At 54.2% G+C, this 57,671-nt stretch carries 51 protein-coding genes and 1 pseudogene (2 of these 52 only partly in view); 24 read left to right on the top strand and 28 right to left on the bottom strand.

Annotated elements, in window-relative coordinates; all coding sequences use genetic code 11:
- Window positions 1-3, top strand: partial view of a TetR family transcriptional regulator C-terminal domain-containing protein gene (locus J1779_RS09200; RefSeq protein WP_217203617.1) — the 3' end only. Its footprint begins 636 nt before the window's first position; 3 of the gene's 639 nt are visible here — the last part of the coding sequence; its start codon lies beyond the left edge, outside the window; the stop codon is at window positions 1-3.
- On the top strand, window positions 1-1,403 hold the 3' portion of the coding sequence (xdhA, locus tag J1779_RS09195) for a xanthine dehydrogenase small subunit (protein ID WP_217203616.1). Its footprint begins 1 nt before the window's first position; the window shows 1,403 of its 1,404 coding nt (coding positions 2-1,404); only part of the start codon is in view: it crosses the left edge, with 2 bases visible at window positions 1-2; the stop codon is at window positions 1,401-1,403. Before J1779_RS09200 ends, xdhA begins: the two co-directional genes overlap by 4 nt.
- Complete coding sequence (xdhB, locus tag J1779_RS09190) at window positions 1,396-3,795, top strand: xanthine dehydrogenase molybdopterin binding subunit (RefSeq protein WP_217203615.1); 2,400 nt, start codon at window positions 1,396-1,398, stop codon at window positions 3,793-3,795. The genes xdhA and xdhB overlap by 8 nt, the downstream gene beginning before the upstream one ends.
- Before the next feature lie 11 nt (window positions 3,796-3,806).
- Window positions 3,807-4,595 (top strand): xanthine dehydrogenase accessory protein XdhC, encoded by a 789-nt coding sequence (gene xdhC / locus J1779_RS09185; RefSeq protein WP_217203614.1) that lies wholly within the window; start codon window positions 3,807-3,809, stop codon window positions 4,593-4,595.
- Here xdhC and J1779_RS09180 read toward each other — a convergent pair.
- Together J1779_RS09180 and J1779_RS09175 are read right to left on the bottom strand one after the other, a co-directional pair.
- Window positions 4,588-4,890: a helix-turn-helix domain-containing protein gene (locus J1779_RS09180; RefSeq protein ID WP_238485113.1), complete on the bottom strand. Its 303-nt coding sequence runs from the start codon at window positions 4,888-4,890 to the stop codon at window positions 4,588-4,590. The two genes, xdhC and J1779_RS09180, sit on opposite strands and share 8 nt — an antisense overlap.
- Entirely contained in the window at window positions 4,887-5,213 is a 327-nt protein-coding gene (locus J1779_RS09175) for a type II toxin-antitoxin system RelE/ParE family toxin (protein ID WP_338019855.1), read from the bottom strand. Before J1779_RS09175 ends, J1779_RS09180 begins: the two co-directional genes overlap by 4 nt.
- Before the next feature lie 320 nt (window positions 5,214-5,533).
- Here J1779_RS09175 and J1779_RS09170 point away from each other — a divergent pair, with 320 nt between their 5' ends.
- On the top strand, window positions 5,534-6,184 hold the full coding sequence (locus J1779_RS09170) for an NAD(P)H-binding protein (protein WP_217203612.1): 651 nt from the start codon (window positions 5,534-5,536) through the stop codon (window positions 6,182-6,184).
- 200 nt (window positions 6,185-6,384) lie between these two features.
- The gene (locus J1779_RS09165; protein ID WP_056770529.1) at window positions 6,385-7,080 is read left to right on the top strand and encodes a GntR family transcriptional regulator; all 696 of its coding nucleotides are present in this window, start codon (window positions 6,385-6,387) and stop codon (window positions 7,078-7,080) included.
- Between the two features lie 49 nt (window positions 7,081-7,129).
- Here the strand turns inward: J1779_RS09165 and fetB are convergent, their stop codons facing one another.
- The 5 genes from fetB to bcsE form a co-directional block, all read right to left on the bottom strand.
- On the bottom strand, window positions 7,130-7,903 hold the full coding sequence (gene fetB / locus J1779_RS09160; protein WP_122095275.1) for an iron efflux ABC transporter permease subunit FetB: 774 nt from the start codon (window positions 7,901-7,903) through the stop codon (window positions 7,130-7,132).
- Window positions 7,890-8,561 carry an iron efflux ABC transporter ATP-binding subunit FetA gene (fetA, locus tag J1779_RS09155; protein WP_122095276.1) on the bottom strand — a complete coding sequence of 224 codons (672 nt, stop codon included), beginning with the start codon at window positions 8,559-8,561 and terminating at the stop codon, window positions 7,890-7,892. Before fetA ends, fetB begins: the two co-directional genes overlap by 14 nt.
- A gap of 123 nt (window positions 8,562-8,684) precedes the next feature.
- Window positions 8,685-10,328 (bottom strand): cellulose biosynthesis protein BcsG, encoded by a 1,644-nt coding sequence (gene bcsG, locus J1779_RS09150; protein WP_217203611.1) that lies wholly within the window; start codon window positions 10,326-10,328, stop codon window positions 8,685-8,687.
- Window positions 10,325-10,555, bottom strand: a complete 231-nt coding sequence (gene bcsF, locus J1779_RS09145; protein WP_122095278.1) for a cellulose biosynthesis protein BcsF — start codon at window positions 10,553-10,555, stop codon at window positions 10,325-10,327. The genes bcsG and bcsF overlap by 4 nt, the downstream gene beginning before the upstream one ends.
- Before the next feature lies 1 nt (window position 10,556).
- Window positions 10,557-12,158 carry a cellulose biosynthesis protein BcsE gene (bcsE, locus tag J1779_RS09140; RefSeq protein ID WP_217203610.1) on the bottom strand — a complete coding sequence of 534 codons (1,602 nt, stop codon included), beginning with the start codon at window positions 12,156-12,158 and terminating at the stop codon, window positions 10,557-10,559.
- A 204-nt stretch (window positions 12,159-12,362) separates the two neighbouring features.
- Between bcsE and bcsR the strand changes: the two genes are divergently transcribed.
- The 5 genes from bcsR to J1779_RS09115 are packed head-to-tail and all read left to right on the top strand — an operon-like array spanning window position 12,363 to window position 21,549.
- Window positions 12,363-12,572: a cellulose biosynthesis protein BcsR gene (gene bcsR, locus J1779_RS09135; protein ID WP_056770546.1), complete on the top strand. Its 210-nt coding sequence runs from the start codon at window positions 12,363-12,365 to the stop codon at window positions 12,570-12,572.
- 2 nt (window positions 12,573-12,574) lie between these two features.
- Window positions 12,575-13,300, top strand: coding sequence for a cellulose biosynthesis protein BcsQ (bcsQ, locus tag J1779_RS09130; RefSeq protein WP_217203609.1), 726 nt, complete (start codon window positions 12,575-12,577; stop codon window positions 13,298-13,300).
- Window positions 13,297-15,909, top strand: coding sequence for a UDP-forming cellulose synthase catalytic subunit (gene bcsA, locus J1779_RS09125; RefSeq protein ID WP_217203608.1), 2,613 nt, complete (start codon window positions 13,297-13,299; stop codon window positions 15,907-15,909). Before bcsQ ends, bcsA begins: the two co-directional genes overlap by 4 nt.
- Window positions 15,909-18,248: a cellulose biosynthesis cyclic di-GMP-binding regulatory protein BcsB gene (bcsB, locus tag J1779_RS09120; protein WP_217203607.1), complete on the top strand. Its 2,340-nt coding sequence runs from the start codon at window positions 15,909-15,911 to the stop codon at window positions 18,246-18,248. The genes bcsA and bcsB overlap by 1 nt, the downstream gene beginning before the upstream one ends.
- Before the next feature lie 22 nt (window positions 18,249-18,270).
- A complete protein-coding gene (locus tag J1779_RS09115) occupies window positions 18,271-21,549 on the top strand; it encodes a cellulose synthase subunit BcsC-related outer membrane protein (RefSeq protein WP_217203650.1) in 3,279 nt (1,092 codons plus the stop codon).
- A 73-nt stretch (window positions 21,550-21,622) separates the two neighbouring features.
- Here the strand turns inward: J1779_RS09115 and J1779_RS09110 are convergent, their stop codons facing one another.
- Window positions 21,623-23,161: a YdgA family protein gene (locus J1779_RS09110; RefSeq protein ID WP_217203606.1), complete on the bottom strand. Its 1,539-nt coding sequence runs from the start codon at window positions 23,159-23,161 to the stop codon at window positions 21,623-21,625.
- Window positions 23,162-23,298: 137 nt separating this feature from the next.
- The gene (gene manA, locus J1779_RS09105; RefSeq protein WP_056770562.1) at window positions 23,299-24,477 is read right to left on the bottom strand and encodes a mannose-6-phosphate isomerase; all 1,179 of its coding nucleotides are present in this window, start codon (window positions 24,475-24,477) and stop codon (window positions 23,299-23,301) included.
- A gap of 249 nt (window positions 24,478-24,726) precedes the next feature.
- On the opposite strand from manA, the gene fumC reads away from it, so the two are divergent.
- Window positions 24,727-26,124, top strand: coding sequence for a class II fumarate hydratase (gene fumC / locus J1779_RS09100; RefSeq protein ID WP_217203605.1), 1,398 nt, complete (start codon window positions 24,727-24,729; stop codon window positions 26,122-26,124).
- Window positions 26,125-26,177: 53 nt separating this feature from the next.
- Here the strand turns inward: fumC and tus are convergent, their stop codons facing one another.
- From tus to J1779_RS09085, 3 genes are all read right to left on the bottom strand, one after another.
- Window positions 26,178-27,113: a DNA replication terminus site-binding protein gene (gene tus / locus J1779_RS09095; protein WP_056770569.1), complete on the bottom strand. Its 936-nt coding sequence runs from the start codon at window positions 27,111-27,113 to the stop codon at window positions 26,178-26,180.
- Between the two features lie 188 nt (window positions 27,114-27,301).
- Window positions 27,302-27,886: a flavodoxin gene (locus J1779_RS09090; RefSeq protein ID WP_217203604.1), complete on the bottom strand. Its 585-nt coding sequence runs from the start codon at window positions 27,884-27,886 to the stop codon at window positions 27,302-27,304.
- A 10-nt stretch (window positions 27,887-27,896) separates the two neighbouring features.
- Window positions 27,897-28,622: a carboxymuconolactone decarboxylase family protein gene (locus J1779_RS09085; RefSeq protein ID WP_338019856.1), complete on the bottom strand. Its 726-nt coding sequence runs from the start codon at window positions 28,620-28,622 to the stop codon at window positions 27,897-27,899.
- 211 nt (window positions 28,623-28,833) lie between these two features.
- On the opposite strand from J1779_RS09085, the gene J1779_RS09080 reads away from it, so the two are divergent.
- Window positions 28,834-29,403 carry a DNA-3-methyladenine glycosylase I gene (locus J1779_RS09080; RefSeq protein ID WP_056770577.1) on the top strand — a complete coding sequence of 190 codons (570 nt, stop codon included), beginning with the start codon at window positions 28,834-28,836 and terminating at the stop codon, window positions 29,401-29,403.
- 19 nt (window positions 29,404-29,422) lie between these two features.
- On the opposite strand, the gene J1779_RS09075 is transcribed toward J1779_RS09080, so the two are convergent.
- A complete protein-coding gene (locus tag J1779_RS09075) occupies window positions 29,423-30,379 on the bottom strand; it encodes a GlxA family transcriptional regulator (protein ID WP_217203602.1) in 957 nt (318 codons plus the stop codon).
- A gap of 115 nt (window positions 30,380-30,494) precedes the next feature.
- Between J1779_RS09075 and J1779_RS09070 the strand changes: the two genes are divergently transcribed.
- Window positions 30,495-31,136, top strand: a complete 642-nt coding sequence (locus J1779_RS09070; RefSeq protein WP_217203601.1) for an HD domain-containing protein — start codon at window positions 30,495-30,497, stop codon at window positions 31,134-31,136.
- Between the two features lie 44 nt (window positions 31,137-31,180).
- Here the strand turns inward: J1779_RS09070 and yqfB are convergent, their stop codons facing one another.
- The 4 genes from yqfB to J1779_RS09050 all read right to left on the bottom strand — a co-directional run bounded on the left by yqfB (window position 31,181) and on the right by J1779_RS09050 (window position 33,783).
- Window positions 31,181-31,486 carry a N(4)-acetylcytidine aminohydrolase gene (gene yqfB, locus J1779_RS09065; RefSeq protein ID WP_217203600.1) on the bottom strand — a complete coding sequence of 102 codons (306 nt, stop codon included), beginning with the start codon at window positions 31,484-31,486 and terminating at the stop codon, window positions 31,181-31,183.
- 157 nt (window positions 31,487-31,643) lie between these two features.
- Window positions 31,644-32,069: a glutaredoxin-dependent arsenate reductase gene (gene arsC / locus J1779_RS09060; RefSeq protein ID WP_217203599.1), complete on the bottom strand. Its 426-nt coding sequence runs from the start codon at window positions 32,067-32,069 to the stop codon at window positions 31,644-31,646.
- A gap of 58 nt (window positions 32,070-32,127) precedes the next feature.
- Window positions 32,128-33,417 (bottom strand): arsenic transporter, encoded by a 1,290-nt coding sequence (locus J1779_RS09055; RefSeq protein WP_217203598.1) that lies wholly within the window; start codon window positions 33,415-33,417, stop codon window positions 32,128-32,130.
- A gap of 45 nt (window positions 33,418-33,462) precedes the next feature.
- Window positions 33,463-33,783 (bottom strand): metalloregulator ArsR/SmtB family transcription factor, encoded by a 321-nt coding sequence (locus J1779_RS09050; RefSeq protein ID WP_217203597.1) that lies wholly within the window; start codon window positions 33,781-33,783, stop codon window positions 33,463-33,465.
- An 87-nt stretch (window positions 33,784-33,870) separates the two neighbouring features.
- On the opposite strand from J1779_RS09050, the gene arsH reads away from it, so the two are divergent.
- The gene (gene arsH, locus J1779_RS09045; protein ID WP_217203596.1) at window positions 33,871-34,575 is read left to right on the top strand and encodes an arsenical resistance protein ArsH; all 705 of its coding nucleotides are present in this window, start codon (window positions 33,871-33,873) and stop codon (window positions 34,573-34,575) included.
- A 189-nt stretch (window positions 34,576-34,764) separates the two neighbouring features.
- On the opposite strand, the gene J1779_RS09040 is transcribed toward arsH, so the two are convergent.
- The 4 genes and pseudogenes from J1779_RS09040 to J1779_RS09025 all read right to left on the bottom strand — a co-directional run bounded on the left by J1779_RS09040 (window position 34,765) and on the right by J1779_RS09025 (window position 37,988).
- On the bottom strand, window positions 34,765-36,030 hold the full coding sequence (locus J1779_RS09040) for a HEPN domain-containing protein (RefSeq protein ID WP_217203595.1): 1,266 nt from the start codon (window positions 36,028-36,030) through the stop codon (window positions 34,765-34,767).
- Window positions 36,031-36,146: 116 nt separating this feature from the next.
- Window positions 36,147-36,669: pseudogene (locus tag J1779_RS09035) on the bottom strand (ISNCY family transposase); the annotation flags it as partial.
- A 216-nt stretch (window positions 36,670-36,885) separates the two neighbouring features.
- A complete protein-coding gene (locus tag J1779_RS09030) occupies window positions 36,886-37,254 on the bottom strand; it encodes a cupin domain-containing protein (RefSeq protein ID WP_217203594.1) in 369 nt (122 codons plus the stop codon).
- Window positions 37,255-37,382: 128 nt separating this feature from the next.
- Window positions 37,383-37,988 (bottom strand): transglycosylase SLT domain-containing protein, encoded by a 606-nt coding sequence (locus J1779_RS09025; RefSeq protein WP_056770600.1) that lies wholly within the window; start codon window positions 37,986-37,988, stop codon window positions 37,383-37,385.
- A gap of 208 nt (window positions 37,989-38,196) precedes the next feature.
- On the opposite strand from J1779_RS09025, the gene J1779_RS09020 reads away from it, so the two are divergent.
- Both J1779_RS09020 and gap read left to right on the top strand, forming a co-directional pair.
- Window positions 38,197-39,174: a GlxA family transcriptional regulator gene (locus J1779_RS09020; protein ID WP_217203593.1), complete on the top strand. Its 978-nt coding sequence runs from the start codon at window positions 38,197-38,199 to the stop codon at window positions 39,172-39,174.
- 78 nt (window positions 39,175-39,252) lie between these two features.
- On the top strand, window positions 39,253-40,263 hold the full coding sequence (gene gap / locus J1779_RS09015; protein WP_056770608.1) for a type I glyceraldehyde-3-phosphate dehydrogenase: 1,011 nt from the start codon (window positions 39,253-39,255) through the stop codon (window positions 40,261-40,263).
- A gap of 155 nt (window positions 40,264-40,418) precedes the next feature.
- On the opposite strand, the gene J1779_RS09010 is transcribed toward gap, so the two are convergent.
- Entirely contained in the window at window positions 40,419-40,832 is a 414-nt protein-coding gene (locus tag J1779_RS09010; protein ID WP_217203592.1) for a VOC family protein, read from the bottom strand.
- Between the two features lie 200 nt (window positions 40,833-41,032).
- On the opposite strand from J1779_RS09010, the gene J1779_RS09005 reads away from it, so the two are divergent.
- The 3 genes from J1779_RS09005 to J1779_RS08995 all read left to right on the top strand — a co-directional run bounded on the left by J1779_RS09005 (window position 41,033) and on the right by J1779_RS08995 (window position 44,505).
- Entirely contained in the window at window positions 41,033-41,491 is a 459-nt protein-coding gene (locus J1779_RS09005; protein WP_136376499.1) for a MarR family winged helix-turn-helix transcriptional regulator, read from the top strand.
- 189 nt (window positions 41,492-41,680) lie between these two features.
- A complete protein-coding gene (locus tag J1779_RS09000; protein WP_217203591.1) occupies window positions 41,681-43,408 on the top strand; it encodes an MFS transporter in 1,728 nt (575 codons plus the stop codon).
- Window positions 43,409-43,455: 47 nt separating this feature from the next.
- On the top strand, window positions 43,456-44,505 hold the full coding sequence (locus J1779_RS08995) for an HlyD family secretion protein (protein ID WP_217203590.1): 1,050 nt from the start codon (window positions 43,456-43,458) through the stop codon (window positions 44,503-44,505).
- Here the strand turns inward: J1779_RS08995 and J1779_RS08990 are convergent, their stop codons facing one another.
- Window positions 44,506-45,519, bottom strand: coding sequence for an isopenicillin N synthase family dioxygenase (locus J1779_RS08990; protein ID WP_056770626.1), 1,014 nt, complete (start codon window positions 45,517-45,519; stop codon window positions 44,506-44,508).
- Between the two features lie 101 nt (window positions 45,520-45,620).
- Window positions 45,621-46,526, bottom strand: a complete 906-nt coding sequence (locus J1779_RS08985) for an NAD(P)-dependent oxidoreductase (protein ID WP_122095303.1) — start codon at window positions 46,524-46,526, stop codon at window positions 45,621-45,623.
- A 228-nt stretch (window positions 46,527-46,754) separates the two neighbouring features.
- On the opposite strand from J1779_RS08985, the gene J1779_RS08980 reads away from it, so the two are divergent.
- Window positions 46,755-47,126, top strand: coding sequence for a YebF family protein (locus J1779_RS08980; RefSeq protein WP_056770632.1), 372 nt, complete (start codon window positions 46,755-46,757; stop codon window positions 47,124-47,126).
- Window positions 47,127-47,186: 60 nt separating this feature from the next.
- Here J1779_RS08980 and cbl read toward each other — a convergent pair whose 3' ends face one another.
- From cbl to J1779_RS08965, 3 genes are all read right to left on the bottom strand, one after another.
- Window positions 47,187-48,146: an HTH-type transcriptional regulator Cbl gene (gene cbl, locus J1779_RS08975; protein ID WP_056770637.1), complete on the bottom strand. Its 960-nt coding sequence runs from the start codon at window positions 48,144-48,146 to the stop codon at window positions 47,187-47,189.
- A 122-nt stretch (window positions 48,147-48,268) separates the two neighbouring features.
- On the bottom strand, window positions 48,269-49,213 hold the full coding sequence (locus tag J1779_RS08970; protein ID WP_217203589.1) for a 2-hydroxyacid dehydrogenase: 945 nt from the start codon (window positions 49,211-49,213) through the stop codon (window positions 48,269-48,271).
- 213 nt (window positions 49,214-49,426) lie between these two features.
- A complete protein-coding gene (locus J1779_RS08965; protein ID WP_056770641.1) occupies window positions 49,427-51,097 on the bottom strand; it encodes a fibronectin type III domain-containing protein in 1,671 nt (556 codons plus the stop codon).
- 468 nt (window positions 51,098-51,565) lie between these two features.
- Here J1779_RS08965 and glgX point away from each other — a divergent pair, with 468 nt between their 5' ends.
- Window positions 51,566-53,848, top strand: coding sequence for a glycogen debranching protein GlgX (gene glgX, locus J1779_RS08960; protein WP_056770644.1), 2,283 nt, complete (start codon window positions 51,566-51,568; stop codon window positions 53,846-53,848).
- 110 nt (window positions 53,849-53,958) lie between these two features.
- Here the strand turns inward: glgX and apbE are convergent, their stop codons facing one another.
- A complete protein-coding gene (gene apbE / locus J1779_RS08955; RefSeq protein WP_217203588.1) occupies window positions 53,959-55,008 on the bottom strand; it encodes an FAD:protein FMN transferase ApbE in 1,050 nt (349 codons plus the stop codon).
- 283 nt (window positions 55,009-55,291) lie between these two features.
- Between apbE and J1779_RS08950 the strand changes: the two genes are divergently transcribed.
- Window positions 55,292-56,119 (top strand): mannosyl-3-phosphoglycerate phosphatase-related protein, encoded by an 828-nt coding sequence (locus tag J1779_RS08950; protein WP_217203587.1) that lies wholly within the window; start codon window positions 55,292-55,294, stop codon window positions 56,117-56,119.
- A gap of 82 nt (window positions 56,120-56,201) precedes the next feature.
- On the top strand, window positions 56,202-57,422 hold the full coding sequence (locus J1779_RS08945; protein WP_056770652.1) for a glycosyltransferase family protein: 1,221 nt from the start codon (window positions 56,202-56,204) through the stop codon (window positions 57,420-57,422).
- The last annotated feature ends 249 nt before the right edge of the window (window positions 57,423-57,671 follow it).

Genomic DNA, 57,671 nt, shown 5'->3' with positions numbered 1-57,671 from the left:
TGATCCAATTTCTGATGAACGGCAGGATCCACACGGAAAATCTGCCCGCCGATACCACCGTTTTACAGTATCTGCGCCGTGACGCCGGACGTTGCGGCACGAAAGAAGGTTGCGCCTCCGGTGACTGCGGTGCCTGCACCGTGGTGCTGGCGGAAAAACAGGGTGACCAGTTGCAGTACCGCACCGTCAACGCCTGCCTGACGTTCATGCCCGCCGTGCATGGCAAACAGCTGATCACCGTGGAAGATTTAAAGCATCGCGGCAAACTGCATCACGTTCAGCAGGCGATGGTGGACAATCACGCCTCGCAATGCGGGTTTTGCACGCCGGGTTTTGTGATGTCGCTGTTTGCGATGGAGAAAAATAAGCCCGCTTACACGGTGGAAGGCGTGCAGGAAACGCTTTCCGGCAACCTGTGCCGCTGCACCGGTTACCGGCCGATCATGGATGCCGCGAAGGCCATTTGTGACGCCCCCGAGCCGGATCAGTTTGATGCTGATGCCCTGCAAACGCTGGCAAAACTCGCCGCAATGTCCGCCACTGAACAGCCGGTGAGCCTTGATCAACTGGCGCAACGCTACCTTGCTGAGCCGGATTCCCGTCTGGTGGCGGGCGGCACCGATCTGGCGCTGGAAGTGACACAACGCTATCAGCGCCTGCCGAAGCTGATTTCACTGAGCCATATCCCCGAACTCAAAACCATTACGCTGACCGGTCAGGCTATTCATATTGGCGCAGCGGCACCGCTGAGCGAATGTATGCCGGTTTTAGACGATGAATACCCGGAATTTGGCGAGCTGCTTGAGCGTTTTGCCTCACAGCAAATCCGCAATCAGGGCACCTTTGGCGGCAACATCGCTAACGCGTCGCCGATCGGTGACGGCGGGCCGGTGCTGCTGGCGCTGGGCGCATCTTTATTGCTGCGGCGTGGCGCTGAACAACGCGAATTACCGCTCGATCAGTTCTTCCTCGGGTATCGCAAAACGGCGTTACAGCCCGGTGAATTTATCGAACAAATCCGCATCCCGCGCAACACCTCGGCGGCGCGTCAGTTGCGGGTTTATAAAGTGTCGAAAAGGCTTGAGGATGACATTTCCGCCGTCTGTGCTGCTTTGCATATCGAAGTGCAAAACGGCGTGGTGGTCCATGCCCGCGTGGCGTTCGGCGGGATGGCGGAAGTGGCGAAACGGGCCACCTGCTGCGAAGCGCAGTTGCTCGGCCAGCCGTGGCAGACGGCCACCGTCGAGCGTGCCTGTCAGGCGCTGACGCAGGATTTCACCCCGATCAGTGATTTCCGCGCCAGCCGCGAATACCGCATGCAGGTGGCGAAAAATCTGCTGCGCCGCTGCCATATCGAAATGACTTCTCCTGAAACACTGATGCGGGTAACTCACTATGTCTGAATCCAAACCTTCACTGTCTCAGGCGGAGATGGAAGCGCAGTTTCGCGCCGGTTTACAGAGCGGCGTCGGCAAAAGCCAGAAACACGAAAGTGCGGATAAACACGTCAGCGGCGAAGCGGTGTATGTCGATGACCGGCTGGAGTTCCCCGGTCAGCTGCACCTGGTGCCGCTGCTCAGCCCGCATGCGCACGCCGATATTCTGCATATCGATACTGAACCTTGTTATACCGTGCCGGGCGTGGTGCGGGTGATGACCGCAGAAGATGTGCCCGGCAACCCGGATATCGCGCCACTCACCGTTGGCGATCCGCTGATGGCGCAGGGCACCGTGCAGTATGTCGGTCAGATTGTGCTGGTGGTGGCGGCAACATCCATGGAGGCCGCCCGTGCCGCCGTGGCGCTGGCGAAAGTGGAATATCAGCCGCGTGACGCCGTTCTGACCGTGAAACAGGCGCTGGCGCTGGAACATTACGTGGAAGAGCCGCATCAGCATAAGCGCGGTGACGCGGAAATGGCGCTGGCCTGTGCGCCGCACCGTTTGCAGGGTGAGCTGGAAATTGGCGGGCAGGAGCATTTTTATCTTGAGACGCAGATTGCTTCAGTGATGCCCGGCGAAGACGGCGCGATGCTGGTGTACAGCTCGACACAGCATCCGACCGAAGTACAGAAACTGGTGGCCTCGGTGCTGGATTTGCCGATGCACAAAGTGGTGGTCGATATGCGCCGCATGGGCGGCGGTTTCGGCGGCAAAGAGACGCAGGCAGCGGGGACGGCGTGTCTGGCGGCACTGGCCGCGCATCTGACCGGACGTCCGGCGAAAATGCGTCTGGCGCGTCAGGACGACATGCTGATCACCGGTAAACGGCATCCGTTCCACGTCAGTTATGACGTCGGGTTTACCGATGACGGCGTGATCCACGGTATCGACATCAAACTGGCAGCCAACTGTGGTTATTCGCTGGATCTCTCCGGCTCTATCGTAGACCGCGCCATGTTCCATTCTGATAACGCCTATTACCTCGGCGATGCGCTGATCACCGGTTACCGCTGTAAAACCAATATGGCGTCGAATACCGCGTATCGCGGATTTGGCGGCCCGCAGGGCATCGTGGCGATTGAACACATCGTCGATCACATTGCACGCGAGCTGGGGATGGACCCGCTGACCGTGCGCAAAAATAACTATTACGGTCACGACAGCCGCAACGTGACGCATTACCACCAGCCGGTCGGGCAAAATCTGCTGCAGGAGATGACCCAACAGCTGGAAGAGAGCGCGGAATACACGGCAAGGCGTGACGTTGTCACACAATTTAACCGCAATAACCGCTATCTGAAAAAGGGGCTGGCGCTGACGCCGGTAAAATTCGGTATTTCGTTCACCGCCAGTTTTCTTAACCAGGCTGGCGCGCTGGTGCTGGTGTATACCGACGGCAGCATTCAGCTCAACCACGGCGGCACCGAAATGGGACAAGGGCTGAACACCAAAGTCGCGCAGGTGGTGGCTGAAGTGTTTCAGGTGGATATCAGCCGGATTCAGATCACCGCCACCGATACCGGTAAAGTGCCGAATACCTCGCCGACGGCGGCGTCCTCCGGCGCAGACCTGAACGGTAAAGCCGCGCAAAACGCCGCGGAGATCATCAAAGGTCGCATGACTGAAATGCTGATGCGCCTTCATGATGCGCAGGAAACGGACATTACCTTCAGTAACGGTCAGGTGCGGGTGAAAGATCTGTATTTCAGTTTTGAGCAGGTCGCCACCCAGTGCTGGCTGAATCAGGTGCCGCTCTCCAGCACCGGCTACTACAAAACGCCGAAGATTTTCTACGACCGCAGCAAAGCGGCCGGGCACCCGTTCTATTACTTCTCCTATGGCGCGGCCTGCGCGGAAGTGCTGGTCGATACCCTGACCGGGGAATACAAATTGCTGCGTGCGGACATTCTTCACGACGTCGGTGATTCGCTGAATCCGGCCATTGATATCGGTCAGGTAGAAGGCGGCTTCGTGCAGGGCATGGGCTGGCTGACCACGGAGGAACTGGTGTGGAACGACCAGGGGCGGTTAATGACCAGCGGCCCGGCAGCCTACAAAATTCCGGCCATTGGCGACATTCCGCAGGATCTGCGCGTAAAACTGGTGGAGAACCGCAAAAATCCGGAAGACACGGTTTTCCATTCTAAAGCCGTGGGCGAACCGCCGTTTATGCTCGGGATTTCAGTCTGGTGTGCGATCAAAGATGCCGTCGCCAACCTGGCGGATTACCGCGTACATCCGCATCTGGATGCACCCGCCACGCCGGAAAGAGTGCTGAATGCGGTCAATCAGCTGATGTTTCATGGTGACGTTGTCACTTATCCTGAGCCGGCCACCGCCCGCGTCACCGGCTAACGGAGGTTTTCATGCGTACAGATGACTGGATCACCCGTTTACAGGAACTGAAACACCGCGGGGAACCCTGCGTGGTGGCGACGCTGGTGGAAAATCAGGGCTCCACGCCGCGCGATGCGGGCAGCAAAATGCTGATCACCGCCGGGCAGCAATTTTATACGCTGGGCGGCGGTAACCTTGAGTTTCAGGTCACGGCGATTGCCCGCGAGATGTTGCAGCAGGGCGCACAAACCAGCCGCTTTGAACGTTTTTCGTTAGGGGCGCGGCTGGGGCAATGTTGTGGCGGTATGGCGTCGGTGTTGCTCGAACCGCTCGGGCAACCGCAGCCGCATGTGGTGGTTTACGGCGCGGGGCACGTCGGGCGGGCGCTGGTGAATATCCTCAGCACGTTGCCTTGCCGTATTACCTGGGTCGATGCGCGCGCCAGTGAGTTTCCTGCGCAGGTGGATCCGCACATCACCTGCGTCGTGGATGAAGAACCGGAAGGGACAGTGGCACAAATGCCCGCTGGCAGCTATTTCATGGTGCTGACGCACGATCACCAGCTGGATTTCGCCCTGAGCGAACGCATCCTGAAGCGGGGAGATTTCCGTTATTTCGGGCTGATAGGCTCCGACACCAAGCGTAAACGCTTCGATTACCGGTTATCGGGGAAAGGAATTTCGGATAAACAGCTGGCGCGAATGCGCTGCCCGGTCGGTTTACCGGATGTGCGCGGCAAACTCCCGGCAGAAATTGCCGTGGCAATTGCCGGGGAGTTTATCGCTGCGTATGGCGCGCACAATCAGGCGGTCAGCTGAGTTTTTTAAATTCAAAGGTACCGCCGAGCGCGACGGCATAACGGCTGACGGTATTCAGTGTGGGGCAAGCAGCACCGTTTTCAAAGCGGCTGATATTTTGCTTTTTGATGCCGGTACGTTTTGCAATATCTTCCTGCGTCAGCGATTGGGCAATTCGCATGGCCTTAAGATCTGCCACCATCTTTTTATGCATTTTGTGAGCGGCGTACGCGGCGACAAACTCGGGATTTTTCATCGCTTCCGCTTTCACAACGCTAAAGGGGATCAGTTCATAGTCATCATCATCGTCAATCATGGTTCATTCCTTTTGACAGTTTTCATGCGTTTTATCGCCAGCGCTAAATCGTTGGGAGGCGTCTTATCCGTTTTCTTATGCAGGATATGGACGACATAAATACGCCGCCCCTTCATAAAAAAGTAAAACGCTCTGCCCAGGCCATCCCGGCTGGTAACCCGAATCTCTCGTAATCCATTTCCAACATATCTGACTAAAGGTTCTTGCAGGTCAGCGCCATAGTTTTCCAGGTCTTCCAGTGCATCAACGACTGCGGCATAGAGCGTCATAGGCAATTTAAGGAGTGTTTTCTTAGCGCCGGGTAACAGGGTTACGTCGTACACAATCGCTTTCCTTGCGGTGAAGTATGATGACTCTCCCTTTAATTGAAAAGTAATCATTTATGATTCTTTTTTTAACAGGAACCGGGTTCACATTTTTGCCGGGTTCCGCCGTTTCGTACGCTGACGAACGGCCATTCTGAACAGGTTTTTCAGGTTGTGAATGAGGAGAGCGTTTTCGTTCGCGATGTCTCGCAAAAAATCGGTGAGGGCTGGAAAACCAGTCTGATCGACGCAAAGCCTGCGGCTCTGGGCGCTAATAAACCGTGAAATTTGATGTGCTACAGTTAAAGGGAATTGAAATGAAAACGTCAGGAGGCGTAATGACTCAAGTTGCAATCGTGGGAGCACACGGTCAGATAGGCAAACTGATCATCAAACATTTGCGTGCGCAGGGCCTTGAAGCCATCGGGATTGTGCGTAAAACCGAACAGCTTGCGCAAATGGATGCGCTGGGCGCCAAAGGCGTTCTGCTGGATATCGAAAATACTACAGCGCAGGCGCTGGCGACGGCGCTTAAGGGTGCAGATGCCGTGGTGTTTGCCGCCGGTGCCGGTGGCGGTTCGACGGCGGAGCGTAAACGCACGGTCGATTACGCAGGCTCGGTGTTGCTGGCGCAAGCCGCACAGCTTTCAGGCATTCGCCGCTATGTTCAGATTTCGGCGGTGGATGTGGATAAACCGCTGAAACCCGATACCGATCCGGTCTGGAAAGCGTATGTCGAGGCCAAACGTGATGCCGATATCGAACTGCGCAAAAGCGGGCTGGACTGGACCATTCTTCGTCCGGGGCCGTTGACGGATGATCCGGCAACCGGCCTGGTGACGCTCAACGAGCATGCCGGAAGGGGCGACGTCAGCCGCGAAGATGTGGCGCTGGTGGTCGTGGCGGTGCTGAATGCACCCTCGTCCGTTGGCAAACAGTGGGAACTTCGCGGCGGTGATACGCCGGTCAGAGACGCTGTGACACAGTAAACCGCTACGCCAGCACTGCTTTTTTGATCGCGGGAAAGCAGTGCTGAGCGCATTTGTATGTTAAGAGCAATGCCTCAGGTGTGTTGTTTTGTTACAAGGTAGTGCATGATTTACGACTGAAATCGTTCAGGAAGAGTGCTAATTTACGCGCATAGACGGCGCAAATAGAAAGACAGGCACAAGAGGCAATATCCCATTCCATGAGCACTCACACTACAACAGCGAAACAGCTGGAAGTTCAGCGAATCACCGAAATCCTATCCAGAGCCATCGGGCAGCAACGGCTGAGGCCGGGCACGCGTCTGGTGGAGTCGCAGCTGGTTGAAGCCCTCAACGCCAATCGTAATCACGTACAGGTCGCGCTTCAGCGTCTGGCGATGCAACGCATTGTGACGATTGAACCCAACCGCGGGGCGATGGTTGCTCAACCCACCGCACGGGAAGCGCGGGAAGTGTTCATTGCCCGCCGGGCTATCGAGCGGGCGATTGTGGAAAGCATTACGCCGGACATCCTGCGTTCACATCGTCAGCGGATCAGCAGTCACATGCGCAACGAACGCGATGCCACGGCATCAGAAGATCGCCGCGCCATTGTGCGCGAGCTGAGTGAGTTTCATCTGATCCTCGGCGAGATTTGTGGCAATAAGGTGCTGAGCGAAATCCTGTCGAATCTGATGGTGCGCAGCTCTCTGATTGTCGCGTTGTACCAGCGCAATGAAGTGCCTTCCTGCCAGTGCGATGAACATGAAGCGATCATTAATGCGCTGGAAGCGGGAGACACGGCTCAGGCGGCAGACATCATGCTGGAACACCTGGACGATCTCGAAGGCGTTTTAGACCTTGATGATGCCGCCAGCACAGAAGTGAATCTGCGGCAGGTGTTGTCCGATTTATAGCACGCAACACCGGCAGACAGCGCCCGCCGGACGCGGGCGCAACAGGCCATCATGAGGACTTAAGGCGGCGCAGCTGAGCGCGATCGTTGTAGAAACGCTGACAGGCCAGGTACCCCGCAATAATGGTCGATAAGCTGGCGGTGCCCAGTAACATAAATGTCACCATAATCTGATATTTGATGGCTTTTACCGGGTCGATACCGGCAAAGATCAGCCCGGACATCATGCCCGGCAAACTGACAATACCCACCGTTTTCGCCGCATCCACGGTCGGGATCATCGCCGCACGGATGCTGTCGCGAATTATCCTCCCGGACGCAATTTTGGTCGACGCGCCAAGGCTCAGCATCTCAAGAATTTTTTGCTGATTGTCGAGAAACCGCTGATTCAGATTGCTGTAACACAATCCCACCGCCACCATCGCATTCCCCGCCACCATGCCGGAAATCGGAATGACCTGCATGGGCAAAAATTCAATGGATCCGGTCAGGATCAAAATCGTCAGCGTCAGCGTGGTGCCCGCGGTGATCGCAACAAACGAGATCACGAACCCGTTATCAATGTTGCGGCTGCGTTTTCTGGCATTCAGCGCCGCATTCACGCAGATAAACAACACCATCAGCACCGTCAGCCAGCCATTGTTGAGATCGAAAATGTATTTCAGCACATAGCCGACGATCACCAGTTGCACGATGGCGCGGGCCACGCTCCAGATGATGTCCTTTTCCAGCCCCAGTTTTTCTTTACTGCTGATAAGCAGGGCGACCACCACCAGAACCAGCGCCAGGGCCAGAGATTCGTTAGTAATATTATGCTGATTCATTGACGGCGTTCTCAGGCGAAGTGTGTGACAGGGTTATGACGTTTTTGGCGTGGCGGATCTCATTCTGATCGTGACTGACCCACAGCACGGCGAGCTGTTTCTGTTCTGTCAGGCTGGCAATGATCGAGTTGATGTTTTCTTTGTTGTCTTCATCCAGCGCACTGGTGATTTCATCAAGCAACAACACATCCGGCAGAAATTGCAGGTTACGCAGCAGGGCGACCCGCTGTTTTTCGCCCCCCGAGAGTTCCTGAATATTTTTGGTCAGCATATCTTCAGACAGGTGCACGCGTTTAAGCCAGGCGCGAAGCAGTGCCTCGTCCACCTTTTTTTGTCTTATCTGGTACGGCAGCGCGAGATTGTCGAGCACGGTTTCACCGAACAGTGACGGCGTCTGAAAGCAATATGACACCCGCTGGCGATACACCTCCGGTTTTATCCGGCTGATGTCTTCACCTTTGAAGTAAATGCTGCCGCCGGTCGGGTTTAACAGCGACGCTATGATTTTCAGCAATGTGCTTTTACCGCTGCCCGACGGCCCGGTCAGCAGGGTGAATTCACCGGGATTGAGGGTCAGCGAAACAGGCTCAAGAAGCGGGGTGTCATTGAGGGTGAACGCGACATCGTTCAGGCGAAGTAAATCCGGAGGAGCAGACATGGAAATATCCAGGGGTAATGTGTTGAATGTGTGAATAATATCACTGTTTTGCGTTTTTGTGGGGGAGCGGGGTTTGCTCCTCCCCCGGCGAAGAGGGAGGACGTAAGGAGGATTAACAGGCAATCAACTCGGATAGGGTACCCATCCGCCGCCGTTCAGGCGGATATAGATTTTTCCCTGATATTCCATGACCACGGCGTTTTCATTTTCAGACACCAGCGGCGTCTGCGGCAGGTTGGCGCTGAAGGTTTTCCAGTCCATTGACGGTGTGGTAAAGACCTTGCCGTCAACGGCGCGGGACACCATGTCGGCAATCGCAAGATAGCTGCTTGGCGTATCGATTTTTATCGGTGCTGACCCGTGCGGTGCCTGCATGCCGAAGAATTTCACACCCACCGGAATGTGCGTGATGCCAGGGCTTGGAATATCGCGCAGACCGGAAATCTGCATTTTGTCACCGACCAGCGCGGCGCCATGTTCCGGCACCACCACCAGCATCACTTTGCGGCCTGATTTATCAAGCTGATCCATAAAGGTATTCAGCTGACTGAGCAGCGTCTGGGCGCGGCTGCGGTAGTCGGCGCTTTTATTGCTGCCCACATAACGGTTGCCGTCGTGCAACGGGATCAGGTTAAAGAAGGTCGCGGTGCGCGCGGTTCCGGCTTTTTGCTGATTCTCCAGCCAGCGGGAGAACAACTGCCCGTCGTTGAAAATCGGTGAGCCGTCGAAAGAGGTCAGTTCATGCCCCAGACCGGCCTGCGACATCAGTGGCGATTTCATGTCTGCGTCGTCGCGCAGGTTGCCGATGTAATTACCAAACTCGCCGGTGTGATCCATCGCCAGCTGGGACGTGAAGCCCAGACGCGCCAGATCGTCGAACAGGTAACATTGCTGCCCGGCAGCCTGATACAGATTATGGTGCGACGACTGACCGCAGCTGGCGCGCAACAGACGGATAGACGCCGGGCCGCTGTAAGCCGTGGCGGAGTTGAAACGGCTGAACACGTAATCAAAGCGTGACCACAGCGGTGAGCTGGACAGGTTGACTGCATCCAGATCTGCCCATGCCAGTGAACAAATGTTGATCACCAGCAGATCAAAGGGCTGAGCATCGGCCGGCAGGGCATCCGGGAAGCGGACATTGCGGCGGCTTTCATTCTGGTAGAACTGCTCTAAATAGGCGCTGAGATTGGCATCCGTCGGCGGGCCACTGACCGTATTCGTCGTGGTGGAAGAGGCTGCCGGTTGCGCGGCGACCGGTTTATCCACCGCCGCCGTGACTGCGGCGGGCGTGAACAACGGCGTGACCAGGAAGCTGAGGTTTACCCACAGTAATGCCGCCACCGTAAAGGTCGTCAGACGGATCCACTGCGAGATGAACAGATAGCCCACCAGCAGCGCAAAACCCACGCCAATCCACTGCCAGTTAATAAAGCGGTCGGCCAGCTCCAGCAGATAACCCATGCTGAATCCGGTGACATCTGCGCCCTGACTGACAATGGAACGCCAGCCCGGCAGCCAGGTGTCGTGATACAGCAACGCCAGACCAAACGGCAAAGCCACCCACTGCCGCCAGCGGTGCATCCGCAGCGAAGGCAGCGGGAAAAGGAGTACGGCGGCGAAAATCAGGTTGCTCAGCGCATCAAAATTCAGGTAGCCCTGGGCCAGCAGCACAAATTTGAGCAGAAAGTAGTAGTTCCATGCGCCAAGACCGCGCCAGGATTGCCAGACCCGCAGACGGGGTGCGGAAGGTTGTGATTCTTTCATAGTGACGATTTGGATTTCCCGGTGGCGAGAGAAGTATCAGTTTTTGCTGTGCGCTGGCGATGTTTGTTCACCGTGCTGAGGGTGATGGGGGTCAGATAGCGCGGCCGCAGGAACCGTGTGGCCAGCCTGTTTTTCCAGCGCGGTAAACGGCTGCGCAGGGCATAACCGAGCGGGATAAACAGGATCGCCGCTAATATAAAAATCTCAATGATATCGCTGACAGACATTTTATAACTCCGGCGTCTTGATGACGGATGAATCACTGACGGCCAGCGTGACAGCGACGGGCTGATGGACAGGCGCGCGTTTCAGGGGTTCGACTTTATGCGCCACAAAGGCTTCCGCGCCCGCTACCGGTTGCGCCATTGGCGGTTTGGCCGCGAGGCGACGCACCTCGGTCTGAATATCCCGTTCCTGGCTCCAAAAGGTCTGGCTGGTGAACACTTCTTTCACCGGCAAAGTAAACAGGAAATCGAGCACGCTTGCGACATCACTGACCTGGCAGTTAGACAGGAACAGATACAGGTGTTTTTCTGTCACCGTCAGAATGTCGCCGTCGCGACGCAGGGAACACAGCGACATCGCCTGCTGCGGGCTGATGCCACTGGCCGGGCGCAGGGAGATCAAAATCCCGCGTGATTCGGTGGCCAGTGAGGCGTGCGTCCAGATATCTTTCATCACGGTGCAGAACGCCGGTAAGGGCAGATAGCCTTTGTGATGGGTAGGCAAGCGGCTGTCGAGCAGCACCTCGATATCTTCCGGCACGTGGCGGGTGAAACTCAGGTTTTGCAGATCATCGAGCAGGGTGAGGAAATTGGACAGCCGTGCTGCGTGAGGAACCACGAGATTGGCACCGCAGGCCTGCAACAGCCGCTGATCGACATACCGCAGCGAAGAATTCATTTCGCGAATGACAATCTTCAGGCTGTTGCCGCGTTGCATCCGCAGACGGTGGATCTGGCGCGCGATCACTTCCACTTCATCATTACCACCGAGGGCAAAAACCACCGTCGCCGCGCGGGCATGCGCCGCTCTTTCGGCTAACGTCGCATTATCATCGAACAGGAACCAGCGCTCAGAAAGCGGCGGTGCGCCTTCCAGCACGCTGCGTTCTGCCAGCAACATCCACTGATCGTCACCGGTTTGCCCGGCAACCAGAGTGGGCGTGTTTTTTTGTATTTCCCAGCCGGTTTCGCGTACGGTCAGCGGGTAGAGGGTATTGGCTTGTGAAATGACATTGTCATGCCACCAGGAAACCCCCCACTGATTGGGCTGAACGTCCGTTTTAATCTCGGCCAGGCCACATATTTGCCGGTGGTATAAATGCAGACGGGTTTTAGCGGTATTAATACCGCTGCCATAGCAGATAATAAGACAGCTGCTGCGTTTATTATCGCAGGCTATACTCATTTCGCGTACCCAACGGGTGAGCTGTTTATCGTTTAATGCCAGGCACGAAGTCGCGGGGATCAATAAAATCAATAATGCAGAATTTGAGTTAGGTAAACGATGAATATCAGACGGCAATGCCAGCAGGGCTTTCATTGTTTTGCCGAGCTGATAATAAGCCACCTGTTTGCGCGGCTTTGTCAGGCTGGTTAAAATAACATCGTCAGCCTCTAGCCGGTTTTCTTCATTCGTGCAAATTAAATTGTGCTCTGGAAACACCACGCTGACCGGCGCAACGTCATGTTGTGCCTCAATAACCTGCCCGCAGAGCCGATAGGCGGCCTCCTGGCTGTCTGCATTGACCCAGTAAAGACCGCGAATTTGCATTTCCGCTAATCCATTCCAGAATTGCGACATGCCTAAAGAAAAGGAGAGTGCCATAGAGTTATATCTGCTTGTATTCGGGTTCGATTAAAAGTCTGCTAGGGACACAATCTAAATGTGAGTATAATAAATTCTATCATTGCTACATTAAATAATCATAAATCTTCACAATAATGTTTTGATACTAAAATGCCTAACCCCGCAGGGCAATTTTTGCGTGGTGTGGCGTCAGTGCGAGATTGAATGCAGGGAGGGGGTCCATTGGGCGCCAATATTATAGACTCAGACGAATCCGATTCGAGTAAAGACAACGATTTTCATGCACTGAGTCACTATTTTTCTGTCTCTGAATTAAATTATGTCGATATCGGCCGCAAAGAAAAAATTCCGCAACTGATGTCGCGCTGGCCGCTGCTGGCCGAACTGGCAAAACTCGACGAGCTGTCGCCCCCTGACGCGGAGAAAAAATAATCATGGCCGTTATCGCGTTACAGGGTTTTCGGGGCGGCACGGGCACCACCTGCGTGACGGCTGCGCTGGCCTGGGCCCTTGCACAGCTCAATGAAAAGGTTCTGGTGATCGACTTCTCCCCGGATAACTTGTTGCGCCTGCATTTCGGTATGCCGTTTGAACAGTCCCGCGGCTGGTGCGCTGCACATCAGGCGGGGACCGCCTGGCAGGCATCGGCCCTGCGTTATCATCCCCGACTCGATTTTCTGCCTTATGGCAATGTCCGGCCTGGTGGCGATTCGCCATTACCTTTTGACTGGCCGCGCGCGATTCGTCAGCTGAAAAATACCGGCGTGTATGACTGGATCCTCATCGACTCACCGGCGGCGGACCCTCTGCCTGCCCAGACGGTGGCCGACGCCACACTGATGTTGCTGCACGCCGATACGCAGTCGCACGTGCGTTTACATCAGCACGCGCTGCCGGCCAATGGCCGTTATCTGGTGAATCAGTTCATGACCTCCAGCCAGCTGCAGCAGGACATTTTATTGCTTTGGCAGGAAACGCTGGCGTCGCTGGTTCCGACCGTTTTGCACCGTGACGAATCGATGGCCGAATCGCTGGCGGCCAAACAGCCGGTAGGCGAGTGGGACCCTGACAGTAAAATCAGCCGGGAACTCAATACCCTGGCAAGCTGGTGCCTGCTGAATTTGCGCAGCCATGACGATCGGCGGAGCGCCAGCGCATGAGCCGCCTGCTGAACGTTTTGCTGGTCCCGCCGGTGATCTCCGTGTTGCAGAGCCGCTATCGCCGCTACCGCCATCATCACGCGTCACCGGTTGCCGCCGCGACCATGGTGTTTTGCATCGCCCTGAGCTGGCTGTTTTTACGGTTTGAATCGCCGTCGTGGCAACGGGTGAGCGGACAACGCGCCCGCTGGTATCCGCAACTTTCTGCCGATCGCCCGAAACTGGCCGACCCGTTACGTTACCTGCTGCAAAGCCTGTGGCTGATGATCATCATTCCCTCCAACGGCCTGCGCGAACGTTTCACTTACACCCGCTGGCCGCAGCGGCTGCGCGACCGCTTCTACGGCTGGCTGGAAGCGCTGCCGGTGAAGGTGGAACAAAATCCGCTGGAAGCCAGAGTGGTACGCCGCGTCAGCACCATGAACCGCGTGGCAAAACGGGTGTTGATACTGCTGGCAGGTCTGGTGGCGCTGACGCTGGCGATGTTTTGCATTTCTCAGCCGTTCGGTTACCCGGCGCAGTTTGTTTTCGTGGTGCTGCTGTGGAGCATTGCGATGATCATCCGGCGTATCCCTGGCCGTTTCCCGGCGCTGATGCTGATTGTGCTGTCGCTGACCATTTCCTGTCGCTACCTGTGGTGGCGCTATACCTCGACCCTGAACTGGGACGATCCGCTGAGCCTGACCTGCGGATTGCTGTTGCTGCTGGCCGAAACCTATTCGTGGACGGTGCTGGTGCTGGGTTATGTGCAGACCATCTGGCCGCTGAACCGCAAGCCCGTGCCCATGCCTGCGGATGTCAGCGTCTGGCCGACGGTTGATTTAATGATCCCCACCTATAACGAAGATCTCAGCGTGGTGAAACCGACGCTGTATGCGGCGCTGGGGCTGGACTGGCCGCGCGACAAACTGACGATTTATTTGCTGGACGACGGCAACCGGCCGGAGTTCGCCGATTTCGCCCATGAGATTGGCATTAAGTACATCGCGCGTGAAACCCATGAACATGCCAAAGCCGGGAATATCAATCACGCGCTGAAGCAGGCGCAGGGCGAACTGGTGGCCATTTTTGACTGCGACCACGTTCCGACCCGTTCTTTCCTGCAACTGACCGTCGGCTGGTTCTTTAAAGATAAAAAACTCAGCATGTTGCAGACGCCGCATCACTTCTTTTCACCGGATCCGTTCGAACGAAACCTCGGACGTATGCGGCGCACGCCTAACGAAGGCGAACTGTTCTACGGGCTGGTGCAGGACGGCAATGACCTGTGGGATGCCAGTTTCTTCTGTGGCTCCTGCGCGGTGTTGCGGCGTGATGTGCTCAATGAGATCGGCGGCATTGCGGTTGAAACCGTCACCGAAGATGCCCACACCTCGCTGCGTATGCATCGCCACGGTTACAGTTCTGCCTATATCCGCATTCCGCAGGCCGCAGGGCTGGCGACGGAAAGTCTGGCGGCGCACGTCAGCCAGCGTATCCGCTGGGCGCGCGGCATGGTGCAGATATTCCGACTGGATAATCCGCTGTTCGGTAAAGGCCTGAAACTCGCGCAGCGGTTGTGTTATGCCAACGCGATGATGCACTTTCTGGCCGGTATACCACGCCTGATCTTCCTGACTGCGCCGCTGGCTTTCCTGCTGATGCATGCCTATGTCATTTACGCGCCTGCGCTGGCCATCGCGCTGTATGTTCTGCCGCACATGATCCACGCCAGCCTGACCAACTCCCGCGTGCAGGGCAAATACCGTCACTCATTCTGGAACGAGATTTACGAAACCGTGCTGGCCTGGTACATCGCCAGGCCGACGACTGTGGCGTTATTTAATCCTCACGCCGGCACTTTTAACGTCACTGCGAAAGGCGGGCTGAATAAACACGCTTACGTCGACTGGAAAATCAGCCGTCCTTATCAGGTGCTGATGTTGCTTAATCTGGCCGGGCTGTTCTTTGGTATTTATCGCGCGATTTATGGTCAGGCGGATGAATTGCTGACGGTGCTGGTGAGCATGGCTTGGGTGATTTACAACATGATCATTCTCGGCGGGGCGATCGCCGTGGCGTTTGAATCCAAGCAGGTGCGTCAGGCGCACCGCGTAGACGCCAAAATGCCGGCGTCGCTGCTGCGCCCTGACGGCCATCTGTATGTGTGCACCGTACAGGATTACTCCGACAACGGCGTCGGGCTGGAAACGGAAAGCGCCCGTTATTTCAATGCCGGTGACAACGTCACGTTAATTCTGCATCGCGGCCAGCAGGAGTATGCCTTCCCGGTGCAGGTCAGCCGTGTCTTCGGCCAAAGTATGGGGATGCAGCTTCTGCCGTTAACCACACAACAACACATCGATTTTATTCAATGTACCTTTGCCCGGGCAGACAGCTGGGTATTACGCGAAGACAGCTTCCCGGAAGACAAACCGATGGAAAGTCTGCGGGAAGTGCTGGGGCTGGGGATCCGCGGATATATGCGAATGCTGGATATCGCCCCGCAGCGCTACCGGCCACTGGCCTCCAAAACCCAGACGTTTGGCCGCTGGTTGCTCTCGTTTGCGCCGCGTAACCCGCCGCTGTCCGTTCAGCCTGATGAATCAACCCTGATGATGACAAAATAATGAAAAGACTTCCTTTGACGACTTTGATGGCATCCGCATTGATGACACTGGCATTGGGTTCTGCGGCCTCTGCCTATGGCGAGCAGGCCACGGCGGCGGTATTGCCGCAAACGGCTGCGACGCCGCCACAGGTGGCACTGCCGATGGTCGCGCCTGCGGTCAACCCGATGATCATCCCTGGCGCGCCGGTGCGCAGCCTGTCGCTGCCGTTTGCCGATGTGGCACCGACGCCGGGCGCGATAACCTTGCGCGGCATCCAGCCCAACGGCCAGATCGAGTTCGGCGTGCGCAGCGACGAAGTGGTGACGCAGGCGACGCTGAATCTGGAATTCACGCCGTCGCCGTCGCTCATTCCGGTCCAGTCGCATCTGAAGGTTTATCTCAACGATCAGCTGATGGGCGTTGAAGTCATCGATAAAGACCAGCTCGGCAAGAAAAATCATCTGCAAATGGTGATTGACCCGCGCTATGTGACTGACTTCAACCGCATCCGTCTGGAGTTTATCGGTCATTATCAGAATATCTGTGAAAACCCGGCTAACAGCACACTGTGGCTGGAGCTTGGTAAGGGAAGTTCGCTCAGCCTGCAATATCAGAAGCTGCCGCTGAGCAACGATCTGGCGCATTTCCCGGTGCCGTTCTTTGATGCCCGCGACAGCCGGCCGCTGGATTTGCCGATGGTGTTTGCCGCCTCGCCGGATGCCACACAACAACAGGCGGCGGCTATTCTGGCGTCCTGGTTTGGTACCAAAGCGCAGTGGCGCGGCCAGTCATTCCCGGCCCTGTATAACCAGCTGCCGGACAGCCATGCGGTGGTCTTTGCCACTAACGACAAACGCCCTGATTTCCTCAAAGAGATGCCGCCGGTAAAAGGACCGGTGGTGCAGATGACCAGCCGGGCGGATAACCCGTACGTTAAAATGCTGCTGATTCTGGGCCGTGACGATCAGGATCTGCTGACGGCGGTAAAAGGCATCGCTCAGGGCAATATTCTGTTCCGCGGGCAGACCGTGGGCGTGGATAAAGTGGAGCAGGTTCAGGCCCGTCAGCCGTATGACGCGCCAAACTGGGTACGCACCGATCGTCCGATGAACTTTGGTGAACTGAAACAATATGCCGAACAGTTGCAGTCTGACGGCATTCAGCCAAACCCGATCACCCTGAACATCAACCTGCCGCCGGATCTGTTTTTGATCAACAGTTCGGGTATCGATATGCGTCTCAGATACCGCTATACCTCGCCGCAGCTGAAAAATACCTCACGGCTGAGCATCAGCCTGAATAACCAGTTTATGCAGGATCTGACCCTGAAAACCGGCCACGATGAAGATTCGCAGTTACTGCATTTGTCGCTGTTGCAGGGGCTGCTCGATGGCAGCAAAGACCTGAACATTCCGGCGCTGAAACTCGGCGCAGTCAACCAGATGCGCTTTGATTTTGATTACACCTCTCTGCTGGCGAGCGGCACCGAAGGACGTTGCGAAACCTATACCACGGTGCCGAATCACGTGGTGATCGACGACAGCTCCACCATCGATTTCTCCGGTTATCGTCACTTTATGGCGATGCCGGATTTACGCGCCTTTGCCAATGCCGGTTTCCCGTTCAGCCGCATGGCGGATTTGTCTCAGACGCTGCTGCTGGTTCAGCCGCAGCCGCAGCCGGTGCAACTGACCACGCTGCTCAATGCGCTGGGGAATATCGGCGCGCTGACCGGTTATCCGGCGCTGAGCGTCAGCCTGACCGAAGATGCCGCGAAAGCCAAATCAACGGATGCCGATTTGCTGGTGGTGGGTGAATTACCGGCGGATTTACGTGATGACAGTATGCGCGATGATAAAAAAGCCAATCTGCTGATCAATGCGGCGCGGGATGCGATCAACACGCCAATCCGCCAGACACCGCTGCCGGATAACGCCGCACCGGCCAGCGATGCCCGCGTCGATGCCAGTGCGCAGATCACCGCACAGGGCCCTGTGGCGGCGGTTGTCGGTTTCCAGTCGCCGTATTTCGAACAACGCAGCGTGGTTGCCCTGATGGCGAATGGTCAGCAGGGCTTTGACATGCTCAATCACTCTTTGCAGGACACCAAACAGCGCGCGCTGGTTTACGGCTCGGTGGCGGTGGTGCGTGATTCCGGTACCACCAGCCTCAAAGTCGGCGATACCTATTACGTGGGGCATCTGCCGTGGTGGGAGCGCGTCTGGAATGCGCTGGCGACACATCCGGTTTTACTGGCGGTGATGGCGGTTGTCGTGGTGATTCTCGCGGCTATTTTGCTGTGGAGTGGCTTGCGTGCCCTGAGCCGTCGTCGTTTGTATGAAGACGATCAGGAATAAGCCCGTGAACACCCCTCACAAGATGCCGTTCACATTCAACAGGCTGGCCCTGACCCTGGGGCTGGCGCTGCTGAGCGCACAGGCCGGGGCCGCACCGGTGGTTTCCCCTGAGCAGTGGCTGCTGGAACAGGTACGCGTCGGTGAAGCCAGCCATCAGGAAGAACTGGTGCGTCAGTCGCTTTTTCGTCTGGAACTGATGGATCCTCAGAATCCGCAGGTGCTTTCCGCCCGTTTGCGGCTGTTACTGCGCGAAGGGGATCAGGCCGGTGCGAAACAGCAATTGCAAAAAATTCAGCAGGTCGCGCCAGATTCTGACGACTTCCGGCAGGCGCAGCTAAGCTTGCGGATTGCCTCGCCGGACATGCAGCAAAAACTCCAGCAAACGCGCTTACTGGCGACCGCCGGACGTCTCGACGAAGCCAAAGCCCAGTACGATGCGTTATTTCAGGGGCAGCCGCCAACGCTCGATCTCGCCGTGGAATACTGGCAGCTGGTCGCACGGCTGCCTGGGCAGAAAGCCCGTGCGCAAGGGCAGCTTCAGGCACTCAATCAACAGTATCCCGGTGATGTGCAGCTACGGTTGCAACTGGCACAAATGGCGTTTGATGCCGGTGACAACGCCGGTGGGGTCGCGCTGGTGAAACAGGTTGCCACCACCAATGAAGGGCGGTCGCCTGCCGCAGATTTATGGCTGGCGCGCATCAGGGCGCAGCCGGTGGCGAATGCCAGTGTCGATGCGTTGCAGGCGTTTATCGCCACCTTTGATACCGGCCCTCAGGTGATCGCCGCCCAGCAGGAACTCCAGAGACAGCAGGCGATGCTTGCCGATCCTCACTATCAGGCACGGATCAAAGGGCTGGCGCAGATAGAAAAAGGCGGCTCCACGGCGGCCATTGCGCCGCTGCGTCAGGCCTTGCAGGAAAAACCTAACGACGCTGAAGTGCTCGGGGCGATGGGGCTGGCGTATTCCCGTTCCGGCAACCGTCAGCAGGCTCTGGCGATGTTCCAGCGCGCCAGGGCAGCCGAACAGGATGGTTATAACACCAGTAAATGGAACAGCCTGATCGACACCAACAGCTACTGGCTCAGGATTGAGCAGGGCGATAAAGCGCTGAAGGCCGGGCAGTTAGATCGGGCGCAAAGCGCCTATCAGCAGGCTCAGCACATCGACGCCCGCGATCCCTGGGCTCAAATTGGCCTCGGTGATGTGGCCGTAGCACGTAAAAACGATCCGCTCGCCGAACAGGCTTATCGCCGTGCGCTGGTGCTGGAACCCAACAACAGCAGCGCCGAACGCGGGCTGGTGAACATTTATCAGCGGCAGTCGCCGCAAAAAGCGCTCGATTATCTCAGCACCTTGCCTGCCGCTTCCCGGCAAACGTTCAGCGATCGTCAGAAAAGCCTGCAAAGCGATGTGCTGACCGCGCAGGCGGAAAAAGCGGTGGCAGCGCGTCAGTGGGATCAGGCTGCCACACTTTATGCGCAGGTGCTGGCCCTGACCCCGGACGACGTCTGGAGTACGTATCACTACGCCGGTGCGCTGCGTGAAGCGGGGCATCCGGACAAAGCAGATGCCGCATTTACCCGGCTGGCGGCGAAAAAACCGGCCGATCCGCAGCAGGTCTATGCCTATTCGCTTTACCTCTCGGGTTCCGATCGCGATGAAGCGGCGTTGCGCCACTTACAGACGTTGCCGCAGAACCAATGGGACGCCAATATGCGCGAAATGGCGCAGCGCATCCGGCTCGATAAAACACTTTCAGGTATCGACACCGCCCTGGCGGCGGGCGATACCGCACTGGCGAAACAGCGTCTGCAACAGGCGGATCTGCCGGCCGACGGGCTGAGTCTTAATCAGCAGCGTCGGGTGGCGACGGCCTGGCTGGATGTCGGCGAAGCCAGCAGGGCGTACACTTTATTGCAGCCACTTAAAATGGCCGCCCGCCAGCAACCCGCCGGGCAGGATAAGGCGCTGATTTACCGTAATGCGGCGAACGTTGAACAACAGCTCGGTCAGCCCGATCTCGCCCGCCAGGATTACGCACAGGCGATGGTGGCCAGCGGCATCACGGCGCAGATGCCGGAAGATAACGACGGTTACACCCGACTCACACGTCAGCAGGCCGGAGATGACTGGCTTAAACGCGGCATCCGCTCCGATGCCCATGATTTATACCGTCAGCAGGACGTCAACTTCACGGTGGATACCGACTCCTGGGCGTCCAGCGGTACGCCGGGTAAATCCGATCTGACCGCCAATACCACCATGTTTCAGGCCGATATGCCGGTGTATCAGGGCAGAGGTTTCCTGCGCGCTGACTGGGTGCGGATGGATGCGGGAACGTTTGATCATCAGAACGGTAACTTCGAAGAGAGCTTTGGTACCTGTACCGATCAGGTTTGCCGGCGTTATCGCAGTCAGAACGCCAATGGCCTGAGTCTGGCGGCGGGCTGGGAAAATGAACAATGGAAAGGGGATCTGGGCACCACGCCGCTCGGCTTCCCGGTGGTTGACTGGGTCGGCGGGCTGGCATACAGCGGCGACTGGGAGACTATCGGCTGGACCACCACCGTCTCGCGCCGCCCGATTTCCAGCTCACTGCTCTCCTTTGCCGGAGCGAAAGATCCGGGCACCAATACCACCTGGGGCGGCGTTCGCGCCACCGGTGCCAGCCTCGGCCTGAGTTACGATCAGGGTGAAGCCAACGGCGTCTGGGCAGACATCAGTGCGCATCAGCTGACCGGTAAGAATGTGGCGGACAACACCCGTGAGCGGCTGATGGGTGGCTATTACTATAAGGTCATCAACGAGGATAACCGCCGGGCGACCGTCGGCCTGAGTTCGATGGTCTGGCATTACCAGAAAGATCTCAGCGGTTACACGCTGGGACAAGGCGGGTATTACAGCCCGCAGCGCTATTTCTCGCTGGCGGTGCCGGTGAATTATCGCCAGCGCACGGAAAACTGGTCATGGCAACTGGGCGGCTCGGTTTCCTGGTCACAGTCATCGACAAGCAGCCAAAAACGTTACCCGATCCAAAGTCTGATCCCCGATACGTTAACGGATAAAAGTGCCGTTGAGTCCGGCAGCAGCGGTTCCGGTTTCGGCTACACCGTGCAGGCCTTGCTGGAAAGAAGGGTCAGCGCCCACTGGACGGTCGGGGCGGGTATCGACATTCAGCAGGCGAAAGATTACACGCCGAGCCATTATTTACTGTACGCGAGGTATTCGATGGGGGGCTGGCAGGGCAGTCTGGATCTGCCGCCGCAACCTTTAACGCCGTATGCTGATTTCAAATAAGCGAAAGGTTCAGGCATAAAAAAAGAGGGGAAGACATTCCCCTCTTTTCGTTCTTATCGCGGGTGTATCAGAATTACTGCGCCGGAACCGGAGCGACCGGCGGTGCCAGAGGCGCAGGGGCTTCAGATTGTGGCTGAGCAGCCGGGCCGCCGAACAGGCCAAACATACCGGCAAATTCCTGCAACGTCATCTTCTGACCGTTCAGATCCACCTGATTATCCGCATAGCTGAAGCTGCTGGTCAGGGTGTCATCTTTCACCGTGGTCAGTTTAAACATCTGACCCATGGCTGCCAGACCCTGAACCTGCTGCTGTGCCAGCTTGGTGGCGTCATCGCCGCTGTAACCTTCCAGTTTAGCCACCTGAGTGGTGACTTCGGTTGCCATCGCCAGCGGAACATTCAGTTTAGCGTCGATTTTGCTGACCAGATTAGACAACATCTGATCCTGCGTTTGCGCAGGTGTAGCGGCCGGATCTTTCAGATCCAGATGCAGGTTGAAGGTACTTTCACCTTTGCTGTTTTTCCAGCTCAGCGGTGCAATGCTGATACTTGGATTGCCTTTGAGCAGCAGAGGCAGATTCGCCAGCAGCATATCGGCGGCTTGTTGCTGGTAAACCGCAGGATCCAGTTCACCTTGTTGCATCAGCAGGGCGCGGGATTGCTGATTGTAATTATCAGCAAACTGTTTCAGCGCCGGGCCATCCAGTTTGTCCAGCTTCAGCGTCAGTTTGGCAGAACCGAAATCAGCACCCTGAATTTTCAGTGCATCAATGGTGTAATCCTGCTGGCCGCCGATGTTATTGCCGTTTTCAGCAAATTTGCTCACCAGTTTGAAGTTATCCAGAGAGCCCGCGTCTTTACCGTCAACGTTCACCAGAATCTGTTTGATGCTCAGGTTCTGATCGCCCACGCCGACCTGGAATTTACCCTGCCGGGTATCGCTGTCCATGTTTAAACCGGCCAGCGTCACTTTTTCAAGCTGACCGAACTGGTTTTTAGAGGTGATCGCCAGGCTGTCGATGTCCGCTTTCAGCTTCATCGCCGTCAGCTCTTTATCCACATCCACATTGATGGTGCCGCCGGAGAATTGCAGCTGGCTCTCTTCTTTCTGGTAGGTCACCGGGATAATGTCGATGGCCGATGCGCTCGCGCCGCTGTAAGAGACGCGGGTATCCGCGGTGATCAGCGAGCGACCTTTGGTCACGTCAAACAACGGTTTGAGCGTTGGGGTGTTTTGCAGTTCGGAATGCACCGAAGCCATGCTCGGGATCAGGTTGAATTTCTTCAGCTGAGCGGCAGGGAACGGGCCATGATCGACGGTTTCGATAAACGCGATTTCATCACCGGTTTTCAGTGCGCTGGTACCTGCGGTGGCCGCAGCGGCATCAGGTTGCAAAACGATGCGCAATTTGCTGCTGAACACGCCACGCTGGTAATCCTGATAACTGACTTTCAGGCCGGCTTTCGGGAAAGCAGTCTGCAGCTGGCTGTTGGCCGCCGCGACTTCTTCATCCATATGTTGTTCGATGAGTTTACCCGTGTACCACGAGACGCCTGTCCAGGCTGCGCCAAGGACGACAATGACGCTTACAGCGACTAACGACTTCTTCATATCTCTGTTTATCCTTATGAAATGTCCCGAAAACAAAAAACGCCTTGCGGCGTTATTAGTCTCCTGAGTGTAGCTCAATCAGTAAAAAAATCATCAAATTGAGGCCATTAGCCCCAATTTGTTTAATGACCGGATACTTAACTCAGGGTATTGAACACGCGGGCAATGCGCCCGTTGCCACTTATGCTGACCGGCGATTCACTGGCCGCAATATAGCCGGACTCACCCGGATTGAGCACCAGCGTCTGGCCGTCTTTCACCAGCACGCTCTGGCCTTCGATACAAAAGACAATCGCCGCGCTGTCTTGTTCAAGCGTTTGCGGCTCTGCAGACAGGCTGTGGATGGAGAACGCAAAATCTTCTACCGGGATCGGGAAGTTAAGCTCTGCGCCTTTTTCCACCGGCGTCGTCAGCAATTCACTGGCCGGTTTGGCATTGAATTTCAGGTTGGCCAGCAACTCAGGGATATCGATGTATTTCGGCGTCAGGCCTGCGCGCAGGACGTTGTCGGAATTCGCCATCACTTCCAGCGACACCCCTTTCAGATAGGCGTGCGGCGTTTCGGCATACAGGAACATGCCTTCGCCCGGTTGCAGGGTAATCACGTTCAGCAGCAGCGGAGAGAAAAGGCCGGTGTCGTGCGGATAAAATTCAGCGATGCTGCGGATGGTGTCCCACGGCTCGCCGCGCTGATCGTTGAGGACGGATTTCAGCACATCCAGCGCCCGCGATTTATCGTCGCCTTCCAGACTCAGCAGCCCGGCGAACAGGGTACGCAGGTGGTCAACATCGGGATAAGACAGGAAGCTGGCAATCAGCGGATGGGCACCGGCGACCGGTTGCAGCAAAGAAACGGTTTCACGCAGCTCGCGAAAACCGTTCATGGCCTGGAACTCGGTCAGGGCATAGACCAGTTCCGGCTTGTGATTCGGATCTTTATAGTTACGTTCAGCCGCATCGAGCGGGATCCCGTTGGCGTTTTCTTTGGCGTAACCCAGCTCGGCTGCGCCTTTGCTTGGATGAACCTGAATTGACAGCGGCTGATCGGCACACAATACTTTGAACAGGAAAGGCAGTTCACCAAAACGTTTGGCGACTTTTTTACCTAACTGCCCCTCAAGATTGGCACTGATTTGATCGCGCAGAGAAATCGTCTCACCGGCGGCATTCTCAACCTGAGAGCTGCTTTTCGGGTGAGCACCCATCCACAATTCCGCCATCGGACGATCTTGCGGATCGGTAATGCCATAAAGTTCCGTCAGCGCGTCTTTACTGCCCCAGGCGTAATTTTGTACACCGTTATGCATCTTTTGCATTGCTTCATCCTGAATGGAAAATTCTACCCGCTAGTAAACAATGACGGGGCGGCCTTTACAACTGTGAAGGGTCAAAAAGTGCGGTGATGGCGCAATCTCTTCAATGTAAAAGGAACGGGTAATACGCTTGCCTTATATGTCACTATACTCGTCAGGCCGCTGATGAACGCGTGGGAGCGCACCTGGCGGCTGAAAATCCTGCACAAAACACAGACACTCATTCGAAAATAACTATCTAAGGAGACAACAATGACAGCGACTCGCATTGAAAAAGACTCAATGGGGCCTATCGATGTTCCGGCAGATAAGCTTTGGGGCGCACAGACGCAACGTTCGCTTGAACACTTTCGTATTTCCTCTGAAAAAATGCCCACGGCGCTGATCCACGCGCTGGCCCTGACCAAACGTGCGGCCGCCAGCGTCAATATGGATCTCGGTTTGCTGCCCGCCGAGCGGGGCGACGCCATTGTTGCCGCTGCCGATGAAGTGCTGGCGAATAAACATCCTGAAGAGTTTCCGCTTTCCATCTGGCAGACCGGTTCCGGCACCCAGACCAACATGAATATGAATGAAGTGCTGGCGAACCGGGCGAGTGAGATCCTCGGCGGTGAGCGCGGCGAAGCGCGTAAAGTGCATCCGAACGATGACGTCAACAAAAGTCAAAGTTCCAACGACGTTTTTCCGACCGCGATGCATGTCGCTGCGGTGATTGAACTGCGTGAAACGCTGCTGCCTGAGCTGAAAGTGCTGCACAAAACGCTGCAAGCGAAAGCCGAAGCCTATCGCGATATCGTTAAAATTGGCCGGACACATCTACAGGATGCCACGCCGCTGACCCTGGGCCAGGAGATTTCCGGCTGGGTGGCGATGCTGGCGCATAATGTCACGCACATTGAAAACAGTATTCCGCACATCGCGGAGCTGGCGCTGGGCGGCACGGCGGTAGGTACCGGCCTGAATACGCACCCTGAATATGCGGTTCGCGTCGCGAAAGCGCTGGCTGACCTGACCAAACAGCCGTTCGTCACGTCGCCAAATAAGTTTGAAGCACTGGCAACCTGCGACGCGCTGGTGCATGGGCATGGCGCACTGAAAGGTCTGGCGGCTTCGCTGATGAAAATCGCCAACGACGTTCGCTGGTTATCTTCCGGCCCGCGTTGCGGCATTGGCGAGATTTCCATTCCGGAAAACGAACCGGGGAGCTCGATCATGCCAGGCAAAGTGAACCCGACGCAGTGTGAAGCCATGACCATGCTTTGCGCGCAGGTGCTGGGAAATGATGTCGCCGTCAATATTGGTGGCGCTTCCGGTAACTTCGAGCTGAATGTGTTCCGCCCGCTGGTGATCCACAACTATCTGCAATCTGTCCGTTTGCTCGCCGACGGAATGCGCGGTTTCAATGAGCACTGTGCCGTCGGCATTGAGCCAAATCGTGACCGCATTACGCAGTTGCTGAATGAATCGCTGATGCTGGTGACGGCGCTCAATACCCATATTGGTTATGACAAAGCGGCGGAAATCGCCAAGAAAGCCCATAAAGAAGGGCTGACACTGAAAGGTTCTGCGCTGAAACTCGGTTATCTGACCGAAGAACAGTTCGACGAATGGGTCAGACCGGAAGCCATGGTCGGCAGCATGAAGGCATAAGTTTCCCTGATACCTGTGCACCAGAAAGGTCCGGCTTGCCGGACCTTTTTCATTTATAGCGGGTGGTCGGTGTATAAATGCAGGCGTTTGATCAGCAGGCTCAGCGGCTGAGACTGCGGTTTGTACTTGTGTTTGATGGCGGTGACGTCGTAATCCGGCAATTCGCCTAGCTTCGGTACCTGCATCATCGGCGTACGCAGACACAATGCGATCAGCGGCAGCGGGCAGGGGTGTTGCACCTGTTTCTGACTGTTGCGATACCACACGCGGGCAATGGGCTGAACTTTCACCGGACGTTTAAATTTCAGCGCGGCATGTTCCGGTAGCCGTTTCACATCAATCATTTCGCGGTTGATATTTTCCATCCACTGTTCACGGGTATACGGCGACACGGCGCGTCCGGCATTGAGGCTTTTTTCCAGCATCGCCAGCACTTCGTCCCGGCTGACATTCTTAATAATGTGCTTGTTGGCCCAGCCAAAGCGCACCGAATCCGGGTCATTTAAAAAGGTCACGGAACGATAGGCGTTGAGGGTAATCAGGCCGCGCAAATGGGTGTGCACAAACTCGAAACGCTGTTCGCGCGCCAGCCCGGATTCAACGGTGACGATGTGCTCAAGTTCAGCCTTGAGTTTGTTCACTTCTTCGATCAGCAGCAGGGCAGACTGGTGCTCTGCGGGGTCAACGGCATAGCAAAGCACGCCGGGCAACCGGACCGCGGATTTGCTGCTGATATTCTCGTTATTATGATGAATGAACAGCCGCTGGAAATGCTGCAACGCCATCTCCTGCGCGGCTTCACCGAGATAAGGGGTGACAGAAATCTTATCCGCAGGATTATGTTCTTCGCCTTTGGCGATGTCCGGCAAGGCAAACACCCGTGCCTGCAGTAATTCCAGCCTGCTCAGGAAATTCCCCAGGTCGTGCAACGCCATTTCCAGCTCGTTAAAACAGCCATTCATACGAGCGATCAAATCATAATCTGCCATATCCCCTCCGGTTAGTTACAACATACAGTGTAGGGTATTATGATTAAATGTGCACACTTAACCTTCGGGGAAATGTGCAGCGGTTGTTTTTAAAGCGCCTGGGAGGGAAATCAAGGGAGTGTAAAAACCGAGGTTAATCAGCAGGGCTCATGAATATTTGCTGAACCCTGCCGGTGGTTCATGAAACTTCAGTTGCGTATCGTCTCTAACCAGCCGTTGACTGTCTCCGTCGTTCTTCGTTCCTGATCGCATTCAATGACCAGCGGTTTTTCCCGGCGAGCGGTGGGGGCAAGGCTTACAAGAATATCGTCGCTGTCACCTTTGCCGTAACCGCCGTGGGTAATGAAGGGGATGATTAATTTGCCTGCAAGGTTATGGCTGCTGAGGAATGTTTGCACCACGGGCGGTACGCTGGTTCCCCAGATGGGAAAGCCTAAATACAGGGTTTCATAGCGTTCGATATCAGCGACGCTCTTTTTTAATGCCGGTTTGATTCCCCCGGTACGCTCATTTTTCGCCAGTTCAACGGTCTGAAAATAGTCTTCCGGATAAGGCGTGGCCGGTTCGATTTCAAACAGATCCGTTTTCAGACTGCGATGGATGACGCCTGCGATGACCCGTGTATTCCCGCTGCGGGAAAAGTACGCCACCAGAATGCGGCTCTTGCCCTGAACATTTGCAGTGCCGGTCGTTGCTGACGCCAGAGAGACATTTCCAAGCGTCAGGCTGGCAAAGGCTGTGATCAACATTCTGCGGGTGGAATCATGCTCCATAACGCGTCCTCTATTGGCTCGCCAGCGCCTGCTTCAGCGCCTTTTCAGCTCGCATCGCGGCTTCATTTTCCCCATGGTCCCGCAGAACCATTGCCAGCTGATGCAATTGTGATGCCGTCAGGCCGACCCGCATGCTTGCAAGAATATGGGATAACAGCTGCGCTTCAACGCCCGGCGTGGCCGCTAATGCGCCAACCGTTGCCAGTTCGCGGCTTTGCCAGTCAAGGTTATCCCTGGCGAAAATGTCGCCGAACAGATGTGTTTGCAGGAACTGGTTAATAACCGGCGCAAAATCAAAGAGTGGCCCCTGAACCGGAGCGCCTGAGATTTTGGTCTGATTCGCGGTACCGACCCGGAGAAGCTCATCCCCGGTAGGGACAGGGGAGACAGGCGCTTTGCCCTCCACGTCTTCGATGCCGCGTTGTTTACGTGCTTCAACGACCTTCATCAGTTCATTCAGCGCGTTCAGGCTGCGAGGAAAACCGGTATAGGCATAGAGCTGGACGAGAATTTCTTTGGCTTCGTTAATCGTGATCCCTGCATCCAGCCCCTGATTCAGCGCTGAATTCAGCTTATCCATCTGACTGGCGGCCATCGATGCCGCCATCAGGGGAATGGCCTGTTGACGAGCAGATAGCGTCTCGGAAACGGTGTGTTGAGTCATGTCTGTAGCTCCTTTCGTGACGGGTGCCGCGGGGGCAAAAAGTAGACGTCTTCTGCGATAAAAATATCTAATCCGTCTCTGTTGAAATCCCGGCGGGGTATCGGTTTACCCGGTATTTTCATTCAGATTAACGGAGACGGGATGAAAGATAATTACGCCCGGTAAATAGCCGCTATGAATGAAATTCATAAAACCACAGGGGCGTATGAGGGTTATTTTTTCCCTGAATAATGAAGACCGTTCTCGGGTAGACTACGCAAAACCCATCAGCCCGAGTTCCGCCATGACCATTGCTCCCGTCCGTTGTCCCTGGAATCTCCAGGACGATCTTATGATTCACTACCACGACACCGAATGGGGTAAACCCGTGCGCGACAGCCGTGCGTTGTGGGAAAAACTGATGCTGGATGGCTTTCAGGCGGGGCTGTCCTGGCGGATTGTGCTGAAAAAACGTGAGGCATTGCGTCTCGCGTTCTGCCAGTTTGAGCCGGAAAAAGTCGCTGAATTCACCGAAGATGATATCGAAAAGCTGATGAACAACGCCGATATCATCCGCTCACGCAGTAAAATTACGGCGGTGATAAACAATGCGCGGGTTTATCTGGCAATGCAGCAGGCCGGCGAAGATTTCGGTGAGTGGATCTGGACGCAGATCGGCGGTAAAGCCATTCAGCATGTGGGGCCGGTGCCCACCAAAGATGCGCTGTCAGAACGTATTTCGAAAGACCTGAAAAAGCGCGGTTTTAAGTTTGTCGGTCCGACAATTGTTTATGCCTGGATGGAAGCCACCGGCCTTATCAACACTCACCGTCCTGAGTGTTTCAGGCGGGCGCAGGTTGCCGCAGAGGCCTGATTTATTAGGCTATAGTGAGTCACACAAACTGTTTTTGATATTGTGACGGTGTCACGTTAAGTTTGCGCATAAAGGCCCGTCGTAAGATATCCACGCTGGAAAATCCGCATTGCGAGGCAATCTGTTTCATGGCCAGACCGCCGGTTTCGAGCAGCTGGCGGGCATGAAATACCCGTTGCTGTTCCAGCCATTCTGCCGGTGATTGTTTCATTTCCTGATTAAATAACCGCGTGACGTGGCGGGCACTCAGCCCCATGTGTTGTGCCAGCGTGCTGACATTGTGCGGCTGGTCCAGGGAACTCAGCACCCAGCGCTGAACATCCTGCAACGCGGCGCGGCCACTCAGCGATGCCTGACCGTGACGGCTGAACTGAAGCTGCCCGCCTGGGCGTTTGAAGAACATCACCAGCTGAGCGGCGACATTGCGCGCCGTTTCCCGCCCGAGATCTTCCTCAACCATACTTAACGCCATATCCAGCCCGGACGTCACACCGGCAGCGGTGCGCAGTTCGCCGTCCGCGATAAAAATAGCGTCTGCTTCGACACACACCCGTGGATATTCCTGACTCAGTTTTTCCGCAACCGCCCAGTGAGTGGTCACGCGGCGGTTATCCAGCAGTCCTGCGGCGGCAAGCAACAAAGCTCCGCTGCACACTGAGCCAAAACGCTGTGCATGTTGGCTCCAGCGACAGAGATTGTGCTTTAAAGCATCGTCGCTCAAAAACGTGTTCAGTGAAGGCGCACCGGCGACCAGAAAGGTATCGAGATTATCGGGAAGCGGGGCGTCCAGAATCATGTCGGCCAGGATCCGGGTGCCTGAAGACGAAGTAACGATCGGGTCGTTTATCGCCATCACGCTGAGTTTATACACTTCGCGGCCACGCTGCTGATTGGCCTCGGCGAAAACATCCATCGGGCCGGAAACGTCCAGCATCTGTACGCCGGGGACGGCCAGAATAATGATGTGTTTGGGCATTGATCGTTTTCCTGTCGCAGAACGGCGTAATGTCTTAAATCGTATTACTACGTCGATTGATGACATTCATCCTGCGGCTTACGCTGGGTTTATGCAATCCCACAGGAGAAATATCATGAGTCTCACAATTAATGGCATCCGTATCCCTGACAGCAAAATGTGCCGCGAAGCCACAGAACGGGTTCGCGATAGCGAATCGGAATTGCTGTTTCATCATTCCAGCCGGGTGTATTACTGGGCCGCGCTCGCCGGGCAGGCTCGTCAGTTAAACGTTGATCACGAGTTACTTTATATTGGCTGCATGTTCCATGACATGGGGCTGACCCACGAACACTGCAGCTGTGATAAACGTTTTGAAGTGGACGGCGCCAATACCGCGCGGGAATTCATGCAGCAATATGGCATCAGCGGGCAGGACATCGACAAAGTCTGGACCGCCATCGCACTGCATACCACGCCCGGTATACCCGAGTTTATGGAGCCGGTGATCGCGCTGGTTACGGCAGGAGTGGAAATGGACGTGCTGGGCATCAATTATCAGGCGTATGAAGAGGACGTTCGCCATGCGGTGGTGAATACACATCCACGCACGGCGACATTTAAAGAAGATATTATTCAGGCATTTTATGACGGCATAAAAAATAAGCCGCAAACGACCTTCGGTAATGTAAAAGCAGACGTTATTGCAGATAAAGAACCTGAATTTATCAGGGGGAATTTCTGTTCCATTATCCGTCAGTCACGCTGGCAGGGCTGAAGAAGAGCAGGGCGCGCCGGTTTCAGCACGGCGCGTTTTTAGCGTCAAATAAGGCGAAACTCGAGCATAAACAGTTCTTTCAGCCCCGGATAAATCTCGCCGATGACCTGTTTCAGTTCCGGCAACGTCATATTTTCCTGCAACGCATGGGTATCATTTAGCGCGTCAAATTGCACCGGCGTCACATTGATAATCTCGATATTGCAGAAAAAAACATTATCTTCATAACGGCTTACCCGCACCTTATCACCGGCTGAAAAGTTTGCATCGCTGGCTTCGCGCAGTGTAATCGTTTTACGGCCTGCAAGAATATCCGCCTCAAAGCGACCATAAAAAGTGATGTTTTTCATAACCATCCCCGGTTATCCATTGACGTTCCTGTGAGCCGATGAGTGACGTTAATTGGCTCATTATACGAGCCGAATAAGGATTGTAAACGGCTCATAAATGGGTCTGACAAACAAATGTTCCGGTAAACACCCATGGCTTGTACGAGAAAAGTGACTTTCAGATCAGCCGATGACCCTCTTTATCAACAACTTTTTCGCCGTCTTCTTTTGTGAACGCTGCTTTTTGAAATTCCGGAAGTATGTCGAGTACCATCTCTGATGGTCGACATAACAATGTCCCAAGTGGCGTGACCACAACGGGACGATTCATCAGAATTGGGTGAGCGAGTATGGCGTCGATCAGTTCATCATCAGTGAGTGTATTTTTATCAAGTTCTAACTGTTCATAAGGCTCTGTATTTTTACGCAGCAATGCCCGAACTGTGATCCCCATATCTGTAATCAGTTTTATAAGATCCTCGCGGGTAGGTGGTGTTTCCAGATACAGAATAACCGAGGGTTCAATCCCACTGTTGCGGATCATCTCAAGGGTATTGCGTGATGTCCCGCAGGCAGGATTATGATAAATAGTCACATTGCTCATAGTCATGATCTCTGGTTGAACCCCGGAAGCGACTCATTCCGGGGTTATGAGTTAATAGTCAGTGTGATACAGACAGCCGCAGTGCCAGTGCTACCAGCGTGACAAACAGTACGGGGATCGTCATGACAATCCCCACCCGGAAGTAATATCCCCAGGTAATTTTGATGTTTTTCTGCGAAAGAACATGCAGCCACAGCAATGTTGCCAGGCTTCCGATAGGGGTGATTTTAGGCCCCAGATCGCTACCGATGACGTTGGCGTAAATCATCGCTTCTTTGATAACACCGGTTGCTGTACTGCCATTAATCGACAGTGCCCCGACCAGCACGGTCGGCATATTGTTCATTACAGAGGACAGGAAGGCTGTAAGGAAGCCAGTACCCAGCGTTGCCGCCCATAATCCTTGCTCTGCCAGCTGATTCAGCACAGATGAAAGATAATCGGTCAGTCCGGCGTTTCGTAATCCGTAGACCACCAGGTACATACCCAGCGAGAAAATAACGATTTGCCATGGCGCACCTCGTAACACCTTGCCTGTGTTAATGGCATGACCTTTCTTCGCCACAGCAAACAGGAGCAGGGCACCAACAGCCGCGACCAGACTGACAGGAACGCCCAGCGGCTCCAGTCCGAAGAACCCCACCAGAAGCAAAACCAGAACCAGCCAGCCGGTTTTAAAAGTCTCGAAATCACGGATCGCATCTTTCGGTTCTTTCAGCAGGGAAACGTCGTAAACGGCAGGAATGTCTTTGCGGAAATACAGATGCAACATCACAAGCGTAGTCGCAATGGCCGCCAGGTTTACCGGCACCATCACGGCTGCATATTCAGAGAAACCAAGCTTAAAGAAATCCGCTGAGACGATGTTCACCAGATTCGAGACAATCAGCGGCAGGCTGGCCGTGTCAGCGATAAACCCTGCGGCCATGACAAAGGCTAAGGTTGATCCCTGGCTGAATCCCAACGCAAGCAGCATCGCGATGACGATAGGTGTCAGGATCAGTGCGGCACCGTCGTTGGCGAACAGTGCGGCGACCATCGCGCCAAGCAGAACAATCCAGGTAAAGAGCAACCGGCCCCGGCCATTTCCCCAACGCGCAACGTGCAATGCGGCCCATTCAAAGAAACCGGATTCATCGAGTAAAAGACTGATGATGATCACAGCAATAAAGGTGGCAGTCGCATTCCAAACTATCTGCCAAACCACCGGAATATCCCCCAGGTGAACGACGCCAGTCAGCAATGCCAGACCTGCGCCCAGCATGGCACTCCAGCCAATCCCCAGTCCACGGGGTTGCCAGATAACCAGGACGAGCGTAAACAAAAAGATAACACCAGCCAGTAACATCAGAAACCCCATTCATATTTGTTTATTCGTATATATACATCGACTTTAGCACGAGGACGATGCTGCGCTATGGAGCTTGTTGCGTATGTGTTCGCGTTCACAGTTCCAGGCTATGTCAATGATTCCGGCAGCCCATGCAGGCATATGGGGTGACAGTCGGTAATGCACCCATTTTCCTTCACGGCGGTCAATGACCAGCTCTGACTCACGCAAAAGAGCCATGTGGCGGGAAATTTTCGGCTGAGACTCGTTTGTGGCACCACAGATGTCACAGACGCACATTTCTCCTGATTCCCTGAGGAGCAGTAAGATAGTCGAACGGGTTTCATCGGCGAGCAGTTTAAAAAGCTGAACAGGCTGTAGCATGCTTAACCTCGTTAAAAATTAACAATACATATGATATTTCATATGTGATAAGTTTTAAAGCATAGCTTACAAGAGAGAGAGTTTTTTATGACGCACTTACCAGCAATAGAACCGGGGTGCTTTGATGAGGCCATTACCAGTCATCTACTGGACGGCGCTGAGACCATGCCGCGTATTCTTATCCTTTACGGATCGGTACGAGAACGCTCCTACAGCCGTTTTGCAGCAGAAGAGGCGGGGCGGTTGCTGGCAAGGATAGGCGCTGAGGTGAAAATATTTAATCCATCTGGCCTGCCGTTACCTGATGATGCGCCGGACAGTCACCCTAAAGTGCTTGAACTCCGAGAACTGGTCAGGTGGTGTGATGGAATGGTCTGGAGCTCTCCGGAAAGACATGGAGCCATGAGTTCGGTGATGAAGGCCCAGATTGACTGGATACCCTTGAGTGAAGGTGCTGTTCGTCCGTCCCAAGGTAAAACGCTGGCCGTGATGCAGGTTTGTGGCGGCTCACAGTCATTTAACACGGTAAATCAGATGCGGATACTTGGCCGCTGGATGCGTATGTTCACCATTCCCAATCAGTCGTCAGTGCCAAAGGCATGGCAGGAATTTGATGATGAAGGACGCATGAAACCCTCAGCCTGGTATGACAGAATTGTGGACGTTGCCGAAGAGTTATTCAAAATTACGTTAATCCTGAAAGGGCATGCAGGTTATCTGGCGGACCGCTACAGCGAAAGGAAAGAAAGCCATCAGGAGCTTTCTACAAGGATCAATCAGGCAAAAATCTGACAGGCAGACAGGCCCGGATGAATTACCGGGCTTTAGAAAGAACGACAATAAAACGGACATTTGAAATGAGACATAAGCGGACATTTCAATTTAGCTACTACAGCTTCTGTCAATGCAGTTTTAAAGTGTCACCTCTTTGGGCAAAGTAAAAGTGACACTCAAACTGATATGATAGTTGCCTTGGTAGCTCTAATATTGATCTGGGTTTTTAGATAGTTTATCTACATACTCCACTAACAGCCTTTTAGCTAAGTCATAGGATTTTATAGAAATATCAAACAGTTCTTCTTCTTTTTTTAAAAAACCAGTATGTACTAATTGAGATCTGTAATCATACAGTTTATAAAATAACTCTGCATCCCTTCTCCCTAATGTCGTATGAACAAGCTTTTTACAACTTTTACTGATGTATTGAAATTTCAAAGAATTTAATCCCTTTTCAAGAGAAGCTTTAGTATTATCATCAATATCCATTTTATTCATAATATTTGTTAAAAACTCTATTGTTTTAACCTCATTTTCGTCGCGAAGAACTCTATCCGTTAATACCTCTATAGCGGTCATCGACAAAATAATTCTATTTATGAGTGACTCATCAAAAAGAGCGGTTGTGAGCATAGATGTCGCTATTTTAATTTTTTTAAATTTATTACCTGCGGCGAAAATGTTTTCCATTCGTCTATAATGCTGGTTAAAGTATATATCAAATTTATCCGCATTCACCGGTTCAATTTCTTGAGTTGCTTTAGTGTCCCATGCAGTAGATTTGTCTGGAAAAACATGAACTCCGAATTTATCGCTCCAATGAATTAAAGGTATCTCATAATAATCCCCATCACTTTTTATATGCTGCTGTATAAAATAGCTTTCTGATTCTCTCTTGGCCTTTTCTAGTAAGGATGAAGATGCTAAATTATCAGGATATGCAATGCCTATTCCTATTTCGGCAAATGACAAAATTAATGCCTGTTCAACTCTTCTTGAATCAATGGCTATATCTTTATAACTTAAACCTTCTAACCGCCTCAATCTCAGGATGCTTTTGTCTTTCAATGAACTACCATCGTCCGATTCTATAATGAACTTATTTAAAAAGAGTATTGAATCACTATCAATACCAAGAGGCCTTGAAATCTGAAATCTAATATAAAAATTAAAGGTACCTAAATCAGATTGTGTTTCATTTTCTTCATTGTCAATTGATTCATCTAATGCTGATGCGCCAAACGATTCAGCAATCTCACCAAAGAGTTCTCTATCAGCATCATCAACCTGATCGAGAAAATTTTGTGTCGCACTATTTATCAGATCCGATACTTGTTCTTCGGATAAATTTTCTTTTTCAGATATCCCCATCAGTTTTGACGGTAATTTTTCAAAAAGCTGTATTAAATCAGACCTGTGAAAAGGAGTGCTGATTTCAATTCCAAAAAGCTCAACAACAGAATTTTTCATTATAAAAACACCTATGTATACGTAAAATTTGAATTTTTAATCTAGGGGTATTGCATGTTAGTATATAATTCAAAGCTCACAATCATGATTCTTCTATATTACGCAAAGATTTAATTCTATTTTTTTGAACTTGCTACAAACAAGCTTGGGTCTGCCAGAACGGGATTGATTGCTCGAAGTTGTTCCTGGACGCGCACCTGAGCCTTACGGCTGGGGGACTTCTTGCTTCTTTCCCGTTTGCCTTCACTTTCCCGCTCATCCTGTTTTATCTGAGCCAGTCTGAGTACTGTCCCGAGCCGTTTATTATCAATAATCTGCCCCTGATCGACACAGGCCAGCTTATCGAATGCCTGACACTCAAGGCTCCGATGTCCGTAGTGGAAGGCGAGGGTGCCATCGGGATAATCCAGCACTTTAATTTTCTCACCGGCAAGACGGCTGTTTTCTTCTGTTGGGTCCATGAGATAAAGGATCTTATCGTACTGGAATGTCAGTGATTTCGACACGGTACGAACATCATGCCAGGCAAAGATGTCTCTTAACTCATCGGAGTTCTCCTGCACTGGACGATGCAAATATTTCTTTTATTAGCCGATCCTGAAGAGTCTGATTCGCACGTTCCACGCGGCCTTTAGCTTCAAGCCTGTATCACCGGCAAACGGTGGATCTCTTTATCTGAAATGGTCACCAACATCGGTTGAGTCCCTTAGAATTGTATTCAGCTTAGCTTACTCTAAGGTGACGTTTCTATCTGGATAAAAAGTGACATTATCAAATGGGACTTACAGCTTTGGTGCGTATAATCATGATTATGTTAAATAGTAACTGCATTATCGCTTTCCATCCTTTAACCCGTTACCGTGACACCTCACCTGCCTTACTCTCTGGTTTTTCATCACCATAATGAATGGCCAGCCAGATCGTGGTTTCTTTCGCGTCTGTCCATTCGACGCGATGTTTACAGTATGCGGGAATATTCATAAAGTCCCCGGCTTGTAAAACACGTTCATCCGGTTCGTGCTCAAGTCGCAAACCTGCCGAACCTTGCAGCAGCATCACCCACTCGCTTTGTGGCTGGCAATACCAGAAATCCGGCGGGCTCGACTGACCGGTTGAAATGATCCGCTCGATGCGTACGTCTTGATGCGTTAACAAGGCTTCAAAGGATTCGGCATTTCGGCTGGCGACATCATGGGGAAAATCAGCAAACATATTACCTGTCATGAGATTTCCTCTTTATTGGCAAAAATTCGGCATGTGAAATGATCGCGCTACGTGAAATCTGAGAAATGAGCAGTACCATAATGCTGCAGATTTTACGTAGCGCACTCTCTGATGTGATGTGTTATTCGCTATAAACCCGCGTAAACTTTTTCAACTTTCGCCATGTATCTCGGCGCCTGCGCTGCCGGATGGTACTGACGGACATGCCAGTGAAATGCTTCCGGTGAAAGCTGGTTGATCAGGCTGATGGCGGTCTGGCGGTTGCTGGAAAATGTCCGCAGCAATGCGCCCGCGCCATTGGCATAAGCCACTTCTGTGGCGTAACGGCGTGTGACCGGATCATTAATCCAGTTTAGTTGCTGATGCTGTAATGCGCTGATATATGCCGTGCCCAAATCAATATTGGTTTCAGGATCCAGCAAATCATCATCGTCCGGGCAACCCCGTTTTCCTTTATAACGGTAAGCGTCGCAGCCGCTGGTAGAGGCTTTCAGTTGCATCAAACCGATGGCATTTGAAGGACTTACCGCTTTCGGATTGTAGCTGGATTCGACCTGAATAATGGCTTTCACCAGTTTTCGGTCAACTTTGTATTTGTCAGCGGCATCTTCAATTTCATCGTCAAAAGCGTGCGAGTCATATTTTTTATAGTGTGGTTTTCCCGAACAGCCAGCCAGGATCATCAGCATAATCAGTATGCCTGCGCGGGTCGGATTTTTGAGTAATGACGTCATGAAATACCCGTGTTTAGCTGGAGGGATTAATAGCGCAGACAAGATACCTCTATCGCCACGGAGGGTCATGTATTAATTGGCGTTTTTACAGAAATTGCGCCTGACTGACGGATGATTGTCCGCGAAATGCACCTCGCTGCGCCCTGCTCTTTTTGATTTTCAGGCAGCGTTCCTTGACTTATTTAGTACAAAAAGTATTTTTAATGCCATGCATACATTTCTGATTATCGTCCCCGACGGGGGCATGTTATTTGAAGCGGCCGGTATCGCCGATATTCTGATGCAGGCAAATCGACTGAGGTCTGAAGACGATCCAAAACCGGCTTATCAGGTCACGGTGGCAACAACGCAACCGCACCGCGTCGTTCATGGAGTTTCAGGGCTAAATCTGCTGGCCGATCATCGGTTGTGCGATCTCGACCCGCAGGTTCCGCGCGATACTGTCCTTATCACCGGCAAAGGCCTGACCGAAGAAGAAGGTTCGGATGTGGTTCAGTGGCTGAAGCGTGCGGCGCCTCATGCCGGACGCGTGGTGTCTATTTGCGGCGGCGCAATGTTGCTGGCTCAAACCGGGCTTCTTGATGGTCGCCACGCAACCACTCACTGGCGGCTACTCGATACTTTACAATCGACATACCCTTCCATCATTGTCGAGCGCGGGCCGATCTATGTTCAGGACGGCAACGTTTGGACGTCCGGCGGCGTCAGTTCAGGATTTGATCTCACCCTCGCCCTTATCGAGGATGATCACGGTTTCAGCCTGGCTCGCGATGTGGCACAGGATCTGGTGATGTTTCTGCGCAGGCCCGGCAATCAGGCTCAGTTCAGCCGGTACTTGTTAAATGAGGCCGCTGAAGGCCCTGTCCGCGATCTTCAATGTTGGCTACCGGAGAATCTCACGGCGGATTTGTCCGTGGAGAAAATGGCTGAACGTGTCGCCATGAGCCCGCGTAATTTCACCCGCGTCTTTACCCGTGAAACCGGCGTCACGCCGGCCAGATATGTCGAGGAGATCCGCCTGAATGCCGCCAGACAGAAACTGGAACAAACCACGCTGGGCATTGAACAGATTGCCCTGATGACCGGTTTCGGTGGCGGGTTGAATCTGCGCCGTGTTTTCGAACGAAATTTGCAACTTACCCCTTCTGAATATCGCGACCGTTTTTGCTCACGCAGATTGGCGTAAATAGATCTTTTATTGTCATTTACGCCATCATGCGACCGGCATACAGTGAATGCAGTTCCGTAAACTAAGGAGTGCATCATGGTCAACGTTGGTATCAATGGATTCGGCAGAATTGGTCGAAATGTCTTGCGCGCCGCTCTGGGACGCGATGACTTTCAGGTGGTGGCGATCAACGATCTCACCGACAGTAAAACCCTTGCCCATCTTCTTAAATATGATTCTCTCGCAGGCACGTTAAACGCCACCGTCGAAGCAGGCGAAGGCGAGTTACGGGTGGACGGCAAAACGGTTCGCGTATTCTCAGAAAGAGATCCGGCTGCGATTCCGTGGAGCAGCGCAGGGGTGGATATCGTGATTGAAGCCACCGGTTTCTTTACGGATAAAGCCAAAGCCGAAGTACACATTACGCACGGCGGCGCGAAGCGGGTGATCATTTCCGCACCGGGTAAGGATGAGGACATCACTCTCGTACTGGGCGTTAATGATGACCAGTATGACCCGGCTAAACACAAAGTCGTCAGCAATGGCAGTTGCACCACTAACGGTCTGGCTCCGGCGGCGCAGGTTCTTCATCAGACCTTCGGGATTGAGCATGGTTTGATGAATACCACCCACGCTTACACGAACAGTCAGGCGCTTCACGACCAGCCGGAAAAAGATTTACGCGGTGCGCGTGCCGCGGCTGTTTCGATTGTGCCGTATTCCAGCGGCGCGGCGAAGGCCATCGGTAAAGTGATCCCGGAACTCGCCGGGCGTATGACCGGTTATTCCCTGCGCGTACCGGTTCCGGTGGTATCGATTGTCGATCTGACGGTGAACCTGAAACGTGAAGCGACGGTTGAAGAAATCAATGCGGCGTTTCGTCAGGCGGCTGAATCCGGCCCGCTGAAAGGCATCCTCGGGTACAGTGATGAACCGCTTGTCTCGAGCGATTATCGTGGAGATCCGCGCTCTTCCATCATCGATGGGCTTTCCACCCTGGTTATCGGCGGCAAACTGGTGAAAATTTTGGCCTGGTACGATAACGAATGGGGATTCTCAAACCGCCTGGTCGATCTGGCGGTATTGATGGAAAAACGCGGTTTATAACCCTCTGTTTCTGCTAAACTTTATCAGGCAACACCATGGAATAAGCGTGTTGCCTGATATCACAGACGACGATGATAATTTAAAACGCCATAACTTGTATGTTGTAACTAAGCGGGTGCGTTTTCTTCAAATGCGCTGATGGAAGCCCTGCCCGTTTACTCGTCCTTCGGCCCGATATTCATAAACGGGTTATAGGCTATTTCCCACAGATGTCCGTCCGGATCGGCGAAATAGCCGGAATATCCGCCCCAGAACACTTTCTGGCCTGGTTTGATTAGCGTGCCTCCGGCTTTGACTGCCTGCCTGAGGATTGCATCCACCTTCGCTTCGCTGGCAACGGTTTGCGCCAGCGCCATACCGCGAAAACCTTCCCCGCTGGCGCTCACCTGTGCATCTTTCGCCAGCTCCTCCCACGGAAAAAGCGATAACCACGCCCCTGCCAGCTCAAAGAAACTCACTCCGTCAGAATCGATAACGACTTTTGGAAAGCCTAATCCGTGTTGATAAAACTCCGTGGCGACGGCCAAATCCTTAACGCCCAGCGTGATCATATTGATGACAGGTTGCATGATTTATTCTCCAGAGTAGGTCATATGTTTTTTTTATTGCTTTAAAAATAATACCTTTCTGAAACTGATAAACACAGATTATCGTCGCGATTTTATGCCTTCCTGTTGTCTCAAATTTTCACCTCATTCCTCTCTTTTGTGGCAAAAGTCACATATCCTGCTAACCTGACGCCATCAAAAGTACCGACTGTGAGGATCCTGTGACCACATTACACCCCCGCCCGGAAGCCGCTTCGCCTACCCTGCGCTTCCTCCCGGAAACCATTCATATTGGCCGTCAGTTACGCACTTACTGCGATGCCCGTTTCAAAACCATCGGGCTGACTCTCGCGCGCGGGCAGGTTTTATTGCATCTCGAAGCCGCCAACGGACGTTTGCCACAGGGCGAGCTGACGGCGTTGCTGGAAGTTGAGCACCCTACTGCAATCCGCCTGTTTGACAGCCTTGCACAACTGGGTCTGCTGGAACGTTGCCCTGGCGAAAACGATCGCCGTTCAAAAGACATCAAACTGACCGAAACCGGGACCGAACTGGCGAACCAGGTGCGCAGTATGACGGATGACATTTTAATTCGCGTTATGGAAGGCATTCCTGAAAACAACATCGCCGTCGCCCGTGACGTTCTCGCTGCTATTACTGCCAATATCGCCGCGCTTTGAGTGGCGTTTTCCCCTTTCCTGCCCCGTCGTTTTCTCCGCAATAATCACGCCTGTCATTGATTGGTTATTCGCTATTCGCATTTGTAAATATCACTGATATGAATAATTGAGCTAGACACATTTGAAATGCCTCACTACATTATGTAGCAAGCTACAAACTAGTTGGGTAACGACTTACATGGCACAACGATGACGACGCGTTCTGATTCTGATATCCGGCAGGACGCCGGTGAATTGACTCAACAGGATGCATCCGCCGCACAAGAGACGCCTGCGCTACCGGAAACCGCCTCGGTTCCGCCCTCCACGCACCATCCTTTTGCGGTGCAGGTCAGCCACTGGCTGATGCGTTTTCCGCGTCTGCGGATTGCGGTTTACGTGATGGCGTCGCTGATTATCGGTATGACGCAGGGGCTTGGCATCAACCTTGTTGGCTCAAATCTGCCGGGGATACAGGGATCGCTGGGCATTTCTAACGTGGAGAGTTACTGGCTGATCGCCGCGTACACCGCCACCAGCGTCACCGGCACTATTCTGCTGTACAAAATCCGCACCCAGTTCGGGTTCCGTCGTTTTGGTGAATACGGCCTGTTGTTCTTTGCGTTTGCGTCGATGGCGCAGATGTTTACCCATGACTTTCAGACGGCCGTGGCCGTGCGCGCCGTGATGGGTTTTGCGATGGCGTCGCTCGGGCCGCTGGCGTTGTTTTACATGTTTGAGATTTTCCCGCCCGCCAAAAAGCTTACGGCGGGATTATGTTTCGGGCTGGCGGGCAGCCAGATTTCGTTACCCATTTCCCGCATCATTTCGCCACATCTGCTCGATCTCGGGCACTGGCACCAGCTGACGATGCTGGAATCCGGGCTGTCGCTGATCTGTCTGGCGATCATCTGGATCCTGCCGCTGACGCATCCGCCACGGGTGAAAGTGTTCGAGCGCACCGACTGGATCAGTTATCCGCTGATTGCCACCGCCGTGGCCTGTATGTCGGTGGTGCTGACCATGGGCCGCTATTACTGGTGGCAGGAAAAAGCGTGGATTGGCGAAGTGCTGGTGGTCGGGATCATTGCACTGACGCTGTCGTTTATGGTCGAGCTGCGCCGTAAGAATCCAATTATCGATTTACGCTGGCTGATGACGCCGGAAATGTTGCTGTTTACCGGCTCAATGCTGTTCGTGCGCATGCTGCTTTCCGAACAAACCACCGGCATGGTGGGCTTTCTGAATCTGTTCGGATTGCTTAACGATCAGCTGGTGACGCTGTTCTGTATCATTCTGGCCGCGACCTTTGCCGGTCTGGTGTTCGTCAGCATCATCCACAAGGCGAACCGGATTGTTTACATCCATCTGTTTTCAATCGCGCTGATTGCCGTTGCGGCCTGGCTGGACGCCCATTCGACCACGGACACCCGCCCCGAACAGTTTTATCTGACTCAGGGCATGATTGCGTTTGGCGGCGCGATCTTCCTGCCGACCTCTTTGTGGCTCGGTTTTATCCGCGCACTGCAATACGGTCAGAGCCAGATCATCAGCTTCGTGCTGGTGTTTCTCTCGACGCAAAACGTCGGTGCGCAGGTGGGCGGCGCGTTTCTGGGGACGATTCAAATTCTGCGGGAGAAGTTTCACTCCAGCGTACTGACCGAAGGAATATCGCTGCAAAACCCGCTGGTGGTCGAGCGGCTTTCGCAATACAGCCATTTGCTGAAACCGTCTCTCAATGATGGCACACAACTGAGCGCCGAAGCGGTGATGCAACTGAGCCTGAAAGTGAGCCAGCAGGCCGGGCTGCTGGCCTACAACGATGTGTTTATGGTGGTGTTTTATATGTCGCTCGGCTGCTTTGCGATTCTCTGCGCGCACATTATTGCCGGCCGGATCCAGGACAAAAAACGCGAAGCCGCTGACGCGGTGGCGTAATTCATTCGTTTCTATTATCGAACTATAAGAGTAATGCGGGAAAAGTGATGAAAAATGTATTTCGTTATCCGTCGATTTGGGTGGTGCTTTGTCTTGGTATCGCTGGCGTGATGCTGGTGTTGTACAGCTGGCAGTTATTTCCGTTCAGCTCGCAGGTGGAATCCACCGATAACGCCTACGTGCGGGGCAATGTCACCCTGCTCAGCCCGCAGGTTTCGGGGTACATTACCGAGGTCAAAGTACAGGATTTCATGCCGGTGAAAAAAGGCGATCTGCTGTTTATGATCGACGACAGCACCTACCGTCAGGAGTTGTTGCAGGCTGAGGCTGCCGCCGCACAGCAACAGGTGACCTTGCAGAATTTTGAGCAAAATCGTGCCTCCAGCGCCGCAAGCCTGCAACTGGCCGAGGCCGAACTGCAAAGCGCAATGGCGGGCGAAAGCAAAGCCGCACTGGATACTGGCCGTAACAGTTCCCTGCTGGCAAAAGGTCTGGTGTCCAAAACCCTCGGTGATGAGTTACATGCGGCCCTGCTGACCAGCAAAGCCAGCGTCGCCAAAGCGCGGGCATCGGTCAATATCGCCCGTCAGGATCTGTCTCTGGTGGATGCTAATAAAGCGTCGCTGGCCGCCGCCCTGAAGGCCGCGCAGGCTAAGGTGGAAGTGGCGAAAATCAATCTGCTGCACACCCGGATTGTTGCGCCCTCTGATGGTCAGCTCGGCGAGATCAGCGCGCGTTTAGGCCAGTATGTGACAGCCGGGACGCAAATGACGTCGATCACACCGAAAATGGTCTGGGTGACCGCCAACTTTAAAGAGCGTCAGCTGGCCGCGATGACGGTCGGCACGCCGGCCTCGTTTACCGTGGATGCGCTTGACGATCATGCGTTTAAAGGCCATGTGGTGCGCATTGCCCCGGCGGCGGGGTCGGAATTCAGCGTACTGAAAGCCGACAACGCCACCGGTAACTTCACCAAAATCGCCCAGCGCATCGCGGTGCGGATTGAGCTGGAGCCTGGCCAGCCGCAGAGCGATCGCCTGCGGCCGGGGATGTCAGCGGTGGTCAGTATCGATACGGCACGTGCCCCGAAAATCTGATCAGCCGGTGACGTCGGCATAATAGCGCTGCGCCACGTCGGGATGTGAGCGCAGCCGCCCTTTCAGATAGTTGAAGCCCACATCGCGGAACAGCGGATTGAGGGGATCGCTGGCCTCACCGCGCGCTTCTTTCGCCAGTTCCGCAGGTAACGGAAACAGCGGTACCACGGCATCAAGCTGCGCGCCGAGGAAAAAGGCCAGCGATAAACGTTCACCGGCAGCAGGCGGAGACACCACGCGGTGCACCGTGGCGCGCAGATAGCCGTTAGTGGCGAGTTCGAGCAGTTCGCCGATATTCACCACCAGCGTACCCGGCACCGGCAAGGCGTCTACCCACTGATTTTCTTCCACTTCGACCTGCAATCCGCGCTGATCGTCCTGCAATAAGAAACTGAGAAATCCTGAATCTTTGTGTGCACCGACGCCCTGATTGCCCTCGCCCTCCGGCCTCCCCGGATAGCGGATCAGCTTAATATGTTCATTGGGTTTTTCGCCATACAGCGGATCAAAGGCGTTTTCCGGCAGTTTCAGCGCCAGGGCAAAAGCACGCAGTAAACGCAATGACATGGCCGTCATTTCACGCTGCCAGCGCAGCAGCAACGGCCTCAGCTCAGGTAACGCCTGTGGCCACTGATTCGGCCCCTGCAATCTGGCCCATGCCGGTGTGCGTTCACTGACCGGCAATACTGGCCGCTCTGCGCCGAGATCAAACTGTTCCCGCCAGTCCGGCTGGCCGCGCGTAATTTCAGACGCCGCGCGGTTATAGCCGCGAAAATGTGAAGAGTTGATCATCGCCACGGAGAGCTTTTCTTCTTCCGGCAACGCAAAGAACTGGCGTGAGGCGTTTTGCACATCACTCAACAACGTGGCATCAACGCCGTGGTTTTTAAGATAGAAGAAGCCGATCTCGCGGGCGGCATAACGCAACTCTGACAGAAAGGTTTCGCGCTGTTCCGGTGAGCCGGAGAACTGGCTGAAGTCGATCAGAGGGATAGTGCTTGAAGGCTGGCTCATTGCTCACTCCGCATCAGTGAAAAGAGGATATCTGTTTGTGACGCTAACACAGCGCTGTTGCGGGTGACCAATAGCCAGATGCTCTGATTTATACTGCGAAGTTATGATTCAAAAGAGTGATTGCCGAGGTAACGGTACACCACCGCCAGATCCTGATCGCCGTAACCGGCACCCACCGCGCCCTGCCAGGTTTCGCTGATGCGTTTCATCACCGGCAAATTCAGCTGACTGCCGGCGTCCAGCGCCAGATTGATGTCTTTCAGCGCCCAGGTCAGTTGCATCTGCGGGGTGTAATCGTCGCTTTTGAACATGTCCATTTTGCCTTTGATGTACGGCGCAGCCAGCGGGCCGCCTTCCAGGACGTTCCACAAATCGTCGGTAGAAAAGCCCAGCTCTTCGGCCAGTTGTGTGGTTTCGGCGATGCCTTCCATCATGGCAATCAGCCAGGCATTCACTACAAGCTTCATTTTAGAGGCGCGACCGGCTTCTCCCAGCCATTTGGTGGCTTTAGAGATCGCCGCAAATACCGGTTCGATCGCCGCGCCGGCTTCCCGGTCACCGCTCGCCAGCACCACGATTTGCGCCTGCTCTGCCGGGCCTTTGGTGCCGGACACCGGCGCGTCAAAGAACACCACGTCAGGGCGAAGCTGTGTGATCAGGGCGATTAGGCTTTCGGTGGCGTCCACGCCGAGCGTGCCCATCTGCGCGATAATCCCGCCCTGCTTCAGCCCGGCAAGCACACCGTTGTCCCCCTGATAGATGTCCAGCGACGTCTTGCCGTCGGACAGCATCGTGATAACGACGTCGGCCCCTTCCACCGTGTCACGGGGCGTTGCACCGCGCGTTGCTCCGGCGGCCACCAGATCATCCCCGCGGGATGGCGTACGGTTCCAGACGCGGGTGGTAAACCCTTTTTTGATGAGGTTTGCGGCAAACGCATGGCCCATCGCGCCCAGTCCAAGTACCGCAACAACGGTGGATGGCTGAACAACAGGTTGCTGACTCATGTGTAACTCCTTTTGCTATCAATGTGTGCAATGACGGTATGCTCAAAGGCTAACACCGCGAAGGGCGTGGCGGGACCGGCTTCTGTAACGGAATGCAACAGAAGGGCTGATAATACTTAACCTCTGCTGACCAACTGGCGTAACATACGCGCTTTCCTTCGATAAATAACATCGAATGTTCTGCGCAGTCTATGATTTGGCTGAGAATTTTCAGGAGTAGGAAGCACTATGAGTAAAGTTGTTTTGATCGGAATTATTTCAGTTATCTTCCTGATGATGGTCGTAATGCTCGGCTCAGTTTATGTCTATCCGTGGTGGATGCAGCGTTCAACGGAAGGCGCCTGCGCCCAGATCAGCAAGAGCAACGCCATTGATACCGTCACCCGTGACTACATGGAAAACCGCATCCCGAACTGGGGCAACGATAAAGACAATATGGGTACTTCCGTGCCGGTGCTGAGCTTTATCAGTGATGATGCGAAAGAGGATAAGGGGACCTATCACATTCCGTTCAGCGCGAAAGGTCCGAACGGAACGCTGAGCTATGTGGCGCACTTCAACTGCTCAAATCACTATGTGAAGTATTCGACGGTTGACTGAGTAAAATCCTGCGGGGCGTGTGATGGCGCCCCGCCTGATACTGCCTTTAACGCCGGTGCGTTAAATCTGATAATCGATCACCGTCTCGCTCTCCTGCCCCGATGCAAACACCTTCTCCTTAATGTCATTCACCGACAGCCCCGGATTACACAGCTCGATAAACCGCCAGACATAATTACGCTGAAGCTGCGCCCTTTTCAGCCCGAGCCAGACCGTATTGGCTTCAAACAAATGCTCGGCGTTGATCAGTTGCAGCCCGGTGTCACGCGCCGCTTCGTAGGCTTTATCGGCCAAAATCCCCACGCCCAGCCCCAGTTCAACGTAGGTTTTGATGACGTCAGAATCCTGCGCACTGAGCACAATATCCGGGCTGAGCGCCGCGCGGCTGAAAGCCTCATCAAGACGCGAACGGCCGGTAATGCCCTGACGATAAGTGATCAGCGGTTGTTCACTCAGATGCTGCAAGGTGATCGGGTGCTGTAAGGTCAGCGGATGCCCCTGCGGTACCACGATGGCGTGATGCCAGCGGTAATACGGAAACGCGGCGACTGACGGATCGTTCATCAGCTTTTCGCTGGCGATCGCCACATCCGCCTGCCCGCCGAGCAACATCGCCAGCACTTCCTGAGGAGAACCCTGATGCAGTTCCAGCCGGACGCCCGGATAAATGGCGCGAAAGGCCTTGATGACTTTCGGCAAGCTGTAACGCGCCTGCGTATGCGTGGTGGCGATGGTCAGTACGCCTGCGTCCTCTTTGGAGAACACATCCGCCAGCCGCCGGATATTCTGCGCTTCATTGAGAATACGCTCGGCCACGGCCAGCAACTCTTTACCCGGCTCGGTCAGCCCCAGCAAACGCTTGCCGCGACGGATGAATATCTCGACGCCCAGCTCGTCTTCCAGCTCACGAATATGACGGCTGACCCCTGACTGCGATGTGAACAACATGTTCGACACTTCGGTCAGGTTGTAATTGCATCGCGCTGATTCCCTGATAATTTTGAGTTGTTGAAAATTCACCGCCGTCGCCTCTGTCTGTTCTAAAACCCTATTGTTACGGCCTCGGGCTATGCCAGCCAAATAAGAAAAAGCGGTTACTTATGCTTTTTACGACTATAGAGCGCGGCGGCGCAGGGGCGGATTTACTCAGGCACGGCGGTCAGCACCGGTTTTCCGGCGAAATGCGCGTTCAGGTTAGCGAGCACCAGCGACAGCATGTTTTCGACCGACTCCGGCGAACGTCCCGCCACGTGCGGCGTGATCACCAGATTATCAAGCCGCAGTAATTCAGGCGGCACCTGCGGTTCGCCCTCCACCACGTCGAGCGCCGCACCGGCAATGTGATGGTGCTTCAGGCTGGCGATAAGCGCCGCCGTATCCACCACGCTGCCCCGTGCAATGTTAATCAGAAAACCTTCAGCCCCTAACGCGTGCAGGACATCCGCATCCACCAGCCTGACGGTATTCTTTCCCCCCGGCGTGGCCACCACCAGATAATCCGCCCAGCCCGCGAGTTCGCGTACGCTGCTGAAATAGCTATACGGCGAATCTTCCACCGGCGAGCGATTGTGATATCCGACGGCCATATCAAATCCGGCGGCGGCACGTCGCGCAATCAACGCACCTATATTGCCAAGCCCCACCACGCCGAGCTTTTTGCCCGCCATGCCCGGCACGTTCCAGCGTGACTTGTTCCATTCTCCGCCGCGAACCGCCGCATCAAACTGCGGAATGCGCCGGGTGATCGCCAGCATCAGCGCCAGCGTGTGGTCAGCCACTGACGCATTATTGGTGCCCGGCCCGTGGGTGACGTGAATACCGCGCGCGTTCGCCGCCGCCACGTCGATGTGCTCATATCCCACTCCCTGTGCACAGATGATACTGAGTTGTGGCAACGCCGCCATCTGCGCATCACTCAGGCCGATACTGCCGATGGTGAGTACGGCGCGGATCTGCTGCGCGATATGCGGATCCAGCGTCTCGCGCTGTGCGGGCGTGGTGGCGAAATGCAGGGTAAAACCGGCAGCTTCAAATCGTTCAGGATAACCAGCATCCAGCGGGACGTGGCTGAGCAACGCGATAGTCATTAAGGCTCCTTTCTCTGCGGCAAAGACGACAAAAAGTGTCAGCGCCCGCCCTGTTGGCGGCGGGTCAGCATGAATATCAGCCAATGCTGCGGCCATGTACAGCAGTTAAGCTTTGCAGAATGATGCAGACAAAAAAAAGCCGGTGTGAAGAGTTCACACCGGCGAAGTTACACTGCACAGAAAAAATGACTGACCTCTGACCTGACTGGCGGTTCAGACCGCCTTATGTTGATACGTGGCAATGATCTTGCTGTAGGCGTAAGACTCGGTGCCTTCATAAGTACATTGATACAGGTTGTTGTGATCGCTGGTATGGCACATTTCCAGCCCCTGGTTGTAATCGCGGGTCGCATCCCAGCCGGAGATGGTGCCGAAGTTGTATTTCTTCGCCAGCGTGATCAGCTTTTTCATGTGTTCGACAGTGAAGCTCGGGCCGGTGTCGTTAATGCCAAACATCGGGGTGACACCAATGCGACGCCACAGTTTGGCATCCGACCATTCGGTGAACACGGTTTTGATCTGACGGTGCATCGCCAGCATCGACATTTCCACGCCGGTATACATATCCGGTGGCGGTGCCACGTCGCCGAAGTCCATCGACATGGCGTTGAACAGGGACGGAGAAATCCCGTTTTCATGCACCATCCGGACGAAATCAATACCGAACGACGTCAGGCCCTGTGAATCATCAGACGTTTGCCCGTCTACCGGCAGCGTGAACGCAATCTGCAACTGCGGATTGTTTTTCTGCACCACCGCCATGGTTGCCAGCAGGCGTTTGAGCATTTCAGTCTGCTGCAACGCGCCGCCTTCGATATCGAAATCGATATGCGTCACGGCATAGTTATCCAGCACGCCCTGATAGAGTTCAGCCAGTGCGCCGACATCCGTGATGTGCTCTTCGAGGAAGTTGGAGTTCGCCCCGCCGAAGGAAATCGCCACATCGCCACCTGCGGCGCGGAATGCAGCGATATCTGCTTTGCCGTAATCAGACACAGTGGCATCACCGGTAAATTCCTGACCGTAATCAGAAACATTACCATCGGTGATGGTAACCAGGCCGCCCCAGCAAGGACGGTAATTTGGCGTCCCCTCACCGGCATTCATGTCGGCAGCCGTGATAAAGCCCAGCGTGTAAGCTTTCAGGCCGGAGTCTTTGCCGAAAACGCTCGGACGCGGCGTTGGCCAGCCGGTGAAATCCATAAACGGAGCATGGTTGAAGGAGTAATCTCCCGCATCCGGCAGCGTTTTATCCGTGGTGACATTCAGTACAGAGGATTTCGCCGAGAAGTTACCGGCCAGATCGTAAGCACGAACCTGAACACTGTAAGCCGTTTGCGCGGTCAGGCCACCCAGGGTGATGGAGCTGCTGGTGGTTTTTTGCGTTTTGGCGACTTTGGTTTTGGTATCGGTATAAGTGACTTCGTAACCGCTGACCATCACGTTATCCGTTGAAGGCGTCCAGACCAGGCTGAGGGTCACGGCCCCGGCGGCAACGGCTTTTACGTCAGCCGGCACCGTCGGCGCCTGAGTATCCGCTACCAGATCGGCGGCTTCGCCGTTCACTTTAAAGCTGCGCGGCAGATTACCGATGCTGACACCGGTATTACAGCCAATCATGATAGCAAAACGGCCTTTGCCGCCCGCCGGGATCACGCTGCAATCGTCAATCAGCTTGCCTTTGATCGGGCTGCTCCAGGTTTCAAATTCGAAATTTTGGTTTGCCGAAGCGCTCTGGGTATTGTCGATGGTGAATTCTACTTTTCCGGACGCCAGATCGGTGTCCGTCATATTAAATACGTCAATGAAACACGCCGATGACCAGACATCATCTGCATTTTCCCATGCAGCAGAAACCATATATTTTTGTTTGGTGGTGCTCATAAATCATAACTCCGATTAGTAATGAAGATGGGGGTAAGTGACGGAAAGCAAACGGCAGGCGCGGGGTAAAATTCGTTGTCTCATCGCTCACCGCTGCTTTCTCTGAGGCCAGTATCGGAGCCTGATTTCAAAAGAGAAAATCACACTTCATCAAAAATTTTCGTGAGGAATGAAGGCTTTAATATCAGTCAGTAAAGCCTCTGTGAGTGATTGCCGGTGAGAGGCAAAAAAACCTCATTCAGGAATGTTTGCCGCACGCTGATGCTTGTGCGCAGGACGTGATACCCCTCTTTTTTGTCACGCCGCGGTCACTGATTTTGCGGTTAATCGGCTACCGGTGGGGGAAATGGCGCAAGTGCAACTACACTGGTTTGGTAGCAACAGACAAGCAGCCCCTTGAGCTGCGGATATTTTTCGCTCAATTTTTCAGGATTTATTCTGACTGACCTGCTCAGGAGTGTGAAACGAATGGCAAAACCTCGATCCGGCAAAGTCACCCAACCGACGGCCACCACGGAAGAAGTCCGCAGCGTACCCTCCAATGCTCAGGTCAACATCGCTGTTGATGAGCTGGGCGTGCGCATCATGCATCCTTACAGTGACGGTGAAATCGTCCGAAGCTTTGATTCCGGCCATACCACCCGCGTGCGCGAAGGATTACCGGTTCCGCTCGGCGCAACCTGGGACGGCCTGGGCGTGAACTTCGCCTTGTTCTCCGCCAATGCCACCAAAGTGGAGCTGTGCCTGTTTAATGATGAAGGAGAGCAATACGACGTCATTGAACTGCCGGAATATACCGATGAAGTCTGGCATGGCTATCTGCCGGATGCCCGCCCCGGCCTGCTTTACGCCTATCGCGTGCATGGGCCCTATGCGCCACACGACGGCCACCGGTTTAATCCGGCCAAACTTCTGCTCGACCCGTATGCCAAACAAATTGTCGGCGACCTGAAATGGGATGACGCCCTGTTCGCCTATGACATGCAAAGCGACAAGAAGGATTTACACCTCGACAATACGGACAGCGCCCCTTTCCTGCCAAAATGCCGGGTGATTGACCCGGCATTCTCCTGGGCGCGCTCGCGCAAAAAGCATATTCCGTGGGAAAAAACGCTGATTTATGAAACGCATTTGCGCGGTTACACCATGCGCCATCCGGCGGTGCCGGAGCATCTGCGCGGCACATTTTCCGGGATGAGCACCCCGCACATCGTCGAGTACATCCGCTCGCTGGGGGTAACGTCCGTTGAACTGATGCCGATCCACGCCTTCACCGATGACCGGCACCTGCAGGATAAAGGTCTGCATAACTTCTGGGGCTATAACACGCTGAGCTTCTTTGCCCCGCATCCGCAATATATGGCGACGCACACCGTCAATGAATTCAAGCAGATGATCGCCACTTTCCACGCGGCGGGCATCGAAGTGATTCTGGACGTGGTCTACAACCATACGGCAGAAGGCAATGAGCTCGGCCCGACGCTGTCCTTCAAGGGCATCGACAACGCCAGTTATTACCGGCTGATGCCGGACAATAAACGCTATTACATCAATGATACCGGCACCGGTAATACGCTCAATCTCAGCCACCCGCGTGTGTTGCAGATGGTCACGGATTCACTGCGCTACTGGGCGACAGAAATGCAGGTGGATGGGTTCCGCTTCGACCTGGCGACCATTCTAGGGCGTGAAAGCTATGGTTTTGATGAAGGCTGCGGTTTTCTCGATACCTGCCGTCAGGACCCGATCCTCAGCCAGTGTAAACTGATTGCTGAACCCTGGGATTGCGGCCCCGGCGGTTATCAGGTCGGCGGTTTCCCGCCAGGCTGGATGGAGTGGAATGACCGTTTCCGCGATACGGTGCGCAAATTCTGGCGCGGTGACGAAGGCCAGCTGGCGCAGTTCGCCACGCGGCTTTCCGGTTCTGCCGATCTGTTCAATCATCGCGGCCGTAAGCCTTACGCCTCCGTCAACTTTATTACCGCGCACGATGGCTTCACGCTCAACGACTGGGTGTCGTACGAGAAGAAACACAACGAAGCCAACGGGGAAAACGGCAAAGACGGCAGCGATAACAACATTTCAGCCAACTATGGCGTGGAAGGCCCGACCGACGATCCGGAGATCAGCGAACTTCGCCTGCGCCAGATGCGCAATATGCTGGCGACGCTGCTGTTCTCACAAGGTACACCGATGCTGCTGGCCGGTGATGAGTTTGCCCGTTCGCAAAACGGCAATAACAATGCCTATTGTCAGGACACCGAGATTGCCTGGGTTAACTGGAACATCGGCGATAAAGGCCAGTCCCTGCTGCTGTTCACCTACCGGCTGATCGCCCTGCGCAAGCGATTCCCGATTTTACATCGCGGGCGCTTTCTGACCGGCGCGATCCATGAAAAGCTCGACGTCAAAGACGTGAGCTGGTTCCAGCCGCAGGGGCCGGAAATGACTGATGCCGCCTGGAAAGATCCGCACGCAAAATGCATCGCCATGCTGCTCGATGGCCGCGCCCAGCCCACCGGCCTGCTGCGTCACGGTTCCCTGAGTACCGTGCTGCTGCTGTTTAACGCGTCTCACAAAGACGTGATGTTTGTGTTGCCTTCGGTGGCGCACGGCGAGAGCTGGCGGCATATTTTCGATACCTTCCAGCCTGATGATGTGAACGAGCATAATTTCGATTTCGGACGCGAGTACATCTGTACTTCGCGCACGGTGGTGCTGTTTGAACTTATCAGTACCGCGAAACACTGAACCACGGCGCTGCTTCAGGCATTGAGGATCTGAAGCAGCGTTTCCCGCGCTGCGTGCATTTCTCGCTTATCTCAGTGAAAAAATGACGGCACGCTTTAAGACGATAACGCTTACTGCGGATCTTTCAGATAGGCTTTGAACTGCGGCGACATATAGCTTTTGAAGGTGTCGCCCTCTTTGGTGATCAGATACACCGCCAGATGTTGCTGTTCTGCCAGCGCCAGCGCTTTCTTCGTGCCAAGCACCATCAGACCGGTGTCCCAGCCGTCTGCTTCCAGCGCGGTCGGGGCGATCACCGTCGCCGATACCAGCTTATGGGTGATTGGCGAACCGGTGGCCGGATCGATGATGTGTGAAAGACGTTTGCCGTTCAGTTCGTAATAATTGCGATAACTGCCGGAGGTACTGATGCCCATGCCCTGCAAATCAACAATCGCCTGCACCGCGGTTTCTTTGTCCGTTGGTTTCTGAATTGCCACCTGCCACGGATTTCCCTGCGCATTGTGCCCGCGGGAAACTACCGCGCCGCCCACCGACACCAGATAATTACTGATGCCGTTGCCCTCAACCAGCCGCGCCAGGTGATCGGTCGCGTAACCTTCCCCGACCGTGGAGAGATCAACGTACATGCCCGGCAAGTCTTTTTGCAGATACTGCCCGTCATTTTGCTGGATTACTTTCAGATGCTGTAACCCGATACGCTGACGCGCTGCGGCGATCTGTTCCGGCGTCGGCGTTTTCACCGGCTGTTTGTCCGGGCCAAATCCCCACAAATTGACCAGCGGGCCGACGGTGATGTCCATCGCACCACCGGTTAAGGTGCCGATACGCATTGAGGTGACGATCGCGTCAGCCATCCCGGCACTGATCGGCTGGGGCACGTTGCCCTGATACTGATTGAAACGCGAAAGCACCGAATCCTCTTTGTAAGTCGATAACTGATGGTCGTCCTCTTTGAGCTGCGCTTCAATTTGCTCCCGCAGCGCCGTTTCCCGGTTTTTATCCACGCCTGCCAGACTGACACGATAAAACGTGCCCATGGTTTTACCTTCAATGACCAGCGCACTCTCCTGCGCGGTGGAGCTGCCATCGCAGGCAGATAACAAACTGACGGCGCAAAGTACAAAGGCAGTGCGCGTTAAAACCGGTGTTAAAGACATGAGGAAAGACTCGTCTGACTGCCCGAAACCGGGCAAAAAAAGAAAACGCAATGGTAAAGGATGACATCTAAACCGCAGTGGAACTGACGTAAATTATCCGCATAAACCGCCTGCGGGTAAAGCCGTCTGCGGCTCCGATCTTGCCCGTTACCGTTGCCGGTAAATAATCCTGAAATGGTTAGCCCGGTCATAAAAATCATTTTTGAATCTATACTTAGCTGCTGGAGCAGAAGTGGGTTAACAAAAATGCACGTCTGTTCTGCCACAAAATTGAGGAGAAAGAATGCCGTACCTTGATGATCCCTTAATTATTTTTACTGACCTCGATGGTTCGCTGCTCGACCACCATGATTACAGCTGGCAACCGGCGAAGCCCTGGCTGGACAGGCTTGCCGCAGCGCAGATACCGCTGATCCTGACCACCAGTAAAACGTCCGCCGAAGTGGCGGCATTGCAGTCAGATCTCAAGCTGACGCATCTCCCTTTTATTGCTGAAAACGGTGCCATGATCCATCTTCCGCCAGACTGGCGTGGTCAGGGTCCGATGATGGGTGCGCGCTATGCGGATATCCGCCGCACTCTGGAGGAATTACGCCACCGCTACGATTTTGAATTTCGCGGTTTCGGGGATGTTACGCCAAAGCAGGTCGCCCTCTGGACCGGACTTTCCGAAGCGGATGCTGCGCTGGCGATGCTGCGCGAAGCTTCCGAACCCCTGATCTGGTTTGGTAACGATCTGGATTTCGCACATTTCAAAAAATGCCTCACCCGTGAAGGGCTGGCGCTGACGCGTGGCGGACGTTTCTGGCATGTGATGGGCGTTGATGCGGGGAAAGGCCCGGCGGTGCAATGGCTTTCCGCTGAGTATCAGCGCCAGCGCGGTAAACCGGCGATCAGTATCGGACTGGGGGACGGGCCTAACGATCTCTCGATGCTGGAAGTGGTCGATCACGCCGTGGTCATTAAAGGCCATCACCACCACGAGATGCCGCTGAGCCGTCATCACCCCGCGCAGGTTTATCGCACCACGGAATTTGGCCCGCACGGCTGGGTTCAGGGTTTAGATCATTTTATTTCGTCCCGCCAGCGGGAAATGCTAAATGAAAAATAAGGGAAAGAGTGTCGCGGGAGTGCGTTTCAGATAATTGTTTGTTTCCAATAATTTTATCAATTCTAAAATTGGAGAATATCGAATGAGTGATTTTTATCAGGATGGTGTGATTACTAATTTCCATAATTTGACCAACCGAAAAGTGGAAGAACTGGAATACGATTTGCAGGTTTTTTCGGGACGCCGCTCAATGGGGTTAATATTGCCTTCATTATTTTCAGAACTTGAAGGTCCGGCGCTGACCAAAATTGTCGATGAGCTGACAAAAGTCCCCTATCTGGAAGAAATTGTTATTGGTCTGGATCGCGCAGACCGCGATCAATTTTTATTTGCCCGCGAATTTTTCTCCCGCCTGCCACAGCGCCACCGTATTTTATGGAACGATGGCCCGCGTCTGAAAGCGCTGGATGAAGAGCTTAAAAAAGAAAATCTTTCACCAATGGAACCGGGTAAAGGCCGCAACGTCTGGTTTTGCGTCGGGTATACGCTGGCCTCGCGGCGCACCTCGGTCGTCGGGCTGCATGATTGTGACATTGTCACCTACAGCCGAGATATGCTGGCGCGCCTGATGTACCCGGTGGCAAACCCTAATTTCCATTATGATTTCTGTAAAGGCTATTACGCCCGTGTGGCGGACGGGAAATTCAATGGCCGCGTTGGCCGCTTGCTGGTGTTTCCGCTGCTGAAATCCCTGCAGATTGTCTACGGCCACTCCGATTTCCTCGAGTATCTGCGCACTTTCCGTTATCCGCTTTCCGGCGAATTCGCTATGCGTACTCACGTTCTTAATGACCTGCGTATCCCGAGTGACTGGGGGCTGGAGATTGGCGTGCTTTCCGAACTGCACCGCAATACGGCGACCCGACGCATCTGCCAGGTGGATATCGCCGATAATTACGACCATAAACATCAGCCGATGTCAGAAGATGATGCCACTAACGGTTTGCAGCGTATGAGCATCGACATCACTAAAGCGCTGTATCGTAAGATGGCGATCCTGGGCGTGAATATCACCAGCGAGTCTTTCCGCATTCTGAAAGCCACCTACTATCGCAATGCGCTGGATATGATTGACGGGTTTGAGAATGACGCGCGTATGAATGGTTTGTCTTTCGACCGGCACAGCGAGGAATCCGCCGTGGAGTTGTTCTCCGGCGCCATTATTGAAGCCGGTCAGGCGTTTGTGGATACGCCGAGTGAAAAACCTTTTATCCCAAGCTGGAGTCGCGTGCAGTCGGCGTTTCCCGATATGCTGGATCGCCTTCATGAAGCGGTGGAAAAAGACAACGAAGGTGACGTGTAACCGCCCTCGCTTCCAAAAAACCAAAAATCTCAACGCTGCCCTGGCAGCGTTTTTTGCTTTCAAATCACCGAGTTTATTCGCGAACAAAACAAACAATCGGAGGATGCGCAATAATCGCCGGGTAGCGGGATTTATGGCATAATCCGTGAGCATTTGTCAGTATTCTTAAAGATTAAGTTAAGACGCAGATAATCAAAAAACGGCCTGCAGATAACTCTGAGATGGGTTTGTTTAGATTCAAACAAATTA

This window comes from Rahnella rivi, assembly GCF_019049655.1.
Classification (GTDB): domain Bacteria; phylum Pseudomonadota; class Gammaproteobacteria; order Enterobacterales; family Enterobacteriaceae; genus Rahnella; species Rahnella rivi.
The sequence above is the reverse complement of the archived record's forward strand: the minus strand, read 5'-3'. Positions and strand labels throughout refer to the sequence as shown.

Excerpts from the sequence above, each read along its gene's own strand:
- xdhB (WP_217203615.1), top strand. The coding sequence starts at position 1,396 with ATGTCTGAATCCAAACCTTCACTGTCTCAGGCGGAGATGGAAGCGCAG.
- xdhC (WP_217203614.1), top strand. The coding sequence starts at position 3,807 with ATGCGTACAGATGACTGGATCACCCGTTTACAGGAACTGAAACACCGC.
- J1779_RS09180 (WP_238485113.1), bottom strand. The coding sequence starts at position 4,890 with ATGATTGACGATGATGATGACTATGAACTGATCCCCTTTAGCGTTGTG.
- J1779_RS09170 (WP_217203612.1), top strand. The coding sequence starts at position 5,534 with ATGACTCAAGTTGCAATCGTGGGAGCACACGGTCAGATAGGCAAACTG.
- J1779_RS09165 (WP_056770529.1), top strand. The coding sequence starts at position 6,385 with ATGAGCACTCACACTACAACAGCGAAACAGCTGGAAGTTCAGCGAATC.
- fetB (WP_122095275.1), bottom strand. The coding sequence starts at position 7,903 with ATGAATCAGCATAATATTACTAACGAATCTCTGGCCCTGGCGCTGGTT.
- fetA (WP_122095276.1), bottom strand. The coding sequence starts at position 8,561 with ATGTCTGCTCCTCCGGATTTACTTCGCCTGAACGATGTCGCGTTCACC.
- bcsG (WP_217203611.1), bottom strand. The coding sequence starts at position 10,328 with ATGAAAGAATCACAACCTTCCGCACCCCGTCTGCGGGTCTGGCAATCC.
- bcsF (WP_122095278.1), bottom strand. The coding sequence starts at position 10,555 with ATGTCTGTCAGCGATATCATTGAGATTTTTATATTAGCGGCGATCCTG.
- bcsE (WP_217203610.1), bottom strand. The coding sequence starts at position 12,158 with ATGGCACTCTCCTTTTCTTTAGGCATGTCGCAATTCTGGAATGGATTA.
- bcsQ (WP_217203609.1), top strand. The coding sequence starts at position 12,575 with ATGGCCGTTATCGCGTTACAGGGTTTTCGGGGCGGCACGGGCACCACC.
- bcsA (WP_217203608.1), top strand. The coding sequence starts at position 13,297 with ATGAGCCGCCTGCTGAACGTTTTGCTGGTCCCGCCGGTGATCTCCGTG.
- bcsB (WP_217203607.1), top strand. The coding sequence starts at position 15,909 with ATGAAAAGACTTCCTTTGACGACTTTGATGGCATCCGCATTGATGACA.
- J1779_RS09115 (WP_217203650.1), top strand. The coding sequence starts at position 18,271 with ATGCCGTTCACATTCAACAGGCTGGCCCTGACCCTGGGGCTGGCGCTG.
- J1779_RS09110 (WP_217203606.1), bottom strand. The coding sequence starts at position 23,161 with ATGAAGAAGTCGTTAGTCGCTGTAAGCGTCATTGTCGTCCTTGGCGCA.
- manA (WP_056770562.1), bottom strand. The coding sequence starts at position 24,477 with ATGCAAAAGATGCATAACGGTGTACAAAATTACGCCTGGGGCAGTAAA.
- fumC (WP_217203605.1), top strand. The coding sequence starts at position 24,727 with ATGACAGCGACTCGCATTGAAAAAGACTCAATGGGGCCTATCGATGTT.
- tus (WP_056770569.1), bottom strand. The coding sequence starts at position 27,113 with ATGGCAGATTATGATTTGATCGCTCGTATGAATGGCTGTTTTAACGAG.
- J1779_RS09090 (WP_217203604.1), bottom strand. The coding sequence starts at position 27,886 with ATGGAGCATGATTCCACCCGCAGAATGTTGATCACAGCCTTTGCCAGC.
- J1779_RS09080 (WP_056770577.1), top strand. The coding sequence starts at position 28,834 with ATGACCATTGCTCCCGTCCGTTGTCCCTGGAATCTCCAGGACGATCTT.
- J1779_RS09075 (WP_217203602.1), bottom strand. The coding sequence starts at position 30,379 with ATGCCCAAACACATCATTATTCTGGCCGTCCCCGGCGTACAGATGCTG.
- J1779_RS09070 (WP_217203601.1), top strand. The coding sequence starts at position 30,495 with ATGAGTCTCACAATTAATGGCATCCGTATCCCTGACAGCAAAATGTGC.
- yqfB (WP_217203600.1), bottom strand. The coding sequence starts at position 31,486 with ATGAAAAACATCACTTTTTATGGTCGCTTTGAGGCGGATATTCTTGCA.
- arsC (WP_217203599.1), bottom strand. The coding sequence starts at position 32,069 with ATGAGCAATGTGACTATTTATCATAATCCTGCCTGCGGGACATCACGC.
- J1779_RS09055 (WP_217203598.1), bottom strand. The coding sequence starts at position 33,417 with ATGTTACTGGCTGGTGTTATCTTTTTGTTTACGCTCGTCCTGGTTATC.
- J1779_RS09050 (WP_217203597.1), bottom strand. The coding sequence starts at position 33,783 with ATGCTACAGCCTGTTCAGCTTTTTAAACTGCTCGCCGATGAAACCCGT.
- arsH (WP_217203596.1), top strand. The coding sequence starts at position 33,871 with ATGACGCACTTACCAGCAATAGAACCGGGGTGCTTTGATGAGGCCATT.
- J1779_RS09040 (WP_217203595.1), bottom strand. The coding sequence starts at position 36,030 with ATGAAAAATTCTGTTGTTGAGCTTTTTGGAATTGAAATCAGCACTCCT.
- J1779_RS09030 (WP_217203594.1), bottom strand. The coding sequence starts at position 37,254 with ATGACAGGTAATATGTTTGCTGATTTTCCCCATGATGTCGCCAGCCGA.
- J1779_RS09025 (WP_056770600.1), bottom strand. The coding sequence starts at position 37,988 with ATGACGTCATTACTCAAAAATCCGACCCGCGCAGGCATACTGATTATG.
- J1779_RS09020 (WP_217203593.1), top strand. The coding sequence starts at position 38,197 with ATGCATACATTTCTGATTATCGTCCCCGACGGGGGCATGTTATTTGAA.
- gap (WP_056770608.1), top strand. The coding sequence starts at position 39,253 with ATGGTCAACGTTGGTATCAATGGATTCGGCAGAATTGGTCGAAATGTC.
- J1779_RS09010 (WP_217203592.1), bottom strand. The coding sequence starts at position 40,832 with ATGCAACCTGTCATCAATATGATCACGCTGGGCGTTAAGGATTTGGCC.
- J1779_RS09000 (WP_217203591.1), top strand. The coding sequence starts at position 41,681 with ATGACGACGCGTTCTGATTCTGATATCCGGCAGGACGCCGGTGAATTG.
- J1779_RS08995 (WP_217203590.1), top strand. The coding sequence starts at position 43,456 with ATGAAAAATGTATTTCGTTATCCGTCGATTTGGGTGGTGCTTTGTCTT.
- J1779_RS08990 (WP_056770626.1), bottom strand. The coding sequence starts at position 45,519 with ATGAGCCAGCCTTCAAGCACTATCCCTCTGATCGACTTCAGCCAGTTC.
- J1779_RS08985 (WP_122095303.1), bottom strand. The coding sequence starts at position 46,526 with ATGAGTCAGCAACCTGTTGTTCAGCCATCCACCGTTGTTGCGGTACTT.
- J1779_RS08980 (WP_056770632.1), top strand. The coding sequence starts at position 46,755 with ATGAGTAAAGTTGTTTTGATCGGAATTATTTCAGTTATCTTCCTGATG.
- J1779_RS08970 (WP_217203589.1), bottom strand. The coding sequence starts at position 49,213 with ATGACTATCGCGTTGCTCAGCCACGTCCCGCTGGATGCTGGTTATCCT.
- J1779_RS08965 (WP_056770641.1), bottom strand. The coding sequence starts at position 51,097 with ATGAGCACCACCAAACAAAAATATATGGTTTCTGCTGCATGGGAAAAT.
- glgX (WP_056770644.1), top strand. The coding sequence starts at position 51,566 with ATGGCAAAACCTCGATCCGGCAAAGTCACCCAACCGACGGCCACCACG.
- apbE (WP_217203588.1), bottom strand. The coding sequence starts at position 55,008 with ATGTCTTTAACACCGGTTTTAACGCGCACTGCCTTTGTACTTTGCGCC.
- J1779_RS08950 (WP_217203587.1), top strand. The coding sequence starts at position 55,292 with ATGCCGTACCTTGATGATCCCTTAATTATTTTTACTGACCTCGATGGT.
- J1779_RS08945 (WP_056770652.1), top strand. The coding sequence starts at position 56,202 with ATGAGTGATTTTTATCAGGATGGTGTGATTACTAATTTCCATAATTTG.